Origin of the sequence: Rhodococcus sp. KRD162 (genome assembly GCF_017168335.1) — a bacterium.
Taxonomy (GTDB): domain Bacteria; phylum Actinomycetota; class Actinomycetes; order Mycobacteriales; family Mycobacteriaceae; genus Rhodococcoides.
Genome location: NZ_JABFAU010000015.1, coordinates 14075 through 71745, shown reverse-complemented (window position 1 = coordinate 71745; position 57671 = coordinate 14075). Strand labels below are relative to the sequence as shown.

Sequence of the window (57671 nt, the reverse complement as noted above, 5' to 3'; positions counted from 1 at the left end):
GGTGCATGCGTATGCAGTGATGCCGTAGTAGAAGGCCACCGCGAGACCGAGAGATGCCACCGAATCCTGCAGCGCGTTGGCACTGACGAAGGTGAGTACCAGATAGAACATCAGGGCTGCGGCACCCATCACCAGCGTGCCGAAGCCGGGCGTCATGTACTTGGGGTGCACGCTGGCGAAGCGCTTCGGGATTGCTTCGTAGACGGCCATCGACAGCGTGCCACGGGCGGTGGGCAGGATGGTCGTCTGTGTCGAGGACAGCGCCGAGATGGAGACCGTCAACAACAACAGCGACGCGGCGATCGATCCGGCGACCGGATCGCCGAGAATGCTGAGCACATCGTCGACGTTGTCCGGATTGTTCAGCCCGATCCCGGTATCGCCGAAGCCGGCAAAGGACTGCACGGCGTATCCGACGAGCACGTATGTCGCGACCAGAATGAGCGTGGTCATCACCGCGGCGCGTCCCGGGGTCTTCTCCGAATCCTTGGTTTCCTCGCCGACGGCCAGGCAGGCGTCCCATCCCCAGTAGATGAAGATGCACAGGATGATGGCCTGGGCCGCGTCGGACATCGTCACCCCTGTCGGTACCAACCAACTGAGCTGCGGCGTGATGGCCTGCGGCCCTGCGGTGCCGGTCCCCACTTTGACCAGCGCCGTCACCGACACGCCGATGAGCACCGCGAACTGCACGAAAATCAGTACGTTCTGCATGCGTTCGCTGATCAGGATGCCGCGAAAACTGACGTAGGTCATCGAGGCGATGAAGAACGAGCCGAGGGCCACCTTGGCCGCGGTGGACTCCGCCAACCCCGACAGTCCCAGAAACTCGAACAGGTAGATGGCTGCGATTTCGGCGACATTTGCGAGCACGATGATGGCCGACACGGCCAGCCCCCACCCCGCCATCCAACCGACCCAGGGGCCGAACGCCTTGGTGCCCCACGTGAAGGACGTTCCGCAGTCCGGCGTGTCGCGACCGAGTTCACGGTAGGCGAACGCGGTGAGCAGCATCGGAACGAAAGCAACGAGAAACATCGAGGGCGCTTTGTCCCCGACGGCGAGGACGACGTACCCGAGGGTGGCCGCCAGGCTGTAGGCCGGGGCGACCGCCGACAACCCGATGACGATGTTGCCGACCAACCCGAGAGCTCCGGTGTTGAGTCCTTTACCGGCAATGGTGTTCGGCGGTTCCGCAGTGGACATAGGTCTCTCCGAGGTTCGAGTCGACCGAGTGCGTCGGAGGGTGCCCGACAGAAACGGTCGAGTGCAGTGGATGAAGACTACGATTTCCGTCGCGAAAATGCGGTGTATCGACGGATTTGTTTTCCTCTGAGTAACAATGCAACGAAATAGGTCGCAGAAATGGCGCTGTTCGCGGGAATCCGCGGACTCGCCGAGGGATTCCGGCAGACGCGCGTGCGCGCGGACTGCACGATACCGTCGACACATGAGCACCACGGAGAACATCCAGTCCTCGATCGGTGGCAGTGCGCCACTCGATCTCCCGTCGATCAGGACCGCTCCGAAGGCGTTGCTGCACGACCACCTCGACGGCGGCCTACGCCCCCAGACCGTGCTGGAACTGGCCGAGGAGTGCGGCTACGACGACCTCCCCGCCACCGACGGCCCGGCATTGGGCGCGTGGTTTCGCGAGTCCGCGGACAGCGGCTCGCTCGTGCGCTACCTCGAGACGTTCGCGCACACCGTGGCTGTGATGCAGACCCCGGAGGGACTGTTCCGGGTGGCGCGCGAATGCGCCGAGGATCTCGCCGACGACGGCGTCGTGTACGCCGAAGTACGCTTCGCGCCCGAACAACATCTCGAACGCGGCCTGACCCTCGACGAGGTCGTCACCCACACCCTCGCAGGATTCGAGGCAGGAATCTCCGCGGCCGCGGTACGAGGCAAGAGCATCACGATCGGCACCTTGCTCACCGCGATGCGACATGCTGCCCGATCGCGCGAGATCGCCGAGTTGACGGTTCGGTTCCGCGATCGCGGGGTGGTCGGGTTCGACATCGCCGGTGCCGAAGCGGGCTTTCCTCCCAGCCGACATCTCGACGCCTTCGAGTACATGCGGGCGAGCAACGCCCATTTCACCATTCATGCCGGAGAGGCGTTCGGTCTGCCGTCGATTCAGGAAGCGGTGGCGTTCTGCGGTACCGACAGGCTCGGTCACGGGGTTCGAATCACCGACGACATCACCCTCGGCGCCGACGGCACCCCTGAACTCGGCTTGCTGGCCGCCTACGTGCGTGACACTCGGATGCCGCTCGAGCTCTGCCCGAGCTCGAACGTGCAGACCGGTGCCGTCGAGTCCTTGGCGACTCACCCGTTCGATCTGCTCGCGCGACTACGCTTCCGGGTCACCGTGAACACCGACAATCGACTGATGAGCGATACGTCGATGAGCCGCGAGATGGTCAAGCTCGTCGAGACCTTCGGCTACGGGTGGAGTGACCTCGAGCGGTTCACCATCAACGCGATGAAGTCCGCCTTCCTGCCGTTCGACGAGCGGCTGGCGCTGATCGACGACATCATCAAGCCCGGGTACGCCGTCCTGATCGGCTGATCTCGAACCCGCGACCGGCGCTACTTCTTGCGTAGACGGCTCTCGAACTCGCGCTCGAGCGTGCGCCATGCCTCGGCCTCCACGGCGAACGGCGCGCTCGGCGCGAGCCGATCCGGAGTCGGTTCGAGGGTGTAGGAGACGTACCAGCCCAACGGAGTCGATGTGGCGAGCGCCTCCTCGACCGAGTTGTCGCCGGCGAAATCGGCTGCATCGGTGAACAATTCGACGGCCAGGTCCAGCTGGTCGGCATCGACTTCGGTGGGGCCTTCGGCGAGATCATCGGCCAATCCCGGCAGCACGTACACGTTGTCGTCGGTGATCTGGATATCGAGAGAGCCGTCGATGGCGGCGGTCTGGATGTCGGAAAACGTGCTGACCTGCGCGAGATCATGGTCGTGATCGTCGGCGAGATACCGGGCCAGTGCCCGCTCGGAGCCGAACACGCTGATAGCGCCGCCGCGCCCCAGGAACACCGGCTTGTCGCCGAGATAGCAGCGCAAGGTGTAGAGCGTGTCGTCCGAGGTGATGATCCGAATCGGATCGATACCGACGGTGGTCCAGAACGTCTCTTCGGCAGCGGCCGCAGCGATCGGATCACGATCGACGTCCTCGATATCGTCCTCGTCCTCGTCCTCGTCGGAATCGTCCTCGTCGTCCGAATCGGCGTCGTCCGTCGCATCGTCGACGTCGACGGCATTCCCGGCCGCCGCGGTGAGCTCGGCTTCGGCGACGGCAACCGCCGCGGGGTCGACGTCGGGGGAGGTGACGATGGCGTCGACGGCATCGAGCACGTCGTCCCAGTGCTTGGCGACCGCTGCTCCGATTCGGTCCCACAACTCGGTTCCCTCGCGCCCGAGGAAGTTCTCGACGCCTCCGCCGACCGCACCGACGAAGGAATTGCTACCGAAAAAGCTTGTGATCGGACGCAGTTCGCACACATCGCCGATGGCGGACACGATGCCGAAAGTTCCTTGCAGTTCGGCGAGGACATCGGCTTCGGGGTCCGAGGCGACCAGTTCCGGCACCGCCACCAGATCGAAGCGATGCATATCCTCGGGCTCGAGCTCGTGCGCCGCCAGCGCGGAGACCACCGTCCACGAGGGATGGTCGACGAGATCGTTGTCGTCGTCGGACCTGACGAATGCCGCGAGCTCTGCGACGGTCGAGAATCCGTACAGATCGTCCTCGTGTCCGAGGAATGCCTCCCACTCGTCGTCGCCTTCTCGCCACTCCGGTGCCCACAGTGTCGAGAAGTCACCAGCGGTGAGACCGAGTTCGATCGGGATGATGTCTCCAGCCATGGCGCGAAGCCTATCTCAGGAGTCTGTGAACGAACCCTGCAGACTTTGCAGGATCGCCTCGCGCTGGTCGAGCGCCGCAGCGGCGGCCTGCGCGGCCGCTGCGGTGATCGTCGACGCGAGTGCGTGTGCGGCAACCGATCCGAGATTCTCGGCGAGTTCGAGTTCGACCATCGCGCCCGATCCATCGGCCACGACGGTCACCAGCCCGTTCGGCGAGGTGAGGCGAACTCTGATGCCGTCCAGGCGCTCGTTGGCCTCGTGCAGCGCATCCAACCGTTCTCGAGCGGCACCGACCAGAGCATCGAGGGCGGTGGCGTGGGCGGCCGTCATACCTGCTTCAACCAACTGGTGGGGGCGAAGTCCTCGGCCAGGTCCTTGTTGGCGTCGGCGGCAACCTGGGCGCTCGTGGGCAGTCCGAGGCGATCGAGAACGTCCACCGGGACACCGTCCTCGGCCAGCAATGTGCGGCGCTCGGCGCGGGCTGCGGCGGTGGCCCGCTCACAGTGCTGCAGAATATTCGCTGCCAATGATCTTCCACCGTAACGCATTTCGCGCTCGTCGATGGCGATTGCGATCGGTAGCCCGTGCTCGGTTGCGCGCACCGTCACCGATCCGGATCGGGTCCCCGATACCGCACTGACGACGGTGGGGATCGAGTCGTTCATTGCCTGTCTCTCATTCGGTACGGCTCTCATTCGGTTGGACGGAAGAAGCCTTTGAAGCCCATCCCGCTGTTGGTCGTTCTGATCGGTCCGACCTGTACCGGGTCCCCTGCCTCCACGAGCTGGCCATTGCCGATGACCATGGCCACATGCCCGTCCCAGACCGCGAGGTCGCCGGGCATCACCTCACCCGCTGTGACAGCCGAACCGATGTCCTGATCCTGAGCCAGGCGGGGGATCTCGACGCCCTGCTGCGCGTACGCCCACTGCGTCAATCCGCTGCAGTCGAGCCCGCTGCCCGGTGTCGTGCCGCCCCAGGAGTACGGCACGCCCTGTTGCGTCAGTGCACTGCGGACGGCTCCGGCGGCCTCGGCGTTGGGTGCGGTGACGATACTGCCGTCGGGTAGCCGTATCGAGACTCCTCGGTCGGTGCTGTCGGCAGTTCGGGAGGGGTCGGTGCCCGGGCTGCCCAGGTAGTTGTGTGCACCGCCGATATTCGGCGACTCGGCCGCGGTACCAGGAGAAGAGACGGACTGCGCAAAAGTTCTCGCCAGCTTCTCACCGGCCTCGATCACCTGCGAGGTCGCAGGTGAGGTCATGAGATTCCTGGGCGAGCCGGAGGCAGGAGGCGGTCCGGATCCCACGGGCGCGGGCACGATCGGCGGCGTGGCGAGTGCGCCGACTTCGGCTGTGTGCACGGCCAGTTCGGCGCGGACGCGGGCCACCACCACGAGGGCACGTTCCAAGTGCTCGATTGCGGCCGAGATCACCATGCTCTGCCCCACCGGGGTGCCGATGATCGGCCCGGCGGCCAGTGCGATGCCCACGAAAGACTGCACTATTGCCTGGAGTTCGAGGAAACCCTGGTTGGTGTCGCGACAGGCCCGATCGACGACGGCAGCGATGTCCTCGGCGTGGTCCGCCAAGGCGATAGCGCTGGTGTGTGCGTTCTCGGCATATCGAATGGCTGCGTCGGCGGCGTCACCGTTCCACTCGGTGGCGAGCTCGGTGATGGCAACCCGGCCGAGTTTCTGCGCTGCGTCGATGGCCGCCGAGGACATGCGTAGTACGTCGGCGGGGCCTCCGCTCGGCAGTGTTCCGTTTCCGAAGGCTCCGAGCAGATCGACGATGGGGCGCGCCAGCAGATCTATCACGGCCGCTACCGAGCGTCCGGCCTGATTGCGGTACCCGAGGCCGCGACTGTGGCACCGGTGCCGGCGTCGGTGAGGGCATACGAGACCGCAGATGCGGTGGCGGCAGAACCGATGCTGGCCACCGCTCCCGCCAACCGCACCACCGCATCGGTGTGCGCCAGATGGGTGCCGGAGACGGCACCGAGAAATTCCTGGCCGATCAGGCCGAAGACCGGTGCCAGCACAGCGGGACCGCAGGCAGCGGCGGCAGCGCCCGCTGCGGCGATCTGATCGGCCATGGTCGACGCCACCGCGCTGTATGCGAGCACCCCCTCGTTGTCGACGACGAGTTCGGCCATCAGTGCCCCCTGAAGATGCGTTCGGTCACGGTCGCCGAGTGCGACGCCCACTTGGTTCGACGCGGATGCACTCGATTCGGTTCCCCTGGCTTGCCGATCCGTGCCACCCCGTGAACCCAACTCCCGAGGTCCTATTCTTGACTGTATGGAAACACACGTGGTCGACCACCCACTGGCCGCAGCCCTGCTCACGACGATGCGCGACGAGCGCAGTGACAACGCCACGTTCCGATCGGCTCTGCGTCAGCTCACCAACATGCTGGTCTACGAGGCCACCCGCGACGCAGACATCGACACCTTCGAGGTTCGGACCCCGGTAGCGGTGACCGAGGGCACCAGACTGGCTCGCCCGCCGTTGCTCGTCCCCGTGCTGCGAGCGGGTCTGGGCATGGTCGAAAAGGCCAGCAGCCTGATCCCGCAGTCCCGCGTAGGTTTCGTCGGAATGGCCCGGGACGAGCAGACACATGAGCCCGTTCCGTACATGGAGTCCCTGCCCGAGGATCTGTCGCAGACTCCGGTGTACGTACTGGACCCGATGCTGGCCACCGGTGGCTCGATGGTCCACACGATCGAACTTCTCGTGGGCCGCGGCGCAGCGGACGTCACGGCCATCTGTGTCGTTGCCGCTCCGGAAGGGGTTGCCGCGCTGGAAAGCTCGGGTCTGCCGGTGCGACTGGTCGCCGCGAGCATCGACGATGGTCTCAACGACGACGCGTTCATCGTTCCCGGGCTCGGTGACGCCGGCGATCGTCAGTTCGGTCCGCGCTGACCCCCTCTGTCGCAGGTCGATTGGTCCTGGGCGTCTCCTGGCCCTCGGAAACGTCACCTGCACCGCGCCCGAGATTGCGGGTGCTCGACGTCGACACCGAGCAGCTCGAGTTCCAGGAACTGGTCGGCCGCAGGCTCGGCTTCCGTGCGCCGGGTCCGGCGACCGATCGGTACTGCACCGGGCGCATGGCCTTTCGGTCGGACGGCCCGCCGCGCTACGTGCCGTGCCCCGGCCGCGAGAGGGCCGTCGCGTCGGGGCAGTGCGCGACGTGCGCCGACAAAGACAGCTTTCGGTTCGTACACACCGTGCATCGCAGCGGATTCGTCTCACCTGATCTGGAAAAGCATGTGATGCAACCACACTGGCTGTATCTGGCGGCATTCGCCAACGGCACCTTCAAGATCGGGACGGCGGCGGACACCCGCAAATGGGGTCGGCTCGCCGAGCAGGGCGCCATCTGCGCGCAGTACGTCGCTCACGCCGACGACGGAAAAGCCGTCCGGGTGGCCGAGGATCTCGTGACCGAAGCAATGGGGCTTCGGCAGGCAGTGCGCTCCGCAGCGAAAGCCGCATCGCTGTGCCTGCCGATCGATGTCGACAAGCTCGAGTCCGCCACCGCGCACCGGGCACAGCAGGTTCGCGAGATGCTGACCGCCGCCGGCATCTCAGGGTGCACCCCGATCGACGAGCGCTGGATACCGCCCGTGGGCCGCGAGGCGCTGAGCGCGAATATCAGTCGCGTCGGATATCCCGCGGACATCGCGACCGGATCTCACGGACTCGAGATCGAGACATGCGTCGGGCAGGCGGTGATCGCCACCGTCGGCGGCGAGACCTATGTCGTGGATCTGGCCCCGCTGAAGGGGCGGCGCATCGAATTCGGGGAGTTCGACTCGGACTTGCCTGCGGTGCAGTCGGCGTTGTTCTGAGCTCTAGAGCTGCTGAGCGAAGGTGGTCAGCTGGGTGAGGACCTCGGCTGCTGCCGCCCGGGCCCGGTCCAGGCCATCTCGGTTCTCGACCTGTTCGACCACTTCGAGGTAGGCCTTGAGCTTCGGTTCGGTTCCGGAAGGGCGCACGATCACCCGCAGGCCAGGGCCACTGATCTCCACTGCGTCCGTGCGCAAGTGGTCTTCGCGCCGGCTGTAGTCGCTGACGGTGACCTCGCGGCCAGCCAGGTGTGTCGGCGGCTCACTGCGCAACCGGTGCATCATGTTCGAGATCTCGGCCAGGTCCACCACTCTCCGCGAGACCTGCGCACCGAGGTGCACGCCGAATTCGACCGCGAGGTCGTCGAGCACGTCGAGCAGACTGCGGCGGTCCTGTTTCAGCGCGGACGCCAAATCCGCGAGCACGACAGCCGCTGAAATGCCGTCCTTGTCGCGCACCACATTCGGATCGACGCAGTGTCCGATCGCCTCCTCGTACGCGTACACCAGGCCGTCACCGGCACGAACCAGCCATTTGAATCCGGTGAGGGTGCGGGCGTAGCGGGCACCACGCGCCGGGGCGAGCGCGGAGAGCAGTTGCGAGGAGACGATCGTGTTGGCCACCAGGGAGTCCGGGGGAGCGTCGTGGAGCAGATGATTCGCGAGCAACGCTCCGGTCTCGTCACCGGTCAACATCCGCCATCCGTCCGGCCCCTCGATCCCGACCGCGCAGCGATCGGCGTCGGGGTCGAGCGCAAGGGCGATATCGGCATCGACCTCGGCCGCCAACGCCAGTACCGCGTCGGCGGCGCCGGGCTCCTCGGGGTTGGGGAAAGCGACGGTCGGGAACGCCGGGTCCGGCTCGTACTGTTCGGCGACCACGTGGACATCGCGAAAACCCGCGCCGCGCAGAGCTGCCGTCGCGAGCTCGCCGCCGACGCCGTGCAGCGCGGTGAGCGCGATGCGGATCCCCCGTCCCGTCGAACGAGGCAGTGCAACAACGGAATCGAGGTAGCGTGCAGCGATGTCGGATCCGCTGGGTTCGACGATCGTGCGGGGGATGTCGGCGGCGTCCGCGGTGTCGGCGATGAGCGCTTCGATCTCGGCGTCACTCGGCGGGATCAGCTGTGAACCGCCGCGCAGATACACCTTGTATCCGTTGTCCGCGGCGGGGTTGTGCGACGCGGTGATCTGTACGCCGAGTTCGGCATCGCGCGCTCGCACGGCGAATGCAACAACGGGAGTCGGAAGTGGTCGAGGCAGCAGTACCACGGTGAAACCTTGGGCGGAAAAAGTCTCGGCGGCGGCGTACGCGAACTTCTCCGAGCCGTTTCTGGCATCGCGACCGACGATGACGGTCGACCCGCCGAGGCCCTTGTTCTTCAACCACTGCGCGATACCGGCGGAGGTCTTGACCACCACGGCCACATTCATCCCGTTGGGTCCGGCCCGCACCGGGCCGCGGAGGCCCGCGGTGCCGAAAGTCAGTGGCCCGCTGAACCGATCGGCGAGTTCGGCATCGGGCAGGCCGTCGAGTTCGTCCCGGGTCGCGGAGTTGGGATCGCCTGCGATCCAGCGCTGTACGCGTTCGGTGAGCTCCTCGGTCACAGCCGGGAGACCAATTCGTGCAGCAACGCGCCCATCCGGGCGGCGGAATCTTTGCCTGCCGCGAGTACTTCGGCGTGATCGAGGTGCTCACCGGTCATTCCGGCGGCAAGATTGGTCACCAACGAGATGCCGAGCACACGAGCGCCCTTCGCGCGCGCCGCGATCGTCTCGTGCACCGTCGACATGCCGACCAGATCTGCTCCGAGCGTGCGCAACATCCGGATCTCGGCCGGGGTCTCGTAGTGGGGGCCGGGCAGGCCCGCGTAGACGCCGTCTTCCAGCGAGGGATCGATCTCGGATGCGAGCGCGCGGAGTTCGGGGGAGTACGCGTCGACCAGATCGACGAACTCGGCACCGATCAGGGGCGAGCGCGCGGTGAGGTTGAGATGGTCGGAGATCAGCACGGGTTGCCCCACACTCATGCCGTCGCGGATGCCGCCTGCGGCGTTGGTCAGCACCACGGTCGTGGCACCTGCGGCGATCGCGGTGCGCACGGGGTGCACGACGCGGCGAAGGTCGTGTCCCTCGTAGGCATGCGTGCGACCCTGCAGTAGCAGCGTGTGCGTACCGCCGACGTCCACCGAGGTGATTGTGCCCGAGTGGCCCGACGCCGAGGGCGGTGCGAACCCGGGCAGGTCTGCCATCCGGACGGTAGCCGTGGGGGTGCCGAAGACATCGGCTGCTGCCTGCCAGCCGGAACCGAGGACGATCGCCACGGAATGGGTGTCGATTCCCGTTGCCGAGGCGAGCGCCTGAGCGGCGGTGCGTGCAGCCGCTTCGGGATCGGTCACGGGATCGGTCTCATGTGCGTCGGTGATTGCCACGAGTAACAACAGTAGGAGATCGACGCCGCGGATGTGCGACCGATCGAAGTTACTGTTGGGTAGTATCCGCTGCATGCCTTATCTCGAACGCGACGGCGACGTCCACATCCTGTTCCTCGGTGCCAGGGACGGCGCGGACAATCCCGAGAACCGATTCAACCCGGAGTGGATCGACGCCACCCACGCGTTGCTCGACGAGGTCGAGGCATCGACCGGCCCGGCAGCGCTGGTCACCACGTCGGCGGGCAAGTTCTACAGCAACGGTCTCGACACCGACTGGGTGTTCGCCAACCTCGGCGAGATCACCTGGTACCTCGACCGAGTGCACACTCTCTACACCCGGCTGCTCGCGTTTCCGATGGCCACCGTCGCTGCCGTGCAGGGGCACGCATTCGGCGCGGGCGCGATGTTGGCCACCTCCCACGACTTCCGCATCCAACGCGTCGATCGTGGGTTCTACTGCCTACCCGAGGTGAACCTGAACATGCCGTTCACCGTGGGGATGTCCGCATTGATCAACTCCCGGCTGCCCAAGCAGACCGCTGTCGAGGCGATGACGACCGGACGTCGGTACGGCAGTGCAGACGCCCTCGCTGCCGGAATCGTCGAGGCGACGGCACCGGAGGAATCGCTGCTGTCCGACGCGGTGGCGAAAGCCGGCGCGCTCACGAGCACTCGCGGTGCGAACCTGGCGGGCATCAAGACTCGCATCCACGTGGATCTGCTGGCCGCCCTGAACACCGCGACCGACGACAGCAACTTCAGCTTCGGTAAGTAGCAAGACGGTACAGCTGTTCCGACAGTCGGCCGCGCTAGTGACACACTGTCTCTCGTGATCGACGAATCGAACAGTGCCGACGTGGGCGACGCGATGGACCGTGCCCTCGCTGCGGCAACCGAGGAAGTCCTCGCACTCTCGCACTCGATTCATGCCGAACCCGAGCTGGCGTTCGCCGAACATCGCAGCGTCGCGAAAATCCTCGACACGCTTCGAGCACACAGCTTCGAGATCGAGACGAACGTCGCGGGCCTGGACACCGCTTTCACCGCGTCGTTCGGAAGCGGCGATCTGGTGATCGGAATCTGTGCGGAGTACGACGCCTTGCCCGAGATCGGTCATGCGTGCGGGCACAACATCATCGCGGCCTCGGCCGTGGGTGCTGCACTCTCGCTCGCTCCGGTCGCAGATGCCCTCGGGATCACCGTGCGGGTACTCGGCACACCTGCCGAGGAGACCGGCGGCGGCAAGGTGCTGATGCTCGAGCGTGGAGTGTTCGACGGCATCGGTGCGGCGCTGATGGTCCATCCGGGGCCCTTCGACATCGTGGGTGCGACGTCGCTGGCCCTGGCCGATATCGCCGTGCAGTTCACCGGCCGCGCCGCGCATGCGTCGGCCGCCCCGGAGTGGGGAATCAATGCAGGCGACGCGGTCACCATCAGCCAGGTGGCGCTGGGTCTGTTGCGGCAACACCTGGAGCCGGGCCAGCAGTTTCACGGAATCGTCAGCGACGGCGGTGCCGCCCCGAACATCGTTCCCGGTCATGCCGAGTTGCTGTACTACCTGCGTGCCAACACCACCGAGTCGCTCGAGACGCTGACGAGGAAGGCGTTCGCGTGTTTCGAGGCCGGGGCCGTGGCTACCGGGTGTACACACGAGATTCGGACGGTGTCACCGACCTACGCGGCCTTGACGCCCGATTCGTGGCTGGTCGCGGTATTTCGTCAGGAGATCGAAGCGCTGGGCCGTTCGCCCTTGGCTCCGGAGTTGGAAGGATTTCGCCCGTTGGGCAGTACAGACATGGGAAACGTGAGCAATGTTCTACCCGGTATCCATCCCGTCGTCGGGCTCGATGCAGGCGGGGCGGTGACGCATCAGCCGGAGTTCGCCGCGGCCTGTGTCACCGAATCGGCCGACCGTGCATTGTTGGACGGCGCACTCGGTCTCGCTCGAACTGCCGCGAAGGCGGCTTCCGATGCCGATACCCGCGCGCGCCTGCTGGACGGCGTGAGTGCACGAGCGGCGGCCCGCACATGAGCGCGGGAGAAGACGTCACGATCGGGGTGGACGCTCGCGAGGCTGCGATCGATCGGTGGATCGGTGATCACACGGAGGACCTGTCGCTGTGGCGTCGGCACATCCACGCCCATCCGGAGCTTGCTCGACGCGAATTCGCCACCACGTCGTTCGTGATGGATCGGCTCCAAGCGGCCGGTCTGTCGCCTCAGCCGCTCCCGGGCGGAACCGGGTTGATCTGCGATATCGGACCCGACGGGCCCCGGGTCGCGTTGCGAGCAGACATGGACGCGCTGCCACTGCAGGAGAACACCGGTGCCGCCTATTCCTCGACGGTCCCCGGGGTGTCGCATGCATGCGGGCACGACGCGCACACCACGGTGCTGCTGGCGACCGGGCTCGCGTTGGCGTCGTTGCCGAACCTGCAATTCGGGGTCCGATTGATCTTTCAGCCCGCCGAGGAGGTCATGCCGGGCGGTGCCCTCGATGCGGTGGCCGCGGGTGCGCTCGACGGAGTCACGAAAATCTTTGCGCTGCACTGTGATCCGAGACTTCAGGTGGGGCAGGTCGGCATGCGGGTCGGTGCGATCACCTCGGCCGCCGACACGGTCGAGTTGCGGCTGGACTCGCCCGGCGGGCACACCTCGAGGCCGCACCTGACCACCGATCTCGTCTACGCGCTCGGCACCGTCATCACTGGCCTTCCCGGGATGCTGAGCAGGCGGGTCGATCCGCGCACCAGCACGGTCATGGTGTGGGGAGCGGTGGTAGCAGGTCAGGCTCCCAACGCCATTCCGCAGACCGGAATGCTGACGGGAACGGTGCGCACCGGTGACCACGAGACCTGGGCATTGCTCGAGCCGTTGGTCCGCGAGATCGTCACCGGGTTGCTCGCACCGACGGGTGTGAAGTTCGAGCTGCACTACCGCCGCGGTGTGCCCCCGGTGGTCAACGATCCTGTGTCCACCCATACCTTCGAGAAGGCGATCGCGAGGGTCGGGCCGAGCGCATTGGCCGATACGGCGCAGTCCGGCGGCGGTGAGGACTTCTCGTGGTACCTCGAACGAGTACCTGGGGCGATGGCTCGACTGGGGGTATGGCCGGGTACCGGACCACAACTCGACATCCACCAGCCCACGTTCGATCTGGACGAGCGTGCACTGGCGGTGGGCGTGAAGGTGATGACCGCGATCGCGTTGGATCCGAACTGATGGTTCCGTCTCGGGGAGCTACGAGGCGGTACCAGGGCCGACGTTACGACTGTCGCGGGTTCGCAGGTCTCGCACGTATTCTGCTGGTGCACCGGCGATTTCGGCGGCTTCAGCCATGACGCCGAGGTAACGGGCCGAGGGCAGGCCGCCCTCGTAGGCGTCGAGCACGTACATCCATGCCAGAACCGGCTCGCCGCCGGTCTCGATTCGCAACCGGATCTTGCGGTGGATGCCGAGCTCGGAGCCCTCCCAGCGGTCGAGGCTCTGCTCGTCCTCGTCCGACACGTCGTAGAGCACCACGAAGACCTGTGACTGGGGATCTTCGACCACGGTGGCCAACGCGCCCTCCCAGCCGATGTCGCCACCGGCGAAGGTCAAACGCCATCCGTGCAGCCACCCGGTTCCGGAGAGGGGCGAGTGAGGGCATCGCTGCAACATCTGCTCCGGATGCATGTTCGATCCGTAAGCGGCATAAATTGGCACGTCGGCCAGCCTAAACCGTTCCGGGGCCCGTTGACGTGTCGTGGTCGTGTTTCGGTGAGTCGCCGCTGGTCCGCCCTCGCCTGGAACGAGTGAAGCTAGCCTTACCGACGCACGGGGACGACCTCTCGAATACCGTTGACACCGGACAGCGTGAGATTTCGAGCTTGTGAGAAGAGGATCAATGACCCGGATTGTGATCATCGGTGGTGGTCCGGCAGGGTACGAAGCAGCGTTGGTTGCCGCTCAGCACGGTGGCGATGTGACGCTCGTGGATTCGGACGGAATCGGTGGTGCCTGCGTCCTCTGGGACTGCGTTCCGTCGAAGACGTTCATCGCGTCGACGGGAATTCGCACCGAGATGCGGCGTGCCAGCGATCTCGGAATCTCCCTCGATCCATCGCAGGCCGCCGTCGCGCTTCCGCAGATTCACGACCGCGTCAGGAGCCTCGCGCAAGCACAATCGGCAGATATTGCGCACCGGGTGACCTCGGTGGGCGTCGAGCTGCTGGCGGGTCGCGCCGAAATGATCGACAGTCAGGTCGGTATGGCGTCGCATCAGATCAAGGCTGTGTTGGCGGACGGTGAGGAGCGCATTCTCGACGCCGACGTGGTTCTCGTCGCCACCGGTGCCCGGCCCCGCGTGCTCGCGGGCGCGGAGCCCGACGGTGAGCGAATTCTCAATTGGCGTCAGCTCTACGACCTCGACGGACTGCCCGAGCATCTGGTGGTGGTCGGATCGGGTGTGACCGGTGCCGAGTTCGTCTCTGCGTACACCGAGATGGGCGTCAAGGTGACAGCGGTGTCGAGCCGTGACCGCGTTCTTCCGCACGAGGACGAGGATGCGGCACTGGTGCTCGAGGACGCGTTCAACGAGCGGGGTGTGACCCTGGTCAAGCATGCCCGCGCCGATTCGGTGGTCCGGACCGAAAACGGTGTACTCGTGACGCTGTCGGACGGGCGAACCGTCGAGGGAAGTCATGCGCTGATGACGGTCGGATCGGTTCCCAACACCTCCGGTCTCGGCTTGGAGAACGTCGGAATCGAGCTGGACAAGGGTGGCTATCTGCGGGTCGACCGCGTATCGCGCACCGCGGTCGCCGGTATCTACGCTGCCGGTGACTGCACTGGGTTGCTACCGCTGGCCTCGGTCGCCGCGATGCAGGGACGTATCGCGATGTACCACGCGCTGGGGCAGGCAGTGAGCCCTATCAAGCTCAAGACCGTGGCCTCCGCGGTGTTCACGCGGCCCGAGATAGCGTCGGTGGGTGTCGCGCAATCGGCCATCGACTCCGGCGACGTTCCTGCGCGCACCGTGATGTTGCCGCTCACCACCAATCCCCGGGCGAAGATGAGCGGGCTCAAGCGCGGTTTCGTCAAGATCTTCTGCCGTCCGGCCACCGGTGTCGTCATCGGCGGTGTGGTGGTCGCTCCGAGTGCGTCGGAGTTGATTCTGCCCATCGCGATGGCGGTACAGAACAACCTGTCGGTCAACGACCTGGCGAACACGTTCTCGGTGTATCCGTCACTGTCGGGATCGGTCATCGAGGCTGCGCGTCAGCTGATGGCACACGACGATCTGGACTGATCTCACAATCTGAGAAGTACGTTTCATATTTCGGTTTCACATGAGACAGTCGAGAGGCGGACACACCCGTCCGCCTCTCCTCGACTCAGCGGATCCGCGGGCCGTTTCCCCATTCCTGCTGCCCCGGAGTCTGTTTCATGTTCCCTTCACACCCCAACCCCGGCCTGGCCAGACGTGCCGATTCGCTCTCGAGCTCCGCGATCCGTGACCTCCTCGCTCTCACCGCGCGCGAGGACGTCATCAGCCTGGCCGGTGGCCTGCCGGCAACGGATCTGATTCCGGTGGAGCGCCTCGCAGCGGCAGCCGAGGCCGCGCTGCGGACCCCGGATGCCGTCCAGTACTGCGAGACTCGCGGCCACGGCACACTGCGCAGCGTGCTCGCGGCCAGAGAAAGCGCTGTGCGGGGTGGCGCGGCGGTTCCGGTGGAGACCGTGGTCGTCACGCACGGATCGCAACAAGCGCTGACGCTGCTGGCGCAGGCTCTTGTCGATCCAGGAGCCGTCGTCGTGGTCGACGAACCCGCGTATACCGGTGCGTTGCAAGTGTTCTCGATCGCCGAAGCGCAGATCGTGGCCATCCCGATCGACGCCGATGGAATGGACACCGTCGAGCTCGAACGACGATTGAGGGCAGGACTGCGTCCGGCGGTGGTCCACACCGTGGCCAACTTCCACAATCCCCGCGGGGTCACGATGAGCGATGGGCGGCGACGGCATCTCGCCGCACTGGCCGAACGCTTCGGCTTCTGGGTGATCGAAGACGACCCGTACGGTGAGATCTGGTTCGCCACCGAGAACTCCGCTACGTCCGGCGCGGGCGCTCCGCCGCTGCCGATCGCGTGTCACAGCGACCGCGTCATCCGGCTCTCCAGCGCCTCGAAGATCCTGGCTCCGACGCTGCGCGTCGGGTGGTTCGTCGCCCCACCTGCGGTGTGCGCGGCGGTGGAACTGCTCAAACAGGGTGCCGATCTGTGCGGTTCCTCGATGACGCAGCTCATGACGGCACACATGCTGGCCGATACCGCATGGACGGACACCCACCTGGCCACCCTCCGGCACCAGTACTACTGCCGTGCAACAGCATTGACGGCTGCTCTCGCGACCGAGTTCGGGCAACGCCTCACCGTCTCCCGACCCGCGGGAGGAATGTTCGCCTGGGCCACCTTCGAAGACGAGACCGACACTTCCGAGCTGCTCGGCGTTGCTTTGGACCACGGCGTCGCCTTCGTGCCCGGCACGGCATTCGCCGCCGCCGAGCAGTATCGGCACTCGCTCCGGCTCAGCTTCGCAGGCTCGACCCCGCCGCTGCTCACCGACGCCGTGCAGCGACTGGGATCGGCGCACTCGGCGCTCGCGTACGCGCACTGAACGGCAGGCAGCCGCTGTCCACAGGTTCTGCGCGGGGCGCAGAAGGGGCGGTAGCCTGACATCCACGCGGTGCACGAGGATTTTCGACGGAGAGGGAGCCTGAACGTGAGCAACCGATCGAACACGAAGTTCCTCGGACCGGACCAGCGGGTAGAGGCCTGGGACCAACTCGGATCGGAACAGTTCGACGTGGTGGTCGTCGGCGGCGGCGTCGTCGGCTCCGGAGCAGCCCTCGACGCGGCGACACGAGGACTGAAGGTAGCCCTGGTGGAGGCGCGAGACTACGCGTCGGGAACGTCTTCTCGCTCGTCGAAGATGTTCCACGGTGGGCTTCGTTACCTCGAACAGCTCGAGTTCGGGCTCGTCCGCGAGGCCCTGCACGAGCGGGAACTCTCGCTGTCCACACTCGCCCCGCACTTGGTCAAACCACTGAAGTTTCTCTTCCCGCTCACCCACCGCCTCTGGGAGCGCCCGTACATCGCGGCGGGAATCTTTCTCTACGACCGGATGGGCGGGGCCAAATCGGTGCCTCAGCAGAAGCATCTGACGCGGTCCGGCGCGCTTCGTATGTCGCCCGGCATCAAGCGAAAGTCGTTGATCGGCGGAATTCGCTACTACGACACCGTGGTCGACGATGCCCGGCACACGATGACCGTAGCCAGAACAGCCGCTCACTACGGCGCGGTGGTGCGAACATCGACCCAGGTCGTCGGGTTCCTCCGTGAGGCCGATCGGATATCGGGTGTGCGAGTCCGGGATTCGGAAACCGGAGCCACCACCGAGGTACGCGGACACGTGGTGATCAACGCCACCGGCGTGTGGACCGACGAGATCCAGTCGCTGTCCAATATGCGTGGTCGTTTCCGAGTGCGCGCATCGAAGGGCGTGCACATCGTGGTGCCTCGGGATCGGATCGTCAGTGAGAGCGCCATCATTCTGCGCACCGAGAAGTCCGTGCTGTTCATCATCCCGTGGGGTGCGCATTGGATCATCGGTACCACCGATACCGACTGGAATCTCGATCTCGCACACCCGGCCGCCACCAAAGCCGACATCGACTACATCCTGGACGAGGTCAACGGCGTGCTCATCACTCCGCTCACCCACGACGACATCGACGGCGTCTACGCAGGCTTGCGACCATTGCTGGCAGGGGAGAGCGACGAGACCTCCAAGCTCTCACGCGAGCACGCGGTCGCACGGGTGGCACCCGGGCTCGTCGCCATCGCAGGCGGCAAATACACGACCTATCGGGTGATGGCCGAGGACGCAGTCGATCTGGCTGCCGAGGACATTCCGGTACGGGTGGCATCGTCGATCACCGAGAAGGTGCCGCTGGTCGGGGCCGACGGCTACTTCGCGCTGGTCAATCAGGCACCGCACCTGGGCGAGAAGTACAACCTGCATCCACATCGGGTGACCCATCTCCTCGATCGCTACGGCTCCCTGATCGACGAGGTTCTCGCCTTGGCGGACGGCAAACCCGAACTGTTGCAACCGCTCACCGATGCACCCGCATACCTGCAGATCGAGGTCGTCTACGCCGCGGCCGCGGAGGGTGCGCTGCACCTCGAGGACGTGCTAGCGCGTCGTACCCGGATTTCCATCGAGTACTCGCACCGGGGGATGAACTGCGCGGGGCAGGTGGCGGCGTTGATCGCACCGATCCTGGGATGGGACGAAGCGATGGTCGATCGTGAGGTCGAGACGTACCGGGCCCGCGTGGAGGCCGAGATCGAATCGCAGCGTCAGCCCGATGACGAGTCTGCGGACGCCCTGCGGGTGGTCGCTCCCGAGGCCCGCCAAGAAATTCTCGAGCCGGTGCTCGCCACTCCACCGCCGGAGGGGTAGTACTCCCCGCACGTTTCCCCTCGCACCGTCCACGTTCGCCCGTCCTCGGGCGTGCACTGCAGCGGACCTCACGGCGGAGCTACGGCGTCTGTGTGGACAGCTTGACCGCCGCGTAACGGACGGAGCCATTCGACGTAACCGCTGCTCTCTACCTTCTGTGGCATCGACTTCGGACATTCGATCCGGACGGAAGCCGTGAAGATGGGGAGGTCCATTACCGATGACCAGCACTCTGGAACGTGACGAGAAGGCCGAGGCACTGGACCTACGGGGACACTGGATTCACAACTGGGAACCGGAGAACGAGACTTTCTGGAACTCGATCGGTCGTCCGGTCGCACGCAAGAACTTGATCTTCTCGATCTTCGCCGAACACATCGGCTTCTCGGTGTGGCTGCTGTGGAGCATCGTGGTGGTTCAGATGACGGTCGGAGCCGACGGTTCAGCCGGTCCATCGGGCTTCGCGCTGTCCACCAGCCAGGCCCTGTGGCTCGTTGCCGTGCCCAGTGGGGTCGGTGCCGTGCTGCGACTTCCGTACACGTTCGCGATCCCGCTGTTCGGTGGCCGCAACTGGACCGTCATCTCGGCGCTGCTGCTGCTGATCCCATGCCTCGGGCTCACCTGGGCGGTGTCCAATCCCGGTATCGACTACGGGTTGCTGCTTCTGATCGCCGCCACCGCAGGCTTCGGCGGCGGTAACTTCGCCTCGTCGATGGCCAACATCTCGTTCTTCTACCCGGAGCGCGAAAAGGGCTGGGCACTCGGACTGAACGCGGCAGGCGGAAACATCGGTGTCGCCGTGGCTCAGAAAGTCGTGCCGCTGCTCGTCGTCGCCGGTGGCGGCGTCGCGCTGACCCGCGCCGGCCTGCTGTACGCCCCACTCACCGTCGTCGCCGCAGTGTTGGCATTTCTGTTCATGAACAACCTCGCCGAGGCGAAGGCAGACGTCAAACCAGTCCTGGACTCGTTGAAGCATCAGGAGACCTGGGTGATGTCGTTGCTGTACATCGGCACCTTCGGATCGTTCATCGGCTACTCCGCGGCGTTTCCGTCGCTGCTCAAAGCAGTCTTCGATCGCGGCGACATCGCCTTGACATGGGCGTTCCTGGGCGCAGGCATCGGTTCGATCGCCCGTCCACTCGGCGGCAAGCTCGCAGACAACATCGGCGGCGCGCGCATCACGGCGGTCAGCTTCGTCATGTTGGCGGTCGGTGCGGCCGGAGTCCTGGCCGCCGTGAAAATGGTCAACCTGCCGTTCTTCTTCGCGGCCTTCATGTTTCTGTTCATCGCCACGGGAATCGGCAACGGGTCGACATACCGGATGATCTCGAAGATCTTCCGGACGAAGGGTGAGGACGCAGGCGGAACGCCGGAGATCATGCAGCACATGCGTCGTCAGGCCGCAGGCGCGCTCGGCATCATTTCCTCGGTCGGTGCCTTCGGCGGATTCATCGTGCCGCTGGCGTACGCCTGGTCCAAGAGCACCGTGGGCAACATCGAACCCGCCCTGTGGTTCTACGTGTTCTTCTTCGTCGCTCTACTGGTGGTGACCTGGTACTTCTACATTCGCAAGAGCACCCGCATGGGCCAGGCAGGCGTCTGACGCCCTCGACCCCACAGCCGTGTGATCTGCCGACCCCGGGGGGGTCGGCAGATCACACTCGGTGCAGGGCACCCGGTCGAACCAGAGTGCGCGGTGCGCGAGCGGCAACCGCGCCGGACGCGGCCATCATCAGCAGAGTGAGTATCGCAAGTGTCAACATGGAATCCATGGTGATCGGAAAAACTGTGAGCAGGCTTGGTTCCTACTGATAAGGAGTTGTCAGGTCGGCCGCCGTTGGCAGTACGGGCAGTAGTAGATCTGGCGTTCTTCGAGCGGGTTGTCGCCGAGGAGGCCCAATTCGATAGTGGTTCCGCAGCGTCGGCACGGTTTGTTCTCGCGGCCGTACACCCAGAAATGCCGGCCGGGTCGCCGATCTCCGGTGGTGACCCGCTGGTTCCGGTTCTTGTTCGCCGTGATCGTTCGATGCGAGAGGTCGATCATCTTCTGTAGGTCGCCCGCCTGGCCTACCGGGGTGCGGGGGTCGACGCCGCGGAGGAAGCAGATCTCGTTGCGGTACACGTTGCCGAGGCCTGCAATATTTCGCTGATCGAGCAATGCAAGTCCGACGGGCCGAGCAGCGTCGGCCGCCAACCGGGTCAGGGCGAGGTCCGCATCCCAGTCCGCACCCAGCAGATCCGGCCCGAGATGGCCGACGGCCTCGTCCTCGTCGTCGAGGATGTCGAGCACTCCGAGTTCGAAACCGATGGCTTGCGCGTTCGCGGTGGTCAAGATGATGCGGGCCTGAAACGCCGGGCGACGCCACCGCGCACCGGGTGCGTAGACGTGCCAGGTGCCCTCCATCTTCAGATGCGAGTGAATCGACCAGCCCCCGACTCGAATCAGCAGGTGTTTTCCGCGTGAGGCAACCGAATCGACAGTCTCTCCGGTGAAATCGACTGTGGCGTATCGCGGTACGCGCACATCACAGGAGGTCAGCTGCTGTCCTTCCAGCGCCGCACGCAAGGTGTTGGCAGCGCGCCAGACGGTATCGCCCTCGGGCATCGGTGTCCTCTCTGGTGCTTCCGGGTGTCACGGGCCGGTCGGTGTCACGGGCGATTCAGCGGCGGAGCCGAAGACCTCGGGGAGTCGCCGAGAAGCCTGCCGCGGTCAGGGTCTTGGCGAAGTCGGTCCCGTGGATGTCGTGCCCGTCGATGCGTTCGACGAGCAACTTGTCCACTCCGCCGCGTCGGACCGTCGCTGCCAATGCAGTTGCCGCAGCACCGATGTCGTCAGGATTCTCGCCGAACGTCAACACCGACTTTCCGCCCCGCTCGACGAACATCGTCAGTTCGCCCCGGACGAGCACGACCAGTGCTCCGGCCTTGCGGCCCGGGCGGTGCTTGGTGGTCTCGTCCGTCCTCTCTCCGAGACCGTGGTATGCGCCCCCGGCTTTCGGCCAGGGCAGCGCCGCGCCGTACGGGTTGGCCGGATCGCACGAGGCCAGCACCACTGCGGCGGCCTCCTTCTTCGGTTCGTCGTAGCTGCGCAGCCGATCCACCACATCGGAGGTGGAGAACTGAGCGCCGCCGAGCGAGTCGACGAAATATCCACGACGGCACCGCCCCGAGTCCTCGAAGCCGGTGAGAACCTTGTACATGGTGGCGAATCCGCCGGGGACGCCTTCGTTCATCACCGAACCACGGGTGAGGACTCCATAGCGTTCGAGCAACACATCGGCGGTGGCGTGCGCACGCACCGTGGGATCGGGTTCGAGTTCAGGCAATCTCGACCACCGACCGCCGGCGGTGGGCGGGCCCGTTCTGGTGGGCAACGATGGTCGCTCGAATTGACGATACGAGCGTAAACGTGGTGTGCGACGGGGTGATCGATGGCTCGGAGCCGATCGGGTTGCCGTCGAGTTCAACAGAGCACGCAGCGGGGCGAACGTGTCGTTGCTCAGGCGCCCGGCCCATACCAACTCCCACAGTGCGCTCTGCAGCGCCGAGTCGTCGGTGCTACCGACATGGTCGGAGAGCTGGCGGAAAAAGTACGCGCCGCCGCCCGCCACAGCATCCTGTACGCGCAGCTGCAGATCGGACAGGTCCGATTCGGCTGCGGCCGCGAGGGTGAGCGGCGCGGTCTCGGCCATGTGCAAGCTCACCCAACCGTCCTTCGACGAGATCGCTCCGTGACCCGACCACAACACTTCACCGGTGGAGGTCAGCTCGTCGAGCATCGCCGGGGTGTAGTCGGTCACCCGCGCTGCGAGTACCAGCGATTCCCAGGCCGATGCCGGAACCGGTACGCCCGCAAGTTGTTCGATGACGGTGGCGACACCGTCGATCCCGCTCAGCCGTCGGCTGTCGACGTGCTGCCAGGAGGGAAGGAACCGGCCGAGCGTGGCGGTCGAGACCGGCTCGACTTCGTGCCTGGCGGCCGCGAGCGACCGCCGTCGTACCCGCCTGAGTACCTCGGCATCGCACCATTCGCTACCGGTTGCGCCGGGTCGAAATTCGCCCTCGACGACGCGTTTGTCCACGGCCAGTCGGCGCAGCACATCGCGCACCACCGCGGTGCCGACACCGAATCGCGCCGCTGCGTCCTCGAGGGCGAACGGGCCGTGGGTTCGGGCGTACCGGCTGATCAGATCCACCAGTGGGTCGTCGACGGGTTCGATGAATGCGGCGGGAGTGCCGATGGGGAGCGGTACACCCAATGCGTCGCGCAGCCGAGCCGCGTCCTCGATGGCCGTCCACCAGTGCTTGCCGGCGAACGAGACCTCCATCGCCCGCTTGGCATCGGCGAGTTCGGTGAGCCACTGCCGACATTCGTCGCCGTGGGTGCGCAGGCCGACTTCCTCGACGGTGAGTGGTCCGAGCAGCCGCAGGAGATCGGCCACTCCTTCGATGTCCTTGGCGCGGCGGTCCTCGGGGAGACGTTGCAGTTCGCGTTCGGTGGCGGTGATGACGCCCTCGTCCAACAACTCTCGCAGTTCGACGCGTCCGAGCAGCTCGGCCAGGAGCGCCGAATCGAGCGACAGGGCGGCGGCTCGGCGTTCGGCCAGCGGGCTGTCACCCTCGTACATGAACGCGCCGACGTAGTTGAACAGCAGTGAATTCGCGAACGGGGACGGCGACGGCGTCTCGACATCGACGATCCTGATCTGACGCCGACCTATTCGGGCCAGGATGTCCTCGAGCGCGGGAAGGTCGTAGACGTCCTGCAGGCACTCGCGGACGGTTTCGAGAAGAATCGGGAATGTCGGGTATTTTCGTGCGACGTCGAGCAATTGGGCGGAGCGCTGCCGCTGCTGCCACAGCGGCGCACGCTTGCCGGGGTTGCGGCGGGGGAGAAGCAACGCGCGCGCAGCGCACTCACGAAATCGAGAGGCGAACAGCGCCGATCCGCCGACCTGCTCGGTGACGATGTCGGCGATCTCGTCGCGCTCGAACACGAACAGTTCCGCCCCGGGCGGTCGGTCGTCGGTATCGGGGAGCCGGACGATGATGCCGTCATCCGAGGCCGTCGGCGCGGCGTCGATACCGTAGCGCTCGATCAGTCTCGCGCCTACCGCGAGCGCCCACGGGGCATGTACCTGCTGGCCGTACGTCGAATGCAGCACCAGACGCCAGTCACCGAGTTCGTCACGGAACCGCTCGACGATCATCGTCTTGTCGGTGGGAAGTTGGCCGGTGGCCTCGAGTTGTTCGTCGAGCAAGGCGATCAGATTGGTGACCGCATTGGTATCGAGACCGTCGCTGCTCAACCGCTCGGCGAGATTGCCGCGGTCGGTGGTGCTGCGCAGGAATTCGCCGAGAGCTCGGCCCAATTCGGCCGGTCGGCCGAGTCCGTCACCGTGCCAGAACGGGAGCCGGCCGGGTTGCCCGTACGCCGGGCTGACCAACACTCGGTCGTGGGTGATCTCCTCGATGCGCCAGCTGGTCGCACCGAGCGCGAACACATCACCCACTCGTGATTCGTAGACCATCTCCTCGTCGAGTTCGCCTACCCTGGACTGCTTTTCACCCACCATGTACACGGTGAACAGTCCGCGGTCGGGAATGGTGCCGCCCGAGGTGACGGCCAGTCGTTGTGATCCGGGGCGGCCGGTGAGGGTATTGGCGTCGCGGTCCCATACGAGCCGTGGGCGGAGTTCGGCGAACTCGTCCGAGGGGTAGCGGCCCGAGAGCAGATCGAGTGTCGATTCGTAGGCCGACCGGGGAAGTGTGGCGAAACTGCCTGTACGACGTACCGATTCGAACCAGTCCTCGGCATCGATCGGTTCGAGTGCGCACGCTGCAACTGTCTGCTGGGCCAAGACATCGAGCGGGTTGGCGGGTACGAAGAGCGCCTCGATCTTGCCCGTGGTCATGCGTTCGACGGTGACCGCGCAGTGGATCAGGTCGGTGCGGTGTTTGGGGAACAGGACGCCTTTGGAGATCTCGCCGACCTGATGCCCCGCGCGCCCGACGCGTTGCAGCCCGCTTGCCACCGATGGCGGTGCCTCGACCTGGACGACCAGGTCGACTGCGCCCATATCGATTCCGAGTTCGAGGCTGCTGGTGGCGACGACGCACCGCAATCGTCCGGTCTTGAGATCGTCCTCGATCAGTGCGCGCTGATCTTTGCTGACACTGCCGTGGTGTGCTCGGGCCAAAACCGGATCGGCACCGTGGTTGACGTCGGTGGACGCGCCGATCTGTGACGGCGGCCGGTGCTGCGTCTCGACTCCGACCCCGATGCGCTCGGTGTACACCTCGTTCAATCGCGCCGTGAGGCGCTCGGCGAGCCTGCGCGAGTTGGCGAACACGATGCACGAGCTGTGTTCGAGGATGAGATCGACCATCTTCTCCTCGACGTGCGGCCAGATCGATCCCTGCGTCGGAGGAGCGGCGGAGGTGTCGGCATTCGGGTCGCTCACGCCCAGTTCGGTCATGTCCTCCACCGGCACCTGCACGGTCAGGTCGAAGGTCTTCGGAGCGGGCGGGGCGACGATCTCGATGGGAGCTGCCCCGGCCAGGAATCGGCCCACCTCTTCGTGCGGACGCACCGTGGCGGACAGGCCGATACGTTGGGCGGGCTCGTTCAGCATGCCGTCGAGGCGTTCGAGCGAGATCGCCAGATGTGCGCCGCGTTTGGTGCCGGCGACGGCGTGTACCTCGTCGACGATCACCGTATCGACCTCGGAGAGAATCTCTCGCGCCGCCGAGGTGAGTATCAGGAACAGCGACTCCGGAGTGGTGATCAGGATGTCCGGGGGAGTTTTGATCATGTGTCGGCGGTCGGCGGCGCTGGTGTCACCCGACCGAACTCCGACCGAGATCTCGGGTGGGTCGAGGCCGAGCCGCTTCGCGGTCTGGGTGATACCGACCAGAGGTGCGCGGAGGTTGCGCTCGACGTCGACGGCCAGAGCCTTGAGCGGGGAGATGTAGAGAACCTTGGTCTTGCGTGTGCTGTCCGCACCGAGTTGTGCCAGCTCGTCCAGCGCCCAGAGAAACGCAGAGAGGGTTTTACCCGAGCCCGTCGGGGCGACCACCAGGGTGTGAGAACCGCTCGAAATCGACGACCACGCGCCCAGCTGCGCAGAGGTGGGGGCCGGAAAAGCTCCGTCGAACCACTCACGGGTGGGCTGAGACAGCTTCGCCATCACCGACGACTCGTGCCCTGTGTCGGTGCCGTCGGGCGTCCCCGTGCCGATGCTGTCGCTGGCCATCTCACTATCATGCCCCCGGGCACCGACAGGTAATCCCCCGCGCAGCTCCGGTTCAGGGGTCGGTGTCGATTCGGTCGATCCGGGTACACCCTGCCCATGACCGACGACCAAGAGATCATGCAGAAGATATCCGCGAAACTCGACGCTCTGCTCGGCAGCAAGTCCACCGGCCTGCAGAACGAGGTACCTCCCGGGGCCAGCGTCCAGTCCGACGAGGACGACGCCGAGCAGGGGCCGATCGGCCGCGACTATCACCTGGCGAGCAAGTACGCGCAAGCGCTCGCCATCGACGAACCCCAGGTGATCGATCGCGAGGAATTCGATCGACTGGTGGCCGAGTACGGCTGAAAAGGCCTGCCCCGGTCGACGACGTCGAACCTGGCGTCGGTGGTGGTACCGGATCTACAGTCGATGAGGTGACCGAGCGCAAGAAACCGGGAGTCACGTTCGAGTCCTGGGTCGACAAGCAGATTCGCCAGGCGCAGGACGAGGGTGCCTTCGAGGGGCTCGCGGGCGCAGGCAAGCCGATACCGATCGGCGATCCTGCGGACGAATTGTGGTGGGTTCGCGGCTATCTGAAGCGGGAGAATCTGCCTGCCGACGCGTTGCTGCCCACTGCCCTGCAGCTGCGCAAGGAAATCGAGCGGCTGCCGTCCACGTTGATCGACATCCGACGTGAAGAGTCCGCGCGAGAGACCTTGAACGAGCTGAACGCTCGCATCGTGGACTGGATTCGGTTTCCGACACCACCGATCGTGCCGCTCGGCCCGGTGGACGTGGAGGTCTGGCTCGACAAGTGGCGAACGAACCGGGCCGAGGTCGATCGGCTCGAGCGCACGCAGCTGTCGCAGTCGGCCGGGCCCCGCGCCGCGACCCCGGGCCAGCCGGGAACGTCGTGGCGGACGCGTATTCGCGAGGCCCTCACCTGGTGGCGCTGACCGCCCGTGTCGTGCACAGGGCAAGAGCCTCGGCTGCGGTCGACGCGTAGGGAATATCGGCGGTTCCCTCGGCCCGGGTCCTCGGCGGCAGCAGCCCGTCGCTGTGGTCGGGTTCTTCCATAGTTTTCCAGCCGGTCGCTCGCCTGAGAATCCCGCTGATCAGCGTGTCCACCGCGTGGCGGGTACCGCTGCGCACGGTCACCGGGACGGTCTCGAGTTCTACTCGAGCGAATCGTAGGGCCGCGTCGATGGCCTCGGTGGTCTGCGCTGCCGAGGACCGACCTCGCGGACCGGTGCTGAGTCCGTGCCCGGGCAGGTCGAGGACCACGACGTCCACGCCTGCGGCGGCAATATCGGCAGCCAGCGTGGTCAGATAACGCGCGTGCGTGCCCACGTCGGCGAGGAGTACCACCGACCGGGTGGATTCGGTGGGCGCTCGATGGATCTCCGCGTGCACGCTGCCGTCACTGGTATCGAGTTGTCGATGTTCCACCGACAGGGCTGCGATCGCCGAGCGCGACAATCCGACGGCTTCGGAGGCCGGACGAAGCGCCGCTTCGCAGGCGATACCGCGTGTGAGAGCGTCACCGCGTCGCAGCAGTGACTTGCCCTGCAACAGGATCATCATCGCGGCGCTCTCGTGCGCGGTCAGTGTCGGTGCCCAGCCGGTGGCGCGTCCGAGTGCCGAGGAATCGACGATGGGTTCACCGGGTGTGACCCACTGGCCCGAGAAGGGTGTCAGGCCGAGCCGAAAGGCGATGTCGGCCACCCGGGTGGCCGCTTTCTGGGGTACGTCGAACATCAGCTGGCCCTGCATCGCGGCAAGCTCGCGCACTCCCACCCAGTCCACCGGACCGAGGTTGTACGGACCGACGAGATCGGTTTTGGCCGCACGATGGAACGCATCGGCCATGTCGTCCTGGTACAGGAATTGATACGATGCGCGATCCGCTTCGGGAAACGCTCCGACCGGACCGGTGAACTGGTCGATTCCGTCGTTCGCGAAGTCGGGTCCGACGATGTAGGTGCACCGCAGCATCGAGATGGCCATCGCTCCGGGGTGTCTACGTAGCCACCACTCGGCGTAGTGCTCCACCTCCGCCTTGTCGTAGAAGTAGTAGCGATTGGGATCGCCTGCAGGATAAGTGTTCTCGGTGAGCGGCTCCGGAGCGATATCGGCCCCGTATGCATTGATGCTCGACGCGATCACCACCCGCGACGCGCCCGCTCGATACGCGGAGTCGATCACGTTCCGCGATCCACGCAGGTTGATGTCGTGAGTCTCGGCCTTGTCTCGAAGTTCCTCGACCACGAATGCCAAATGCAGCACCGCGTCGCATCCGGCGAATATTTCCTCGAGGTCCGGAGAGCGAATATCCGAGCGCACCGAGGTGAGCTTGGGATGGACGAGACGGGCCGGCCGGCGAGCAATTCCGACGACCGTGTCCACCTCGGGATCGTCGAACAGTGTCGGAAGGATCGCGGCCGCGAAGTCGCTGGTGGCTCCGGTGACTGCGATGCGTAGACCACCCGGCTGCTCGCTCATGACGGTAGTCCTGCGACCGCTTCCACTATCTGCTCGGTCGCGGTGGCCAGTTGCTGCTCGGTGTGCGTGGCCATCACGCACAAGCGAAGCAGAGCACCGGATTTCGGCACCGCTGGGTGCAATGCCGCGCTGGTGAATATTCCGCGGTCGTACAAGGTCTTCCACAGGCCCATGGCGACGAGATCGTCGCCCACGTGCAGTGACACGATCGGTGAGGCAGTATCGCCGGTGGGCGTATCGGACCGTCCGGCCACATCGAGGCCGGCCGATTGCAGTCCGCCGCGAAGGATTTCGGCATTGTCGAGGACCCGTCGAGCGCGATCCTTGCCCTCGTCACTTCGGATCAGACGGACCGAGGCCAGAGATGCACCGACGGCTGCGGGAACACCGGAGGTCGTGAACAGAAATGCGCGGGCCTTCACGCGAAGCGTGTCGATGAGGTCGCGGGAGCCGGTGACGAAGCCGCCGGTGGAGCTCGGGCTCTTGGACAACGACGCCATTGTGACGTCGACGTCTTTTCCGATCCCGAAAAGTTCAGCGGCTCCGGTGAGTTCGCGTCCGTAGACCCCGAGGCTGTGAGCTTCGTCCACCATCAGCGCTGCGTGGTAGCGCAGGCACAGATCCGATACCGCATCGAGCGGTGCGAGATCGCCCTCCATCGAGTACAGGCCGTCGACGATCACCAGGACAGCTCCGTCATCGATGACGGGCTGCTGGAGTTTGGCCTCGAGATCGGCCATGTCGTTGTGCCTGAACTTGACGACCGTCGCGCCGGACAGCGTACTGCCGTCGCGAATCGAGGCGTGCGCCGCCGAATCGACGATCACGGTATCCCCAGGACCGACGATCGCGCTGATCGTGCCCAGGTTGGTTTGATAGCCGGTAGTGAACACCAGGGCGTCGTCCGTGCCGTGCCACTGCGCGATTTCGTGCTCTAGCTCGAGGTGCAGGTCCAGGGTGCCGTTGAGTAGCCGGCTTCCGGTCACTGCGCTACCGAACGTGTCCAACGCGCGCTGGGCACCTTCTACGACCTTGGGGTGGTCGGCGATGCCGAGGTAGTTGTTGGAGCCCAGCATGATCTTGTCCTTGCCTTCGACCCGTACGACCGGCCCGACGGCGGATTCCATCTTCCGAAAGTACGGGACCACGTCCGCTTCCCGTACCGCGCGAAGCAGGTCGACTCGTTCGTCCCCGCCGAGCCGCTTCATCAGTCTGTTGACAGCCATAATCGACCAGAACTCCTTACAGAGTCAGATTGCAATTTTCGCGAATTCTGAGGTAATTCGTAGCGGTGGCGTCGACCGATGGGTATCGAGGCGAAGAATATTCGTCGGTGGTTTGCGTGGTAAAGATCTGAACAGGCCGTTGGAAAAGAGCAGCAAAAGTATGTGAGTAGTCTCTTTGTCTCGGCGACCTTTAAAGAAACTTTACGTTTATCCATGCTGGTCGCGGGGTATCGTTGACGGTCAGCGCGAATTCACCTGCTTCAACGCCAGACTGAACACCACCAGTACATGACTGATTTGTCGCACTCAATCATTGACACAAGGAGATTAGCTATGACTGCCCTTATGGTGCGCGAAAGAGAAACTCTGGAGCAATACCTTCCGGGTTTGTGGGCGTATCTGGACCAGACGCCCCTCGCGCAATTGGAAGCTCGAGATTCCGACGCAATCGACAAATTTCGTGAGTTCGGCGGAACTGGCTTGGTCGTTCCCGCCGAGCTCGGTGGCTTGGGCGCACCGGCCATCGACGCGGTTCGTGCGCAGCGGGCCATCGGGTCTCGCTCGCCCTCGCTCGGCGCGGGAACCACGATGCACCACCTGTCGGTTGCCTCGCTGACGGAGTTCGCGCGCGGTGCCACAGACGACGACCGGGCGCTGATCAAGGCTCTGATCGATCAGAAGGCAATTGTCGCCTCGGGATTCTCCGAGGGCGTCACCGGTGGGAGCGTGTTCATCCCGACGATGACAGCGGTGAAGAAGGGTGACAACTACATCGTCAACGGAAGCAAGAAGCCGTGCAGTCTGGCTCGCTCGATGGACATGTTGACGTGCAGCGTCGAGATCGATTCCGGCGAACGTGCGGTGGCGCTGATTCCGTCGAGCCTGCCCGGGATGAGCGTGAAGCCGTTCTGGACCACCGACATACTGGCCGGGGCACAGAGCGAGGAAGTAGTGCTCGAGGACGTCGAGGTTCCGGTGAGTCTCGTCCTGCCCAACAAAGAAGACGATCCCGACGGCGTGCACGAGATGACGGGCTATCTCTGGTTCGGAATGTTGATCTCCGCCAACTACATCGGGGCAGCGACCTCCCTGCTCGAGCGGATGATCGAGCAGGACAAGGGGGACTACGAGGGGTACGTGCGGGCGGCTGCCGAATTGGAGACATCCATGGCGGCGATCGAGAATGTAGCCAGGGCCTTCGACGAAGGTGAACGCGGGCAAGACATCTCGGTCCGATTGCTGTTCAATCGGGTAGCGATTCGCGATGCGTTGGTGCGCGGTAGTTCGGCGGCGGTCGAATCTCTCGGTGGGATCGGGTTCATCAAGTCGCCGGAGATCGGCTACATCGCAGCGGCGTTGCATGCCTTCGCATTTCACCCACCATCACGACGGTCGATCTCGGAGACTCTCGCTCGGTTCCACGCCGGCGACGAGTTCGCCTTCGTGAAGTAGCGGCCTACTGCTCTGCTTCTCGCTCCTCGTCGGCAAGCTTGTCCTCGCCGCGGTTCCGGAAGAACTTGAATCCGGGAATGCCGATGACGGCTCGTCGGACGTCCTTGGTCACTCCGAGCAGCTCGTGGATCTCGGGCGACACCGTGTCGAGGGTGGTGAGGATGGGAAGCAGAGCCTCCATGTGGTCGAGGAGCCCGGGTAGCTGATCGACCATCGCGATCGCAGCGTCGACCTCGTTCTCGGACAGGTTGTCGACGAATCTGCGCGCCATGGGTGCAGATTTCTCGGCGATAGGACCGAACGACTCGATCACACTCAATGCGCTCTCGGAGGCGGCCGATGCCGTCGTGACCACAGCGTCCGCGGCACCGGTCGTTCGCTCCACCCTGGCCACGACCGCGTCGGCGGAGTCCACCACGGCGTCGATCCGTGTCATCAATGTCTCTATGTTGCTCAACAGTGCTTCGATTCGGCCGGGCAGGGTAACCGCCAACTCGGTCGTGGTCAGCAACCAACTCGCGCCGACCCTGGCCACCGCGACTCCGCGTCGGAGCACCGTTTCGGTACCGAGGGGATCGGGGAGGACCACGCCTGCCAACACCAGAGCCATAGGAGCGACAATGCCATACCGACGCAACGCACCGAGTGCCGTTAACCTCGACCTATGAGAGCCCTCGTCACCGGTGCCAGCGGATACGTCGGGTCACGACTGGTGGCAGCCCTCCTCGCCGAGGATGTCGACGTCGTTGTCGTGTCGCGCACGCCCGCGAACCTACGCGCTTTCGACTACTACGACTCGGTGACCGCGGTCGCCCTCGACGTGACCGACGAACAGTCCTGCGCGGCGGCGTTCGAGGAATCAGGTCACATCGACGTGGCCTACTACCTCGTGCATGCCATCGGCGAATCCGACTACCGCGCCCAGGACCGTAGGTCTGCCGAGCAGTTCGCCGCCGCCGCGGCCACCGCGGGAGTAGGCCGAATCGTCTATCTCGGCGGATTCGTACCCGACGACGATCGGCTCTCCGAGCATCTCGCGAGTCGAGCAGACGTCGGGGAAGCGTTGACGGTCGACGGCGTCGAGTTGGTCTGGCTGCGGGCGGCCATCGTCCTGGGTGCCGGGTCCACCTCGTACGAGATGTTGCGTTACCTCGCCGACCGTCTGCCGGTGCTCCCTCTCCCGAGCTGGCTCGACGAACCCGTGCAGCCCATCGCCATCGACGATGTGCTGCACTACCTGGCCGCATCGGCCGATCCCGAGACAGTTCCCGCGGGTTCCTACGACATCGGCGGGCCGGACGTGGTGCCTTACCGCGATCTGGTGTTCGCCTACGTCGAAGCCGCCGGTCTCCAACGCATCGGCGTTCCGGTGCCGTTCGTTCCGACCTCGGTCGCAGGCAAGGTGATCGGCAGAATCATCCCGGTGCCTGCCGGGCTCGCCGAGGACCTGGTGGGTTCCTTGCACAACACGATGACCACATCCGAGAGCCGCATACGCGCACTCGTCCCCGACCCGCCTCTCGGTCTGACCACCATCGCAGACGCCATGGCCCGCGGTGTCCTCGGTCAGGTCGGGGAGCCTCCCGGTGTCTGTGCGCTCAAGGATCCGCTTCGGCTCGCGAACACCGACGCAGCATGGAGCGGCGGCGACGCACTGGGAGTCCGGCGACGCGGTGTCGCGGCATCGTCCGATGGCACCTGGGGTCTGATCGAAGCTCTCGGTGGCCGTCGGTTACTGGCCTCGAAACCCGTTGCGGCCGCAGTACGCACCAACCTCGACGTGGCGGCCGGTGTGAATCGACGTGTGAGTTCCGCCCTGCGTCGGCTGACCGATACCGAGGAGGCCTGATGGGAACGTGGTCGACGACCGCGCTGAACGTGATGAAATCCGCTCTCGTGGACCCGGTGGAGCGGGACCACAGAGAATCCGACGCCGCGTTCCGCAAGCGGCGAATCATCGTGTTGATCACGTTGGTGATCGGCGCCACGGTGCTCTACTTCTCACTCCAGGTCGAGCCTGGGGACCCGTCCTTCTACACGCTGACGCTGCTGTTGGCGGCGGTCTGGACGGTGGGCGGATTATTGTCCGGCCCGCTGCACCTGGGGCGGATAGTGGTCGGCGGGTCGATCCGGCGACCGATTGTCACCCCCATTCTGATCGGTCTCGCCGTCGGTGGGGTGTTCATGCTCGGCGGCCTCGTGGTTCGACAGATACCGCCGCTGGCAGACTTCACCGAGAATGTGCTCGCGCACGCCAGGACGGGTTCGCTGGTGCTCATCGTGTTCATCACCCTGCTCAACGGCGTTGCCGAGGAGATCTTCTTTCGCGGGGCGTTGTATGCGGCAATCGGAATCAGGCATCCGGTCGTCATCTCGACGGTCATCTATGCCATCGCCACCCTCGCCTCGGGCAACCCGATGCTGGGCTTCGCCGCAGTGCTGCTGGGGTATGTGATGGGCCTGCAGCGACGGGCCTCCGGCGGAATACTCGCCCCGATCCTCACCCATGTCAGTTGGTCGGCAGTGATGGTTCTCGCCCTTCCCCCACTGTTCATGTGACGACAGGTGGGCGAAAAAAGGCGAAAGCACCGATTCGACCCGCAGGATCGGTCCTGTGCGCTGGTTCGCGGCGGATCTGAGCTAGATTGCGCAGGTGAGTGAAAATCTCGATCGTGTGGATCGCCTGATCATCGACGAACTGGTGTCCGACGGCCGCGCCACGCTGGCAACGCTGGCGGAGAAGGCGTCCCTGTCCGTCTCGGCCGTCCAATCCAGAGTTCGGCGGCTCGAGTCGCGTCGCGTCATCCGTGGTTACACCGCGCAGGTGGACCCCGAGGCCCTGGGCCGGCCGTTGTCGGCGTTCGTCGCCATCACTCCGATCGATCCGGCCCAGCCGGACGATGCTCCCGCCAGACTGAAGCACCTCTCGGCCATCGAGTCCTGCCATTCGGTTGCCGGCGAGGAAAGCTACGTCCTGCTGGTTCGAGTCGAATCGCCGCGGGCGCTCGAGCGGTTGCTGCAGGAGATCCGGGCGACCGCCAACGTGCAGACCCGCAGCACGATCATTCTGCAGACGTTCTACGACCGCTGACGGCCCGCCACACGCAATCCGAGGACATCGGAAGCCGGGTGAGTCGGACTCCCACGGCGTCGCGGATGGCGTTCGCCAACGCCGGCGCGACGGGGTTGTACGGGGACTCGCTCATCGACTTTGCGCCGAACGGACCCAGGCGATCGTAGGTGTCCGCGAACACGACTTCGGTCCGAGGGATGTCCGCGAACTGCGGGACGTGGTAGCTCCGGATGGAATCGGTGGTGACCAGACCCGCACCGTCGGTACGCATGTCCTCGTACAGGGCCGTGCCGATGGCCTGAGCGACGCCACCTTCGACCTGCCCGCGGCACTGCTGCGGATTCATCACCGTTCCCGCATCCGCACTCTGCACCGACTGCAGAATTTTCACGGTGCCGGTGTCCTCGTGCACCGCCACTCGGAAAGCCTGGACGTTGAACGCCAGAGAACGCGGTAACCCACCACTGTCGCCCTCGGTGACGAGAGTGCCTCCCGCCCGTGCCAGGATCTCGTCGAGGGTGACGAACCGATCGCCGCATCGAACGCCCTCGGGTCCGAGCGTGCAGTCCGAGTGTCGGTGGCCGGTGCCGCGGGCGGCGAGATCGAGAATTCGTGCCGACAGTGCGCGGACTGCAGCGTAGAGCGCTTTGCCCGCCACCACGGTGCCCGCGGAACCGAAGGCACCGGTGTCGTAGGTGACCGCATTCGTATCGGATTGATCGACGAGGATGCGCTCGACCGAGGTGCACAGTTCACTCGCCGCGATCTGAGTGTGCACGGTGGTGGTACCGTTCCCGAATTCCGCTGTTCCGACGCGTATCTCGTAGCGACCCTCGGGCAGCAAAGCCACCGATGTCTCGGCGCGGTGCCCGCGCGGTGGAATGGTGGCGATCATGGCCACGGCCATGCCTTCGCCCACCTTCCAGCCCTCCGGCGCATGCTCACCGTTGCCGCGTCGTAGGGCTGCCTCGGCAAGGTCGATGCACTGATCGAGCCCGTAACTCCCGAACTGTAGGTCGTCCTCCTCGACATGCGCGGCGACGAGGTCGTCGCCGGGGACGATCACGTTGCGTCGGCGAAACTCGAACGGATCGAGGTCGAGTTCGCGCGCAAGATCGTCCATCGCGGACTCGATTGCGAACGCCACCTGTCCCAGTCCGTACCCCCGGAAAGCGCCGGAGGGAACATTGTTGGTGTAGACGGTCTTCGCATCCACCCGCTTGTTGGCACAGCGGTACACGGCCACGGATTCACCGCAGCCGTGGAACATCACCCCGGCACTGTGATTTCCGTACGCGCCTGCGTCGGTGAGCACATCGATCGACAGGGCAATCAAGGTGCCGTCGGCACCGGCTGCCGCGGTGACGTCGACCCGGAACGGGTGCCGGCACGGTGCGACGGTGAACTCGTCGGTCCGGGTGAACTCGAACTGCACGGGCCGTCCGGTGCGCAGGACAGCCAGGGCGACGACGTCCTCGGTCAGCAACTCCTGCTTGCCGCCGAAGCCGCCGCCGACCCGCGCCGCAAACACCCGTACGCCCGCACGCGGCAAGCCGAATATCTCGCAGATCTCCTCGCGCACCAGAAACGGAACCTGGGTGCTGGTGCGCAGGTTCAGCGTGCCGGCCTCGTCCAACCATCCGATGGTGCCGTGGGTCTCGAGGTGCACGTGCTGCACGCGCTGTGTCGTCCACCGGCCGGTCACCACCGCCGCTGCTCCCTTCACGGCAGCGTCGACGTCCCCGGTTTCACCATGCAGCTCGGCTACCAGATTTCGGGACGGGTCCGCGATTCGAGCCGATGCGTCCTTGTCTCCGTGGATCTTCGGCGCATCCGGTGCGAGCGAGGATTCCGGATCGAACACGGCGGGTAGCACGTCGTACTCGACCACCAGCGCTCGGCAGCCCTCCTGCGCGGCCGCGATCGACTCTGCGACGACGATCGCCACCCGCTGGCCGATGAAGCGCACGACCGCGTCCAGGACGTGCGTGTCGTCGGGGTCGTCGACACGGCGATCGTGTCGGGCCGTCGAAAATGCCGTCGGCGGGCTGTCTTTCGCGGTGAGGATCACGTGCACCCCCGGTACCTGCTCGGCGGCGGTGGTGTCGATCGACACTATTCGTGCATGGGCGTGCGGGCTCCCGAGCACACTGGCGTGGAGAAGTCCGGGCGGTGAATGGTCGAGGGTGTAAGGCTCGGTTCCGGTGACGATCCGGGCACTTGCCGGTGCGGCGACGGATCGTCCACACGCCGGACCGTCGAGCGTCTTGTCGATATTGCGCACCCCGCAGACAGCGTCGGCAATCGCACGGTACCCGGTACAGCGGCACAGGTTTCCCTTCAGCCGCTCGGGGAGCTCGTCCAGATCGTCCTCGGTCAAGGTTGCGGCGGTCACCACCATTCCTGCAGTGCAGAAACCACATTGGAATCCGGCGGCCTCGACGAACCGGCTCTGCATCGGATGAAGATCCTCCGGCGTGCCCAGCCCGGCAACCGTGGTGACGGATCGGTCGGCTGCACGGAACGCAGGGAAGATGCACGAATGCACCGGCTCGCCGTCGACGAGCACCGAACACGCGCCGCAGTCGCCTGCGTCGCATCCTTTCTTGACCTCGAAGTGCGCGTGCTCGCGCAGCATGGTCCGCAGACACTGACCGGGCCGGGCGGTGACGTCGGTCGGTACGCCGTTGATGTCGACGATCATGACAGTTCCTCGCGAATCTGCTGCGCTGCAGCGCAGCTGATGTGTCGACGCCAATCCGGTGCCCCGTGCGGGTCGTCGTACCAGTGTTGGGGGCCGATGGACTCGTCGAGCGCGTCCCCCAGCTCGGTGGCCGTGGGTAGGGCCGGAAAGCGCAGGACGAATGGACGTACGGTCGACGCACTGACCGTCAGGACGAACTGGCCGTCGGCATCGACTCTGCCGATCACCACCGCCGCAGATCGGCCGAGGGGCGAGAGCGCCAACTTGCGCATAGCAGTTCTCGCTTCGAGCGCGTGCCGCGGAATCATGATGCTGCGCAGCACATCTCCAGGTGCGAGCGCGTTGGCATGCGGGCCGGTGATCAGCTCGTCGATCGCGAGACGGTAGTCGTGATCGGGGCCCGAAGCCGACCACACCTGCCCGACGCCGTCGAGCGCCGCGGTCAACGAGATCATCGCACCGGCAGGCAGGCTGAGCGCGATATTGCCCCCTACGGTGGCGGTCTTCCAGATCTTGAACGAGGCCAACAACGCTGCGGCGCAGCGAGGGAACAGCTCGGTTGCCGGCCACTGGGAGTCGAACCGTGCGAGCGTCTCGATCGTGCAGGTGGCTGCGATCTCGAGCCCTGCCTCCGTCACCGACAACGGCTCCCAGCCCAATGCCGTGACGTCGACGAGGGTACGTAGATGATCCTGCTTCTCCGAGAACAACCAGGTGCCGCCCGCAAGGACCGCGGTGTCTGCTCTGCCGGGCGGCAGATCTGTGCGAGTGCTCGGAAGCAGAATGTCGTCGACAGTGCCGAGATCCATGGCCTTGGTTCACCTCATCTTCGCCTGCAGGTCCACCGCCCGGTGTGCCACCTCGAACTGTAATGAATTTCTGTTACCGATCCTCGGTGGTCTCGCGATACGCCCGAAACTCGACCGAAACAACCCGCCCATACTGTCGAGATCTACACGCTCAGCCATGGCGAGCCGAGGGAGGATCGCAATGCAGGTCAAGGACTTGCTCGACGCCACACATCTCGGCATTCGATTGCTGACCTCCGATGCCGACGCTCTGAGTCGCACGCTGAGGTGGACGTACACGACCGATCTGCTCGACCCGTCTCGCTACATCGCAGGAGGAGAACTGGTCATCACGGGTCTGGTGTGGCATCACACGCCCGCAGACAGTGAGATGTTCGTCCGGGCCGTCGCCGCATCCGGGGCATCGGCACTGGCCGCCGGGGAAGGCCTGCTCGGCCACATACCTTCGGACTTGACCGATGCATGCGAGCGGCACGGGCTACCTCTGCTCGCAGTACCCGAAACCGTCTCGTTCGGCGATGTGACCGAGTTTCTCGTCGGCCGCGTCACCGGTGACCGAATCGCCTCGCTCAACAACTCGCTCGTCCGGCAACGCCAACTGCTCACTGCGATCGCGGATGGTCGCGCCCTCGACGAACTGGCATTGCACGTCTCCAGAGAAACCGGCAGGACGTGCCTGATCTTCACCGCGACGGGACGTCGTTTGGTAGCCGAGGTGTCGGCGTTCTCCGATGCCGACGTCGACACCCTGACCCATGCGGCGTTGTCCTGTGAAAGGCTGCCTACGACAACCACTCTCAGCGGTGATGCGGTGTACAGCATCTTCGGTATCGGGCCGTCGCTCGCACAGCGAACGACCCGATGGTTTCTGGCGGTCGCGGGAGATCTGGATACGTTCCCCCCGCCGATCTCCGATGCGTTCGGACAGCTGGCCGCCATCGCCGCCCTCGACCGCGCTCGACGTGAGGAGGGGCGACTGGTCCGACGCGAGATCGCCGACCAGGCAGTGGCCCTGATCGAGGCCGACAGCACCAGCCCCGAAGCGTCGACTCGACTGCGTCAGGCGGGCGTCGACCCCGACCGTTCGCTGGTCGTCGTCAGGGTCGTGCACACCGGACGCATCGACCTACGCGAGATGTTGCGCACGGTTCTCAGCGACACGTTGACCTCGTTCGGCGGCGGCTGTGTCGGAAGCAGCAGCCACGGCGACATCGTCGCGATCGTGAACACCGACGATCCGAACATCGTCGAGACTCTACGAACCCGACTGTCTCGGTTGGGTTCCGGAATCGGACACAGTCGTCTGCTGGTAGGCGTCAGCTCGGAGGCGACCGGCAACACCGTCGACGGTGCGCTGCGATCGGCGCGGTACGCACTGGAGATGAGCAGGCAGGGCCGTGGTTCGGTCACCGTCACCGCGGGATCGCAGTTGACCTCGGCGGTGTCGATGCTGTCGGCACTACCGGACGATGTGCGTCGCTCGTTCGTCGAGCACGTTCTCGCGCCGCTGCTCGAGTATGATCGGCGCACCGACTCCGGCCTGACCGACACTCTTCGTGAGTTTCTGGCCACAGGTGGATCATGGAACCGTACGGCCGAGTCGTTGCATGTCCACCTCAACACCGTCAGGTATCGAATCAAGCGAGTCGAGGAGTTGCTCGGCCGCGATCTGAACTCGACCGAGGACAGACTGGATGTCTACCTCGCACTCAATTCGATCCCTCGATCCTCGGCCACCGGCGCGGCCTAGGATCGAAAGATGACTGGTTTCACCGGAATCCCATTCGCTGCACTGGACTTCTACGAGGACCTCGAAGCCGACAACAGCAAGCACTGGTGGAACGAACACAAACAGGTGTACGAGAGCGCCGTCAAGGGACCGATGACTGCGTTGCTCGCCGATCTCGAACCGGAGTTCGGTAGCGCCAAGATCTTCCGCCCGTACCGAGACGTTCGATTCTCCAAGGACAAGACCCCGTACAAGACCCATCAGGGTGGATTCGTAGCTCGCGGTGACAGTCTCGGGTACTACGTGCAGATAGACCCGGCCGGGCTCTTCGTCGCAGGCGGGTTCTACCACGGTTCTTCCGACGCGATCGCGCGGTACCGCCGTACCGTCGACGACGACGTGCGGGGAGCCGAACTCGAGGGGATCGTGCAGACTCTGGCCGAGGCCGGATACGAGATCGGCGGCGACAAGCTTGCTACCAAGCCTCGGGGGTACCAGCTCGATCACCCGCGGATCGACCTACTGCGCCACAAATCGCTCACCGCCGGGAAGCATTTCGGTTCACCCGACTGGTTGAAGACCCCGAAGGCCGCAATCGAAGTGCGCGATGCATGGCGTGCCCTCACGCCACTGGTGGAGTGGATTGCGGCCCTGCACACGTGAGTGCAGGTCTTTACCCGACGACCGAGAAGGTATTCCAGGCGCTTCCGGCGTCGGGGGCATCCTCGCGTTCGATCGTTGCCTGAATCAGACCGTATGGCCGATCGTCGGCGTTGAACACCTCCAGGTTGTTCTCGATACCGAATCTGCCCAGGTCGTAGACGAAGTGATGTTTGTTCGGTGCCGACATCCTGATCTCGGCGATGAACGGGAACTGCTCGAGCACGGCTTCACCCATGGCGTACAACGTCTGCTGCAGCGCCAGCGACTGCAGATTGGCGAACCGCTCGATCATCACCTCCTTCACCCCCGCGTACACCGCGTCCCATTCGACATCGGTGGTGGTGTAACGCCATTGGGCCGTCAGTGACGTGGCCATGACGCGGTCGGTGGTGGGCTCGAGAATCGTCAGGTCGTCCTCGAGAAAACCGTGGAACTCCGAACCCGTCGACTTCAGGATCACCATGTCCTTGAAGCCGCTGATCACCCACGTCTGTTGCGCATCGCCTTTGCCTTCGACGGTCACTGCCGAGGTTCGGATCTCCTCACCCTTGCGTGTCCACGTGTGATCGTGCTCGACGCCGTCGATGACCGCGCGAGCCCAGGCGTACTCTTCGAGCTCGATGAGAGCACCGTCGACGGGTTCGACATCGTCGACGTAGTGGCGAGCGAGCGCGAGGCCGTAGCTCTCGAGGTGCACCAGCCCCTTGGTCTTCGCGTACGCGTACGCCGTCTGCTTCTGGGTGTCGGTGGGCAGCACGTTGGATTGATCACCCACCAGGTGTGCGGGGGAGAAGTTGCCGCGCAGCGCGCTCGAGACGTTGATGTCGTGGATCTCGTGGCGCGGTGAGTCTCGGTAGATCCGCACGACACGGTTCTCCGCTTTGCCGTACTGATTGGATCCGAGGACGATCTTGCCGGTCAGGTCGGTCATGTCAGCTCCCGCGATAGGTCGAATAAGCAAAGGGGGACAACAGCAATGGCACGTGATAGTGAGCATCGGGATCGGCGACGGTGAACGAGATCGACACCTCGGGGTAGAAGGTCGGTGTCGCCCCCTCCTCGAAATAGTCGCCCGTGTCGAAGGACAGGCGGTAGACGCCGGGAGCGATCGGTCCCGGTACGACGTCACCGATGCGTCCGTCCCCGTCCGTGGTGGCTGTGGCGATCACGCCCTCGTCCGGGTGGAACAACCGCACCCGCATGCCCACCGCGGGTGTGCCCGAGGTGGCGTCGAGCACGTGGGTCGACAGTCCGGTCACTGCTCCGGACCCAGCATGCGGCCGAGACGAATCCGATTGATCTTCGCCAGTTCCACGCGCAGCACCCGTCTTTCGGTTTCGGCATCGTTGTCGAGTCTCTCGTCGAGAATAGCGAGCAACTCCTCCGCCGACCTCCCGGTGGCGCAGACCAAGTAGACGTGCCCGAACTTGGCTTCGTAGGCGCGATTGGCCGCGGCCAGCTTTTCCCGCACCTCGGTGCCTGCCGTCGTCACCGCGGACTGCTCGCGCTTCGACGACGGGTTGTCGGCGTTGCCGCCGATCCGAGGATGCCCGTCCAGCGCATGATCGATCTCGGCCTCGGGCAGTTCGGCGAGCACTCGATCTGCTCTGTCCAACAGCAGGTCTCGACTGTCGAAGGGTCGGCCCGAGGCGACTCGACGGGCCCAGATCGATGATGCGCAGCACTCGTACAACGCGTGCATCGCTTGCCGATCAGTGAGCCGATTGAACCCGTCGAGCCCTATCCATTCGTGTAGCACTCTCGCTCGCTATCTGAAGTCGTTGATGCGACCGAACCGCGCGGCCGCAATCGGGTTGGCATCGGCCACGAGATCATCGAATCGGTAGTTCGCGATCTTGGCTATCTCGATCATCGCGAACGACCGTTCCGCCGACGGCGCATTCTCCACCCGAGACCACCCGTTGGCCAGAACTCGATCGTAGCGTTCGGTCTCTCGGGCGCAGATCACCAGCGGGAAGCCGAAGTGTTCGCGGTATTCGGCGGCGAGCTGGACGATGTTGTCGTGTTCGTCCTCCTCGAGGTTGGACAATCCGACGTGATCGGCCGCGTTGAGGGTGCCCGTCGCATCCTCGCTGCCGAGATCCGGATAGCGCTTGATGAGTTCGATCTGTTCTTCGGTGGTGCCGGCGAGGAGTGCTTCCTGGAACGCTTCGCGCAGACCGTGAGCATCGGCGAACGGTCGTTGCTGATAGGCGCGCTCGACCACCCACGGAGTGCCCTGCACCAGTCCGCCGAAGGTATCGGCGAACTCCTCGGAGGACATCTCGTTGACCCGGTCGAGGGTGATTCCCTTCCCCGGGCCGCCGGCTACGGCCTGGCCGCGATTTCCGATGTGGAAGAACAAGACATTGAGCACGATCGCCGAGACCGCGCCGAGCACGATTCCGCTGCCGAACAGCATTTCGAGCCAATCGGGAACGCCCTCCGAGACCGTGGGCTGAATGGTCACGAGCATCGCAAGTCCGAGGCTGGTGGCGACGATGATCAGATTGCGGTGGTCGGTGAAGTCGACCTTCGACAGTGTCTGGATTCCGACCACGGCGACCGTCGCGAACAGAGCCAACGCTGCACCGCCGAGCACGGGTGGGGGGATGGACGCGACGACCGCGGCAGTCTTGGGTAACAGGCCGAGCAGAATCATGAAGCCGCCTGCCGCCGCCACCACCCACCGACTGCGAACACCGGTCAGGCGAACCAGACCGACGTTCTCGGAGAAGGCCGTGTACGGGAACGAGTTGAACGTGCCGCCGATGACGGTGGCAACTCCGTCGGCGCGCAGAGTCGCGGCGATATCGTCCTTCTTGATGCGCTTGCCGACGATCTCGCCGGTCGCATACACACTGCCGGTGGTTTCGACCGCGATGATGAGCATGACGACGATCATCGAAATGATGGCGATGACACTGAATTTGGGTACACCGAACAGGAAGGGCTGGGTGAAGCCGACCCACGACGCGTCGGACGTACCGTCGAAGTTCATGTCTCCCAGAATGAATGCCACGGCACTGCCGATCACGAGCCCCAGCAATACCGCGATGGTGGCCATGAACCCCTTGAAGAACCGTTGGATGAGCACGATGATCAACAACGTGCCGATCGCATACGCCATCCAGCGTCCGTTGGTCGGATCCTGTTCGTGGGTAGAGGGATTGGTCACCGCATCGTTCACGGCCACCGGGAGCAGAGCGACGCCGATGATCGTGATGACGGTGCCGGTCACCACCGGCGGGAAGAAGCGCAGCAACTTGCTGAAGTACGGTGCCATGAAGAAGGTGACCAGTCCGGCCACGATGACGGCCCCGTAGACGTACAGCAACCCCTCGGTGCCGCCGCCGTTGGCCATCGCGATGGCGATGACCGGTGAGACTCCGGCGAATGTCACGCCCTGCAGCAGCGGCAGACGCACACCGATCTTCCAGAACCCCACCGATTGAATGATCGACGCGATGCCGCAGGTGAACAGATCGGCGTTGATCAGGTGGATCAATTGTTCGTTGGTCAGTCCGATCGCGCTGCCGATGATGATCGGCACCAGCACCGCGCCGGCATAGAACGCGACGACGTGCTGAAATCCGTACGCTGCAAGTTTCGGAGCAGGGAGAACCTCGTCGACGGGATGGACGCGTCTGCGTGTGGTGGGCAAAACGGACATGGTGGCACCTCGCGGAAGCAACAGGGCAGGATTCCTGCGACGCTGCAGGAGAAGTGCACTAAGAATCAGCCATCACGCCTATCCTCGCTAGTCGAGCAAGTACAAACTTTTGGACGTAGTCGCCGCGGGAGTTGTGCGAATATCCAAGACGCGGCCGAATGATCGAAGGAGCAGATGTGTCGGAGTGTGCCGTCGGCGTGCTGCTGGCTGCCGGTGCAGGAACGCGGTACGGATCGCCCAAGGTGCTCGCGCACGACGGGGCGTGGCTCCGCGTGGCCGTGCAGGCATTGCGCGACGGTGGCTGTGACCGCGTGGTGGTGGTGCTGGGTGCGGCCGAGACCTCTGTGCCGGACGGTGCGACTGCTGTCCTCGCGCCCGATTGGCAGCGGGGGATGAGCGCATCGTTCAGAGCCGGGCTGGCCGCGGCGTCGAACGCGGAGTACGCGGTGGTGCACGTGGTCGATACCCCGGATGTCGGACCCGATGTGGTGCGGGCCGTGCTCGACGCGGCGGCCGAGACCGGCCTGTCACGAGCGGTGTTCGACGGACGTCCCGGCCACCCGGTGGTTCTGGCGGGCCGACATTTCGATGCAGCCGCGGCGTCGGCGTCGGGCGACTTCGGTGCGCGGAACTTCCTGCGGGGTCGAGACGATGTGGTTGCCGTCGAATGTTCGCAATGGGCAACGGGAATCGACCACGACTATCGGTGAGCTGCAGCGCCGAGATGTCGCGCACAAGTCGTGAAGCGGCTGGGCCCCTGTGCGCTGGGCGAGAGAATTGACACCCAGGCCGACTCGTGCGGCCGCCAATGAGACGAGCAGGCCCATTGCCGGACTCCCGGTGTGCTCTCTCTTCGGATTGCTCCACCGATGAAGAACACACCCTGTGGGATCTGCGACCGAACCGGGTGATGAAGCTACAAGCACCCTCGCGCGATCAAGCGAATATGCCTCTGCTACCGGGCCGGTTTTCAACGGGCGGCCGCCGGTGCACGGCGGCGGACGCCCGTTGAACGAGGGTGATCAGCTCGCTCGGCCCATCCCTAGTGAAATCCCGCCATCTACGACCAACTCTGCACCGGTGATGTACTTGGCGCGGTCGCTGGCCAAGAAGAGTGCAGCGTGTGCGACATCCCAGGCCTCTCCCATGCGACCCATGGGTACCTGCCGATCACGTTTGCGCCACATTTGTTCGACGTCGGTGCTGGTGTACGCCTCGGCGATTCCTGAGACGCTCTCCACCATCGGTGTTTTGATCAAGCCGGGCAACACGGAATTGACTCGGACACCACGGTCGGCGAATTCAGCAGCCGTGGTTCGGGACAGGTGGTTCAACGCGGCTTTGCTGGCGTAGTAGCCGGCATATGCGACTCCGCTCCATCGGATACTTGCCACAGAAGAGATGTTGACGATACTGCCACCACCTTGTTTCACCATTGCTGGAATGACATGTCGCATGGTGTTGAAGGCACCGTCGAGATTGACCTTGAAAACGCGTTCCCAGTCCGTTGGCTCGACGTCGGTGACACCTCCTACGGCAGCGATCCCGACGTTGTTGTCGAGAACATCGATGCGTCCATGCTGATCGAGAATTGTGCGGACGGCATCGGCGACCTGGCTCACGTCGGTGATATCGAGGGTCAGCACGTGGGCGTCGTTACCTTCGTCCCGGATCATTTCAGCTGTTGCCGTGGCCGATTCGGTATCCATGTCGGCGCAGATGACCGTCGCACCTTCTCTGGCGAAGGTGATGGCTGTGGCGCGGCCATTTCCTAATCCTGTTCCGATACATCCTGCTCCGGCGACGACGGCGATCTTGTTTTTCAGCTCGTTCATTGCTTTCCCTCTTGTTCAGATCTGGCGAACGGAAGTGGTCCAGAATGTCTGTCGGACTTCTTTTTTGAGCACCTTTCCGTTTACGCTGCGTGGCAAACGGTCGACGAAGAACACCTGCTTGGGCGTGCGTACGCCCCCCAATGCGTTCCGGCAGAGGGCGATGATTTCGTCTTCTCCCGCGTCGTGGCCGGGTTTGAGTTCGATGACTGCCGTGACGCGTTCGCCCCAGTCGTCATCGGGGGCACCGACCACTGCGCAGTCCTCGACAGCCGGATGGCCCCAGATCACCTGTTCGACCTGGCCAGGGTAGACATTGAAGCCTCCGGTAATGATCATGTCCTTCTTGCGATCGGTCAGGTGAAGGTAGCCCTCGCCGTCGATGCGGCCAAGGTCTCCGGTGTGCAGCCAGCCGTCCTTGATTACGTCGGCAGTTTTGATCGGGTCCTTGTAGTAGCCCTTCATCACCAGGTCGCCACGTACGCAGATCTCGCCGGTTTCGTTGTGTGCGAGTCGCTGCCCGGTGTCGGGGTCCTTCACTTCGACGTCGACCAACGGATACGGTCTGCCGCAAGAAGACAACCGGTCGTCGGGCGCAATGTTGCCGTCGACGAGGTGCTCCTCGGGTCGGAGAAAGCTGATGCCAGCAGGCGCTTCCATTTGCCCATAGCACTCGATGAAAACCGGCCCCAAACGCTCTAGGCCCAGACGCAGTTTCTCGCTCGACATCGGAGCGGCTGCATAGAGTAGGTAGCGCAGAGTCGAGGTGTCGGCCGCGCGAGTGGCCAGAACGTCGAGCAATCGGTAGACGACGGTCGGCGGTAGGAATATCTCTGTCACACCGTAGGTCTCGATCGCCGTCAGGATGAGATCCGGTGCTGCACGCTCTATGACGACGACCGTCCCGCCCCGAGCGGAAGTCTGCAGTGTCAGAACCCCGGCGGTGTGCGTCATCGGTGCCGCCGCCAGGTTCACCACAGGCTCGTGTGCTTGGTAGGTCAACGCAAGCATCTGGTGGATCACCATGACCGAAAAGCTTCGATGCGTGTTCATCACGCCCTTGGGTTCACCCGTTGTTCCTCCAGTCGGCGATACGGCGATGACATCGTCCATGCGGTAGTCGATGTCGGGCGGAGTCGCCGGATGCGCTGCGACCCAGTCGGTGAGATCGAGTGCGTTTTCGTCATCGCTCAGCGCGATCAGGGTGATGCCGGTATCGAGTTGTCGCAAGTGATCCACGTGAGCGCGGAGCGAAGGATCGTAGAACAAGACCTCGACATCGAAACGCTGTAGGAGTGTTGCGGTTTCGGTCACGGGATTCGCCGGATTGAGCGGAACCCACGCGCCGCCTGCTCGCCACACCCCGAGCACACAGATCCATGCGAGTGGCGCGTTCGGCGAGAGCACCGCGACAGTGCTCTCACGCCGTAGTCCCATGTTCAACAGGGCATTGGCGATTCGGCAGGACATCTCGCCGGCGTCCTGGTAAGTCCAGATCTCCTTGTGTGTTCGGTAGGCGATGGCTTGCGGCCCAGCACGCCATCCGCGGTCGAAGAAGTCGACGATGGCCATCGGTTATTTTCCTTTCAAGATGACGACGGAGGTGACGGCTTCTTCGCCGCGGTGAAATCCGCCCCCGTTCTCGGCCAGGGCGATTCGGGCACCGACGACCTGTCGGGCACCTGCGCGACCACGAAGTTGGTCGGTGAGCTCGAAGATCTGTCCGAGCCCCGTCGCGCCGAGTGGGTGGCCTTTGGATTCGAGGCCTCCGGAGGGATTGATCGGGATGCTGCCGCCGATGCTGGTGTGGCCGCGTTCTGCCGCCGCTCCGCCCTCGCCGGGCGGGACCAACCCGAGCATTTCCGATTGCAAGATCTCGGCGAATGCTGTTGCATCGTGCACCTCAGCCACGTCGACCTGGTCGGGCCCGACGCCGGCCTTGTCGTATGCACGTTCGGCGACGTGCTGTGCAAGATGCCCGTCGAAGGTGGTGGTGTCTCGGTCCGTGCCTGTGCCGACTACGGTGGCCAGGACCTCGATGGGGTGGTCAGCGTGCAGCCGTGCGAGTCCTGCGTCGCTGCACACGATGACCGCCGCGCCGCCGTCAGTGACCGGTGCGCACATCGGGACGGTCAAGGGATGTGACAGCCGCCGTGCTGCGAGAACGTCAGCGACCGACAGTGCGCGACGATAGTGCGCGCGGGAGTTCTCGACGGCGTGTGCGTGATTCTTGGCGCTCACTGCCGCGATCTGCTGCTGTGTCGAGCCGTAGATACGCATGTGATTTCTCGCCATCGCGGCGTAGATGTCCATGAAGATCGACCGGTGCCCGAGGTCCGGTTCGTCCAGGTCACCGCCGAGCTCCACCAGGGTCTGTTCGAGGGCACCACGATCGGTGACATCGAACCCCGCATCGAACAACGACATCGTCTTCTGCGGATCCCCGACGTGCATCTTTTCCGCGCCGACGGCCAAGGCCACGTCCGCCTCGCCCGCACGAACGTGTGTCACTGCGAGGTTGAATGCGGATGCACCGGTTGCACAGGCATTTTCGACATTGTGCACCGGTATCTTGTCGATGCCCATTCCGCGCAGAGCGATCTGCCCCGAAATGGTCGCCTGGCCTTCGAGGAACCCGTGGGCGGCGGTGGCGTAGAACGCCGCGTCGATCATGCCGATATTCGCCGTGACGTCAGCGTCGCTGAGTGCGTCGCGGGTTGCACTTCGTGCAAGGTCGTAGTTGGAACTGTCAGGGTGTATCCCGAAGGGGGTCATTCCCACTCCGGCGACCCATACGCGTGAACTCATGTATTTCTTTCGTGGTCTGTTTCTGTGTACCTGCGATAGAGAACCGAAATCTATTATCGGAGAGCGCTTTTGCCAGTTTCCGGAAGGAAGAGATAGACCGCTGTGCTCACGGCTGCGACCGCCGCGATGTACCAGGCGAAGCGATCGCCTTGCCCGATCTCCACCAACCACGTTGCAATGTAGGGGCCCGTTCCACCGAATACCGCCACGGCCAACGCGTACGGGAATCCGATGCCGGAACTTCGCAGTCTGGACGGAAAGAGCTCCGCGACTATAGCTGCGCTGATACTTGCCCATGCTGCGATGAAAAGCAGGCCCGTGATCTGGACGAACAGCAAACTCCCCATGGTGGGTTGTAGGGAGGACAGCAGCGGGACCGTCGCGATGGTGAAGAACAGCCCGAACGTGACGAGCAGGGGTTTGCGGCCGACCCGGTCCGACAATGCACCGAACAACGGCAACGCGAGCAAGAAGATCGTCAGGGAGATCACGCCGGTGATCAGGCCCTTCTGCACATCGAAGCCGACCGTGATACTGGCGTAGGTCGGAAGGTAAGCGGTCCAAACGTAGAAGGCAAGAGCTGGCGCAGCGGTGAGACCGAAGATCTGTAGAGCGGACTTGGGGTGCTCTCGGAAGAAGTCGAACATGCCGACGCGGGCGCTCTTGGGCTTGTCGATGACGTCCTCGTGCAGGGTTTCTTGGGCGTGTCGGCGCACCCACAGGCCGACCATGGCCGCAACCGATCCGAGGATGAACGGAATGCGCCAACCCCAGGACGTCAAGTTCTCCGAGGACAGAGTGGTGGCAAGGAGGGCACTGAGGCCGATGGCGGTGAGGTTGGCCGACGTCGCGCTGATGTAGAGAACGCTCGAGAACAGCCCGCGTCGACCGGGTGGGGCCGACTCGACGATGAAAGCCGAACCGGCCGCGTATTCGCCACCTGCGGATGCGCCTTGGATGATGCGGGCGATCAGCAGAATGATCGGTGCCGCGACACCGATCTGTTCGTAGGTGGGTACAGCGCCGATCATCAAGGACCCAATGCCCATGCCGACGATTGTTCCGCTCAGCGCACGCCGTCGACCGAATCGATCTGCCAGAACACCGATGACGAGCCCGCCGACCGGCCGAGCGAAGAACCCTACCGCGAAGATCGCGAGCGTCGACAACAGAGGAAGGAGGCTGTCTTCGCTCGTTTTGGGAAAGAACTGACCCGCGAAGTATATGGCCAGAATGGAGTAGATGTACCAGTCGAACCACTCCACAGCATTGCCAACCGATACGGCCACGAGCTGACGGGCCCGATTCGGCGGCTTCACGAGAACAGTTCGGTTCGAGCTGAGTTGTTTTTCGGTCACAGTTGTCTCCGGTACGCGATGGCGGCCTCCGTGGCCGCTGGTGGGCGTCGAGCGGTGGTGCTGCACGACGACTCAACTATGCGATCCAGATCACACCGAAACTACGGACAGGGGACCAAGGTTCGGCTGCGCTGTTCGTAACTGGCTACGAAGTTGCGATGTCGTCAGATCGGAGGGCCCACGACAGTTCGATGATCGTGTCGGTGTTCGACAGTGATTCGCCGGTCAGTTCCTCGAACCGCGCAAGGCGGTATCGCAAGGTATTGACATGCACGTGCATCGCATCAGCGGCAAGGGGGATGCTGCGGTTGTGTTCCAAGAAGGCTCGTACTGCAGCGATGATCGGTGCTGCCGAACCGCGCGTTCTGTGCAACGGATCGAGGTGGCGCTTGCGAAGAAAAGCGGCGAGTTCGGAATCCATCGGCACCCCGAGCCGCCACCCAAGAGTGTCGAGGCTGTGCACCCCCAATTCGGTGGGAGCTGTCGCATCGAGCACGCGTTCGGCAACGGCGAACGCATTGTGCAGGCGAGCCGGCTCAGTCGCCGGGCCTACAGCGAGGGCAACATCGTCGATTGCCTTCGGTATTCGCGACATCAGTCCCAGGAGCTGTTGTCCCTTCGGCACGACGATGCACACCTCACCTCGCGAGTGACCGGCGAGGGCTCGTTGGAGTGTCGCCGAATCTGCGGCATCGGTGCGGCGAGTGACAAACGGAACATACAATTCGTGACGATCGAGCCCGAGTACGGCCATCCCGCGGTCGAAGGACTCGGCCGCAACAGGGCCGGCCAAAAGTGCCAGCAGCATCTCGTCCCTCAGGCGTTGTTCGGCCAGTTCGCTCGCCACTCCGTACTGTCGGTAGCTGGATGCCGCTTGGGCCGAGAAGACGTCGCCGAGTTTCCACAACACGCGCGTCAATCGGACCACCTCGGATCCTTCGATCTTCAGTTCTGCGGCGAGCTCCACGAGGCGATCCTGAATGCATGAAATCGACACGCGAAACCCGGCCATCACATCCTCGATGGGGACTCCGGCACGCAGCCTCTCCTTGATGGAGGTGTCGGCTTCCCAGATGTCCTGCATTTCTGGCACTGTGCCGTCTCGAAGCGTGCGCACCGCTCTACGTAAGTTGCGTTCAGCGGCCGCTGCGATGGCAGCGTCGGAAACTGAAGCATATGCAGTGATTTCTTCTCGGATGCGCGACACCGTGGGGCCGACCACGTGCCCGTCGGCCTCCAGGGCATTCAGCAGCGCCGAAGTAGCGCGAGGCACGGTCATCTGTTCATGATGGCCGACGGCAAACGCGAAGCCCAGTTCGCCCACGCCGCACCCCTCGCATCCCACCCGGACAGCGATGAAATGCCTTGGCCCGAATACACCGATTCAGTGATGGCCGGTTGCGTGCCGTTGATACGAAATTCCTGAGGCACCACAGAACAAAACTCGTCACAGAAAATTCATGACCTCATGCGAAGTGCATCCGCGTCGAGTATTGCGCGTAGTGGCTTCTGGGCGTCCTCGGTGCAGCCCTTGCTGATCTGCTTGTCCGGGATCTTGGTGTGGCCGAGAAAGATGCCGCGTGCCTTGTCGGTATCGTTCAAGGTACTGCTCAGATGCAGACAGATCGACGCTGCGCCGCCCACGAGTACTGTGGCACTGGTGTTTTCGCCGATAGCCGCGGGGAGGTGTCGTTTCGTGGGATCTGTGACATCGCCGTCCATCGGACGACCACGACGGAGTTGTCCACGTCCGTGCTGCAGAGGTTTGGGCGGACTCGATGCCGTGACCAATGCCGCAGTCGGAGTTGCCCGTTCGTGAGGTTTGCGTATGATCTCGATTGTGTGGTTTTCGCATTCGGCAGCTAGGGCGAGAAACAGTCCTTGTCCAATTCCGCGTTGGCCGCGTGGGATGTACTCGCAGAGTTCACCTGCCCTCGAGCACGACGTCCTAGGGCTCGGGCATCGCTCGTCACAGTCCATCGCGTCTTTATCGCAACGGAGGAAACTATGAACGATTACGCTGCAAAAATTCGCCGGCTGCAGGAACTGGGCCCGCGTAGCTCGGGCAACGATGCCCACCGTGCGCTCATCGAGGAGGTCGCACTTGACCTGACCGACCTGGGTCTCGATGTGAATCGGGACTCGCACTCGTTCGAGCGGTGGGATGCCACCCCCGACCAGATAGGCCTTACCGTCAAGGGGCGCAGCATCGTTCTGAGTTCGGCGTGGTCATATTCTGGCAAAACACCGGCAGCGGGGGTTACCGGGCCACTGATCATGCTGCGCGGACGATTGAAGAACTGGAAATCGGCGTCCGGCAAGATCGCCGTGATCGAGGCCCGCAACATCGACGTTCCGGCTCATCTGCTCTTCGACACGTGGGGCGGGGAATTGCCGTTTCACACGCTCTCGAATCCCGTCGTCGGGTCGGAACTCGCTGGAACCGACTTGGCGAGAGCACGCAAAGCGGGGGTCCTCGGCGTTGTCGCCATCTGGCGCGACCTCCCCGATAGCGCCGCGCATGCCCAGTACCTCCCGTTCACCCGTGACTACCAGGGGATTCCAGCGGTGTGGGCACCCGAGTCCGAAGCGGACGCCCTCGTTCGTGCTGCCGAAGCGGGGGAAGAAGCCACACTGACACTCGCTGCTGACCGGACACCCGGAGCCTCGATGGACACGCTGTGGGCCGTCTCGCCCGGCACGGGACCGCAGGCGAAGGAAGCAGTTCTGGTCGTCACTCACAGCGACGGCGGGAACGCAGTCGAAGAAAACGGTCATCTCGCTCTCCTGGCGCTTGCACACGAGGCAGTGACCGTCCCGCACAACCGGACGATTGTGTTCGTCTACACCGCCGGTCACCTGCGCATTCCTGCCGTCACCAAGCACGGACAAGCCACGACCGCCTGGCTCGACAAGCACCCCGAACTGTGGTCACCGACGGGCGGCGGACTTCATGCCGTTGCTGGCCTCGCGATCGAGCACCTCGGAGCGAAGCATTACAGTGTCGACTCGACTTCCGGTCACTACGGACCAAGCGGCACCTTGGAACCGGAGCTGCTCTACGCAACGACCGCTGAACTCGCCGAACTCGTGCGTAGCACCTGGAGTGGCGTCGAAGTCGGGAAAGGACACCCCGTCAAGCCCGGGCCGATCGTGCAGTTCGGAGAAGGCGAACCCCTGTTGCAGCACCACATACCCGCTGTCTCCCTTATCACTATGCCGCAGTATCTACTCGCCGAAACGAACGACGATGTCGTCGACATAGACGCCCTCAGTCGGCAAGTCGACAGCTTCCGCAAGTTACAGACGCATCTTGCGGGCAGCGTCGACAGCTCCGCTTTCGGAAAAGTCACAGTGCCCGGCAAAGTGAAGAAGCTATTCGCCGCCATCCGAGCGTTTCGATACGCTTCTTCACACTGATCGTCGACTTCGTCCACGTTCTTTCTGCCCGAGTTGATTGCGGCTCGCTGAATCCCCGCTGCGCAATTCGTCGTACCTCTGACGCTCGCCGCGAACTGGTTCGTCATCAACCGGCCTGCCCAGCTCCTACAACCTGTCGATCGACTGAACGAGTTTCCACAACGCGGGGTGTAGTTCGACAAGGCCATCCGGCTGGTCTCGTAGCCAACGCTCGAGCTCGCCGGTCACCGCCAGCGGTTCCGCGACAATATGATTCTGCCCCTCGGCGTCGGGAGACTGACCGAATCCGAACAAGATGTCCGACCACGGGGAACTGGGGTCGATCAGAGCACGCATCGTTTCCCGCTGCGTATCCGCAGTCCATCGTGCCAGTGTGACGCATATGGAGTTCGCGTCGTAGAGCTGGTGGAGTACTGCCGTTGCGGCGGCACGATCGGATACCAGAAACACGAAAACGTAACTGCCGTCTTCTATCTCGACGGAGGTCCGCGAAACGACAACGCCAGAACTGCGCAGCTCTTTCTCCTCGTCCGTCCACTCCTTGCGCGGATTCGGATGGCCGACCCATCCACCGGAAGGGGCATCGCAGGGTACGGCCGGGCGATCAACAGACTCGCCCGGCACCGGCGACCGGTCGAGGATCTCCGCATCAGTCAATTCGATTCCACGGCCACGCCAGCGACCACGAATCGCCACCCAAGGGCGTACGGGATTCACCTGTGTCGCCAGCGTCTCCGCAACCGAACCTGTCAACTGTACAGCCTTGTCTGACAGTCCATCTGGCGGCTCGAAGCCCGCACCCATGAAGTAGGGCTTGCCATCTTCGATGGCAACCGCGCCGTGCCCACCGATCTCGACACCGTCATCGAAGAGCTGCCGGTCCAGCATGTCGATCTCCTTGTTCCTCGATCGAACAGTTCGCTACCCGGTCCGTTATACCGTCTCCGGCGGACAGAACGACCTGGTTCTGGCCCTCCTCGCGACAGACGAGAAAAGGGTGTCCCGCTCAACATCACCAGCGTGGGAGCAGGTCGGAGGATCAGGGAACGGTCCCATTTTCACAACGGGTCGAACTCCTGGCGAACCGAGTCGCCCCCGTCGTGCGCCTTTTGCGTACCTCCAGGTACGCAAAAGGCGCACGACGGGGTGCTATGTCCAGGCCGCCGCGATTGCGTCGATCATGCCGTCGAACTGATGTCCACCGGTCGGGAATTCGATCACTCTCGCCGACGGCAGAACCGTCGAGTTCGACGCCAGGTGAGAAACGGGAACCACGTCGTCGTCCCCGCAGTGCAGGAGCGCCAGATCTGTTTCGGGCTCGGGCCCGGTGAACGCGTAGTCGGCGACGTCCCACCCTCGCGGAGTCCAGTCCGGCATCGCCAGCAGAGTGGCCCGCACGGGCCACGGCCTGTGACGTTCTGCCAAGACCCTGACGAGGATCGACGCGCCGAAGGAATGCGCAATCACCGAATCCTCAGGTCCGAGCTGGTCCAGGTGTCGGCGAACCGGTTCGGCCCAGTCCTCGAAACCCATTGCGGTGTCGGATAGCTCGGGCATCCGAAGGTCGAGACCGAGAGCGTCGGCCAACCCGTGCGCCAGCTCCGCGTCGTCGACGAATCCGCCGGCACCATGAACGAACAGAAGTGCTCCTACCACGCTGGGTTCCTTTCCGAGGCGATGTTGTCATAGGAGAAGACCGAATTACGGTGATGAATTCACCGGTTGACTCGTATTCGGGGTCCGTGCGAGCATCATTGGCAGCGTCGCGTGTCGATGACGGACTGCGTCAGGCATGGAGGCGTCGTACTGCCCAGGAGGCAGCGAGTGTCCATTTCGTTCGATCACACCATCGTTGTTGCGAAGAACAGTTCCGATTCTGCGGCGTTCTTTCGCGAGCTGTTCGCTCTGCCGGAAGCGCCATCTTGGGGGCCGTTCGTCAACGTGCAACTCACCGATGGAACTCTCGTTCAATTCGCCGAGCCGCCCTTCGACGATATTCAAGTTCAGCACTATGCGTTTCGGGTCAGCGACGATCTGTTCGACGCGGCTTACACCAGGCTGGAAGACCTTGGCGTCGAACACTGGGCCGACCCTCGGATGACCGAACCCGGTAAGGTCAACACCGACCACGGGGGCCGCGGAGTGTATTTCCGCGACCCGACCGGGCACTTCTTCGAGATGCTGACGCACTCGTACCTGCCGACGCCGGGTGAGCCGGTACCGTAGCCACTGTGGCCGAACAACAGCATGTTTCGATGACGAGGACGGCCTACGACACCGTTGCCGAAAGCTATGCCGACCTCGTTCGCGACGAACTCGACGGTAAGCACCTCGAGCACGGTCTGTTGGCGACGTTCGCACAAAGAGTTCCAGTAGGTGAGGTTCTCGAGGTCGGCTGTGGAACCGGCCGCGTCACCGAGCATCTGCACCGACTCGGCCTCGACGTAGCGGGGATGGACTTGTCGCCCAACATGATCGAGGTTGCGCGGCGTGAATACCCACACCTGAGATTCGATGTCGGATCGATGGAGGCACTGGACGCCGGGGACGGAGCCCTCGCCGGCATCGTGGCCTGGTATTCGATCATCCACACGCCGCCCGAGCGGCTGCCAGCGGTATTCGCCGAACTGAACCGAGCGTTGGAAGCAGATGGTCTGCTGCTGCTGGCATTTCAATCCGGCGACGAGCGAGTGCGGCTCGAACATGTTTACGGACACTCGGTCTCGTACGACGCCTACCGACTGGACCCGGACGATATCGAAAAGATGCTGGTCGACGCCGGCTTCGAGATCGAGGTTCGAGTGCACCGGGCTCCGGTGGGATACGAGCCGACACCGCAGGCCTATCTGATGGCGCGCACACGAACGAGACGGTAGTGATCCTCGGACCGGACGCACCGTTGCCCCGTTGTTTCTGTGGCTCGACCTACCGCGCCGAACAGTCATGCGGCAGGTGATGATTCGGACGCTACGGCGAAGGCTCGGTAGGCGCGAGCTGTGGAACGGCAACATCGAACCCTCCCTGCACCGCATCTTCTTCGACCGCGAGCACGTCGTTCGGTGGGCATGGAACACCTACCGGTCGACGACCGAGCGAGTGCAGCGACTGAGTGTGCGCCGCCCGGAGCTGACGATTGTTCGCTTCCGTTCGCACCGGGACGTGGACGTATGGATTGCGCACGAGCTGATTCCGCTGACGCGGTAATGGTTGTCAGCAGCCCAATCGTGTTGCGAGAGAATCGATCGAGTCGACGCTGTGTGTCCACTCGGCTTCGGCGGTGAGGTCGGTGGTCTGACTGGGACCGTGCTCGAGGGGACGGGCGACGAATGCCGTTGCGAAGCCGCAGCCCGCGGCCGCCGCGAGGTCACTGTTGTGCGCGGCCACCATCATGCACTCGCTCGGCTCGAGATCCAGAAGATCTGCGGTGCGGAGATACGCGTCGGGCATGGGCTTGTAGGCCTGGACTGGTTCTGCTCCGAGGATTGCGTCCCACGGCAGTCCGGCGTTCTTCGCCATGTCGAGCAGCAGCGAGATATTGCCGTTGGAGAGCGGGGCGATGATGAACTCGGTGCGCAGCCGGGAGAGTCCGGGAATCGAATCCGGCCAGGGGTCCAGTCGGTGCCACGACCGATTCAACACATCCACGTCGTTCTCGTTCAACCGAACGCCGAACTCCGAGAGCACGAGTCGGAGAGATTCCAGATGCAGTACGTCGAGCCGGGTGAAGGGCCGGCGGCCGGAGCGCACCTCTTCCATCGCCGGTTGGTACAGGCTGCGCCAGCGGTCGGCGAAGGCAACACTGTCGACATCCGGACCACACATGGATCGCACCTCGCGGGCGACGCTGGTGCGCCAGTCGACGACGGTGCCGAACACGTCGAACAGGAGAGCCTTCAACGATCCTTCTTCTTTTTCTTCTTCTTCGTGGATTGCCCGCCGGCGGACAAGAGCGCGCCGGCAAGCGGAATGAGAAGGAAGAACAGCCATTTCTGGTCGAAATCGGTGAGGAAGAACAACGCCAAGGAACCGAAGATGACCAGTGGCATCACCACTGCGGCCCAGTCGACACCGCCGCCGCCGGTGTCGGCCGAAACTTCCGACTTCCCGAGCTGAACGGGCTTGCGGGACGTGTCCGCGGCCGCGGGGAGATCGACGAAGACCTTGTCGAGCTCCCCACGCGTCATGGCGGAAGCGATGCTGGCACTGCGCTCGTCGAACTCGGGAACCGTCAGACGGCCCTCGCTGAAGTGCTGGCTCAACGCCTCGAGTGCTTTTTCCCGGTCGACTGTGCCGATACGAATTTCTGGAGGCTCCGACATGGCTACAGGGTAGCGCGACCCGAGTTTCGAATCAGTGCCGAATTCCGCTTCGAGTCACGGACGTGTCGTCACTTGATTTCGGTGAGGACGGTGCCTTGGGTGATGGCGTCGCCTGCGGTGACGGTCAGGCCGGTGATGGTGCCTGCTTTGTGGGCGTTGACGGGGTTTTCCATTTTCATCGCTTCGAGGACGGCGAT

General features: G+C 64.2%; 54 protein-coding genes (1 of these 54 cut by a window edge). 23 read left to right on the top strand and 31 right to left on the bottom strand.

Translation table 11 applies throughout. The features are described from left to right. Positions 1-1206, bottom strand: the 5' portion of a protein-coding gene (locus J1M87_RS21110; protein WP_206491699.1) for an APC family permease. Its footprint begins 297 nt before the window's first position; only the first 1206 of its 1503 coding nucleotides appear in the window; the start codon lies at positions 1204-1206; its stop codon lies off the left edge, out of view. A 244-nt stretch (positions 1207-1450) separates the two neighbouring features. On the opposite strand from J1M87_RS21110, the gene J1M87_RS21105 reads away from it, so the two are divergent. Beyond that, the gene (locus J1M87_RS21105) at positions 1451-2575 is read left to right on the top strand and encodes an adenosine deaminase (RefSeq protein ID WP_206491697.1); all 1125 of its coding nucleotides are present in this window, start codon (positions 1451-1453) and stop codon (positions 2573-2575) included. 20 nt (positions 2576-2595) lie between these two features. Here J1M87_RS21105 and J1M87_RS21100 read toward each other — a convergent pair whose 3' ends face one another. The 5 genes from J1M87_RS21100 to J1M87_RS21080 are packed head-to-tail and all read right to left on the bottom strand — an operon-like array spanning position 2596 to position 6030. After that, positions 2596-3876: a primosomal protein gene (locus J1M87_RS21100; RefSeq protein ID WP_206491695.1), complete on the bottom strand. Its 1281-nt coding sequence runs from the start codon at positions 3874-3876 to the stop codon at positions 2596-2598. A 15-nt stretch (positions 3877-3891) separates the two neighbouring features. Continuing rightward, a complete protein-coding gene (locus J1M87_RS21095) occupies positions 3892-4206 on the bottom strand; it encodes a YbaB/EbfC family nucleoid-associated protein (RefSeq protein WP_206491693.1) in 315 nt (104 codons plus the stop codon). Beyond that, a complete protein-coding gene (locus tag J1M87_RS21090; RefSeq protein ID WP_206491691.1) occupies positions 4203-4541 on the bottom strand; it encodes a hypothetical protein in 339 nt (112 codons plus the stop codon). Before J1M87_RS21090 ends, J1M87_RS21095 begins: the two co-directional genes overlap by 4 nt. Before the next feature lie 26 nt (positions 4542-4567). After that, positions 4568-5692: a C40 family peptidase gene (locus J1M87_RS21085; RefSeq protein ID WP_206491688.1), complete on the bottom strand. Its 1125-nt coding sequence runs from the start codon at positions 5690-5692 to the stop codon at positions 4568-4570. Positions 5693-5697: 5 nt separating this feature from the next. Next, entirely contained in the window at positions 5698-6030 is a 333-nt protein-coding gene (locus J1M87_RS21080) for a hypothetical protein (protein ID WP_206491686.1), read from the bottom strand. Positions 6031-6175: 145 nt separating this feature from the next. Between J1M87_RS21080 and upp the strand changes: the two genes are divergently transcribed. Further along, positions 6176-6799, top strand: a complete 624-nt coding sequence (gene upp, locus J1M87_RS21075) for a uracil phosphoribosyltransferase (protein ID WP_206491684.1) — start codon at positions 6176-6178, stop codon at positions 6797-6799. Between the two features lie 80 nt (positions 6800-6879). Then, the gene (locus tag J1M87_RS21070) at positions 6880-7728 is read left to right on the top strand and encodes a DUF2797 domain-containing protein (protein WP_307830895.1); all 849 of its coding nucleotides are present in this window, start codon (positions 6880-6882) and stop codon (positions 7726-7728) included. A gap of 3 nt (positions 7729-7731) precedes the next feature. On the opposite strand, the gene J1M87_RS21065 is transcribed toward J1M87_RS21070, so the two are convergent. Then, entirely contained in the window at positions 7732-9333 is a 1602-nt protein-coding gene (locus J1M87_RS21065) for a phospho-sugar mutase (protein WP_206491681.1), read from the bottom strand. Beyond that, positions 9330-10232, bottom strand: coding sequence for a purine-nucleoside phosphorylase (locus J1M87_RS21060; protein WP_241257301.1), 903 nt, complete (start codon positions 10230-10232; stop codon positions 9330-9332). Before J1M87_RS21060 ends, J1M87_RS21065 begins: the two co-directional genes overlap by 4 nt. Here J1M87_RS21060 and J1M87_RS21055 point away from each other — a divergent pair. The 3 genes from J1M87_RS21055 to J1M87_RS21045 all read left to right on the top strand — a co-directional run bounded on the left by J1M87_RS21055 (position 10231) and on the right by J1M87_RS21045 (position 13382). Beyond that, positions 10231-10935 carry an enoyl-CoA hydratase/isomerase family protein gene (locus J1M87_RS21055; RefSeq protein ID WP_206491679.1) on the top strand — a complete coding sequence of 235 codons (705 nt, stop codon included), beginning with the start codon at positions 10231-10233 and terminating at the stop codon, positions 10933-10935. The genes J1M87_RS21060 and J1M87_RS21055 overlap by 2 nt on opposite strands. Positions 10936-11028: 93 nt before the next feature. Beyond that, complete coding sequence (locus J1M87_RS21050) at positions 11029-12192, top strand: M20 family metallopeptidase (protein WP_206491956.1); 1164 nt, start codon at positions 11029-11031, stop codon at positions 12190-12192. Continuing rightward, entirely contained in the window at positions 12189-13382 is a 1194-nt protein-coding gene (locus tag J1M87_RS21045) for a M20 family metallopeptidase (protein ID WP_206491677.1), read from the top strand. The genes J1M87_RS21050 and J1M87_RS21045 overlap by 4 nt, the downstream gene beginning before the upstream one ends. 18 nt (positions 13383-13400) lie before the next feature. Here J1M87_RS21045 and J1M87_RS21040 read toward each other — a convergent pair whose 3' ends face one another. Then, a complete protein-coding gene (locus J1M87_RS21040) occupies positions 13401-13865 on the bottom strand; it encodes a gamma-glutamylcyclotransferase (RefSeq protein WP_206491675.1) in 465 nt (154 codons plus the stop codon). A 181-nt stretch (positions 13866-14046) separates the two neighbouring features. On the opposite strand from J1M87_RS21040, the gene J1M87_RS21035 reads away from it, so the two are divergent. The 4 genes from J1M87_RS21035 (at position 14047) to J1M87_RS21020 (ending at position 20271) form a co-directional block, all read left to right on the top strand. Further along, entirely contained in the window at positions 14047-15450 is a 1404-nt protein-coding gene (locus tag J1M87_RS21035) for an NAD(P)H-quinone dehydrogenase (protein WP_206491673.1), read from the top strand. 137 nt (positions 15451-15587) lie between these two features. Next, the gene (locus tag J1M87_RS21030; RefSeq protein WP_206491671.1) at positions 15588-16817 is read left to right on the top strand and encodes a PLP-dependent aminotransferase family protein; all 1230 of its coding nucleotides are present in this window, start codon (positions 15588-15590) and stop codon (positions 16815-16817) included. 105 nt (positions 16818-16922) lie between these two features. Beyond that, positions 16923-18668, top strand: a complete 1746-nt coding sequence (locus J1M87_RS21025; protein ID WP_206491669.1) for a glycerol-3-phosphate dehydrogenase/oxidase — start codon at positions 16923-16925, stop codon at positions 18666-18668. A 220-nt stretch (positions 18669-18888) separates the two neighbouring features. Further along, positions 18889-20271, top strand: a complete 1383-nt coding sequence (locus J1M87_RS21020) for a NarK family nitrate/nitrite MFS transporter (protein ID WP_206491667.1) — start codon at positions 18889-18891, stop codon at positions 20269-20271. Between the two features lie 219 nt (positions 20272-20490). Here the strand turns inward: J1M87_RS21020 and J1M87_RS21015 are convergent, their stop codons facing one another. Together J1M87_RS21015 and J1M87_RS21010 are read right to left on the bottom strand one after the other, a co-directional pair. Further along, complete coding sequence (locus tag J1M87_RS21015; protein WP_206491665.1) at positions 20491-21273, bottom strand: Fpg/Nei family DNA glycosylase; 783 nt, start codon at positions 21271-21273, stop codon at positions 20491-20493. Positions 21274-21328: 55 nt separating this feature from the next. Further along, positions 21329-25858 carry an ATP-dependent helicase gene (locus tag J1M87_RS21010; RefSeq protein ID WP_206491955.1) on the bottom strand — a complete coding sequence of 1510 codons (4530 nt, stop codon included), beginning with the start codon at positions 25856-25858 and terminating at the stop codon, positions 21329-21331. 162 nt (positions 25859-26020) lie between these two features. Here J1M87_RS21010 and J1M87_RS21005 point away from each other — a divergent pair, with 162 nt between their 5' ends. Continuing rightward, positions 26021-26272, top strand: coding sequence for a modification methylase HgiDII (locus tag J1M87_RS21005; protein ID WP_206491663.1), 252 nt, complete (start codon positions 26021-26023; stop codon positions 26270-26272). A 68-nt stretch (positions 26273-26340) separates the two neighbouring features. Continuing rightward, positions 26341-26862 carry a DUF1992 domain-containing protein gene (locus tag J1M87_RS21000; RefSeq protein WP_206491661.1) on the top strand — a complete coding sequence of 174 codons (522 nt, stop codon included), beginning with the start codon at positions 26341-26343 and terminating at the stop codon, positions 26860-26862. On the opposite strand, the gene J1M87_RS20995 is transcribed toward J1M87_RS21000, so the two are convergent. Next, a complete protein-coding gene (locus tag J1M87_RS20995) occupies positions 26846-28408 on the bottom strand; it encodes an NAD-dependent epimerase/dehydratase family protein (protein ID WP_206491659.1) in 1563 nt (520 codons plus the stop codon). The two genes, J1M87_RS21000 and J1M87_RS20995, sit on opposite strands and share 17 nt — an antisense overlap. Further along, on the bottom strand, positions 28405-29634 hold the full coding sequence (locus tag J1M87_RS20990; RefSeq protein ID WP_206491656.1) for an aminotransferase class I/II-fold pyridoxal phosphate-dependent enzyme: 1230 nt from the start codon (positions 29632-29634) through the stop codon (positions 28405-28407). The genes J1M87_RS20995 and J1M87_RS20990 overlap by 4 nt, the downstream gene beginning before the upstream one ends. 333 nt (positions 29635-29967) lie before the next feature. Here J1M87_RS20990 and J1M87_RS20985 point away from each other — a divergent pair, with 333 nt between their 5' ends. Further along, positions 29968-31086 (top strand): acyl-CoA dehydrogenase family protein, encoded by a 1119-nt coding sequence (locus J1M87_RS20985; RefSeq protein ID WP_206491655.1) that lies wholly within the window; start codon positions 29968-29970, stop codon positions 31084-31086. Between the two features lie 4 nt (positions 31087-31090). Here the strand turns inward: J1M87_RS20985 and J1M87_RS20980 are convergent, their stop codons facing one another. Then, on the bottom strand, positions 31091-31696 hold the full coding sequence (locus tag J1M87_RS20980; RefSeq protein WP_206491653.1) for a ribulose 1,5-bisphosphate carboxylase large subunit: 606 nt from the start codon (positions 31694-31696) through the stop codon (positions 31091-31093). A gap of 54 nt (positions 31697-31750) precedes the next feature. Between J1M87_RS20980 and J1M87_RS20975 the strand changes: the two genes are divergently transcribed. The 3 genes from J1M87_RS20975 (at position 31751) to J1M87_RS20965 (ending at position 34177) form a co-directional block, all read left to right on the top strand. Continuing rightward, on the top strand, positions 31751-32935 hold the full coding sequence (locus tag J1M87_RS20975; RefSeq protein WP_206491650.1) for an NAD(P)H-binding protein: 1185 nt from the start codon (positions 31751-31753) through the stop codon (positions 32933-32935). Further along, positions 32935-33645: a CPBP family intramembrane glutamic endopeptidase gene (locus J1M87_RS20970; protein ID WP_206491648.1), complete on the top strand. Its 711-nt coding sequence runs from the start codon at positions 32935-32937 to the stop codon at positions 33643-33645. The genes J1M87_RS20975 and J1M87_RS20970 overlap by 1 nt, the downstream gene beginning before the upstream one ends. Positions 33646-33739: 94 nt before the next feature. Continuing rightward, positions 33740-34177 carry an Lrp/AsnC family transcriptional regulator gene (locus tag J1M87_RS20965; protein ID WP_032376860.1) on the top strand — a complete coding sequence of 146 codons (438 nt, stop codon included), beginning with the start codon at positions 33740-33742 and terminating at the stop codon, positions 34175-34177. Here J1M87_RS20965 and J1M87_RS20960 read toward each other — a convergent pair. Together J1M87_RS20960 and J1M87_RS20955 are read right to left on the bottom strand one after the other, a co-directional pair. Continuing rightward, on the bottom strand, positions 34149-36863 hold the full coding sequence (locus tag J1M87_RS20960) for a molybdopterin cofactor-binding domain-containing protein (RefSeq protein ID WP_206491646.1): 2715 nt from the start codon (positions 36861-36863) through the stop codon (positions 34149-34151). The genes J1M87_RS20965 and J1M87_RS20960 overlap by 29 nt on opposite strands. Beyond that, positions 36860-37672, bottom strand: coding sequence for an FAD binding domain-containing protein (locus J1M87_RS20955; protein ID WP_206491644.1), 813 nt, complete (start codon positions 37670-37672; stop codon positions 36860-36862). Before J1M87_RS20955 ends, J1M87_RS20960 begins: the two co-directional genes overlap by 4 nt. A 181-nt stretch (positions 37673-37853) precedes the next feature. Between J1M87_RS20955 and J1M87_RS20950 the strand changes: the two genes are divergently transcribed. Together J1M87_RS20950 and J1M87_RS20945 are read left to right on the top strand one after the other, a co-directional pair. Further along, entirely contained in the window at positions 37854-39422 is a 1569-nt protein-coding gene (locus J1M87_RS20950) for a PucR family transcriptional regulator (RefSeq protein WP_206491642.1), read from the top strand. A 9-nt stretch (positions 39423-39431) separates the two neighbouring features. After that, complete coding sequence (locus J1M87_RS20945) at positions 39432-40064, top strand: DUF2461 domain-containing protein (RefSeq protein ID WP_206491640.1); 633 nt, start codon at positions 39432-39434, stop codon at positions 40062-40064. 10 nt (positions 40065-40074) lie between these two features. On the opposite strand, the gene pucL is transcribed toward J1M87_RS20945, so the two are convergent. Genes pucL through uraD (J1M87_RS20925) form a run of 4 tightly spaced genes read right to left on the bottom strand, consistent with a single transcriptional unit; the run spans position 40075 to position 43737 of the window. Continuing rightward, entirely contained in the window at positions 40075-40995 is a 921-nt protein-coding gene (pucL, locus tag J1M87_RS20940) for a factor-independent urate hydroxylase (RefSeq protein WP_206491638.1), read from the bottom strand. 1 nt (position 40996) lies between these two features. Further along, positions 40997-41323: a hydroxyisourate hydrolase gene (gene uraH / locus J1M87_RS20935; RefSeq protein WP_206491636.1), complete on the bottom strand. Its 327-nt coding sequence runs from the start codon at positions 41321-41323 to the stop codon at positions 40997-40999. Continuing rightward, complete coding sequence (gene uraD / locus J1M87_RS20930; protein ID WP_206491633.1) at positions 41320-41823, bottom strand: 2-oxo-4-hydroxy-4-carboxy-5-ureidoimidazoline decarboxylase; 504 nt, start codon at positions 41821-41823, stop codon at positions 41320-41322. Before uraD (J1M87_RS20930) ends, uraH begins: the two co-directional genes overlap by 4 nt. A 9-nt stretch (positions 41824-41832) precedes the next feature. Then, the gene (uraD, locus tag J1M87_RS20925; RefSeq protein WP_206491631.1) at positions 41833-43737 is read right to left on the bottom strand and encodes a 2-oxo-4-hydroxy-4-carboxy-5-ureidoimidazoline decarboxylase; all 1905 of its coding nucleotides are present in this window, start codon (positions 43735-43737) and stop codon (positions 41833-41835) included. 176 nt (positions 43738-43913) lie between these two features. Between uraD (J1M87_RS20925) and J1M87_RS20920 the strand changes: the two genes are divergently transcribed. After that, the gene (locus tag J1M87_RS20920; protein WP_206491629.1) at positions 43914-44447 is read left to right on the top strand and encodes an NTP transferase domain-containing protein; all 534 of its coding nucleotides are present in this window, start codon (positions 43914-43916) and stop codon (positions 44445-44447) included. Positions 44448-44759: 312 nt separating this feature from the next. On the opposite strand, the gene J1M87_RS20915 is transcribed toward J1M87_RS20920, so the two are convergent. The 6 genes from J1M87_RS20915 to J1M87_RS20890 all read right to left on the bottom strand — a co-directional run bounded on the left by J1M87_RS20915 (position 44760) and on the right by J1M87_RS20890 (position 51457). Continuing rightward, the gene (locus J1M87_RS20915) at positions 44760-45572 is read right to left on the bottom strand and encodes an SDR family NAD(P)-dependent oxidoreductase (RefSeq protein WP_241257300.1); all 813 of its coding nucleotides are present in this window, start codon (positions 45570-45572) and stop codon (positions 44760-44762) included. A gap of 15 nt (positions 45573-45587) precedes the next feature. Continuing rightward, positions 45588-47141 carry a class I adenylate-forming enzyme family protein gene (locus J1M87_RS20910; RefSeq protein ID WP_206491627.1) on the bottom strand — a complete coding sequence of 518 codons (1554 nt, stop codon included), beginning with the start codon at positions 47139-47141 and terminating at the stop codon, positions 45588-45590. 3 nt (positions 47142-47144) lie between these two features. Then, positions 47145-48377 (bottom strand): thiolase family protein, encoded by a 1233-nt coding sequence (locus J1M87_RS20905; RefSeq protein WP_206491624.1) that lies wholly within the window; start codon positions 48375-48377, stop codon positions 47145-47147. 53 nt (positions 48378-48430) lie between these two features. Then, positions 48431-49735 (bottom strand): MFS transporter, encoded by a 1305-nt coding sequence (locus J1M87_RS20900; RefSeq protein ID WP_307830893.1) that lies wholly within the window; start codon positions 49733-49735, stop codon positions 48431-48433. Between the two features lie 145 nt (positions 49736-49880). Continuing rightward, positions 49881-51014, bottom strand: a complete 1134-nt coding sequence (locus J1M87_RS20895) for a CdaR family transcriptional regulator (RefSeq protein WP_206491622.1) — start codon at positions 51012-51014, stop codon at positions 49881-49883. Between the two features lie 179 nt (positions 51015-51193). After that, positions 51194-51457 (bottom strand): hypothetical protein, encoded by a 264-nt coding sequence (locus J1M87_RS20890; RefSeq protein ID WP_206491620.1) that lies wholly within the window; start codon positions 51455-51457, stop codon positions 51194-51196. Positions 51458-51742: 285 nt separating this feature from the next. Between J1M87_RS20890 and J1M87_RS20885 the strand changes: the two genes are divergently transcribed. Then, positions 51743-53155, top strand: a complete 1413-nt coding sequence (locus J1M87_RS20885; protein ID WP_206491618.1) for a hypothetical protein — start codon at positions 51743-51745, stop codon at positions 53153-53155. A gap of 126 nt (positions 53156-53281) precedes the next feature. Here the strand turns inward: J1M87_RS20885 and J1M87_RS20880 are convergent, their stop codons facing one another. Beyond that, complete coding sequence (locus tag J1M87_RS20880; RefSeq protein WP_206491616.1) at positions 53282-54043, bottom strand: hypothetical protein; 762 nt, start codon at positions 54041-54043, stop codon at positions 53282-53284. Between the two features lie 261 nt (positions 54044-54304). Continuing rightward, positions 54305-54811 (bottom strand): alpha/beta fold hydrolase, encoded by a 507-nt coding sequence (locus tag J1M87_RS20875; protein ID WP_206491614.1) that lies wholly within the window; start codon positions 54809-54811, stop codon positions 54305-54307. A 168-nt stretch (positions 54812-54979) separates the two neighbouring features. On the opposite strand from J1M87_RS20875, the gene J1M87_RS20870 reads away from it, so the two are divergent. From J1M87_RS20870 to J1M87_RS20860, 3 genes are read left to right on the top strand one after another with little or no spacing between them, the layout of a single operon-like run. Further along, positions 54980-55381, top strand: a complete 402-nt coding sequence (locus tag J1M87_RS20870) for a VOC family protein (RefSeq protein WP_206491612.1) — start codon at positions 54980-54982, stop codon at positions 55379-55381. Between the two features lie 5 nt (positions 55382-55386). Continuing rightward, on the top strand, positions 55387-56031 hold the full coding sequence (locus J1M87_RS20865) for a methyltransferase domain-containing protein (protein ID WP_307830892.1): 645 nt from the start codon (positions 55387-55389) through the stop codon (positions 56029-56031). A 31-nt stretch (positions 56032-56062) separates the two neighbouring features. Further along, positions 56063-56359, top strand: a complete 297-nt coding sequence (locus J1M87_RS20860; RefSeq protein ID WP_206491610.1) for a hypothetical protein — start codon at positions 56063-56065, stop codon at positions 56357-56359. Between the two features lie 6 nt (positions 56360-56365). On the opposite strand, the gene J1M87_RS20855 is transcribed toward J1M87_RS20860, so the two are convergent. The 3 genes from J1M87_RS20855 to J1M87_RS20845 form a co-directional block, all read right to left on the bottom strand. Beyond that, positions 56366-57052 (bottom strand): haloacid dehalogenase type II, encoded by a 687-nt coding sequence (locus J1M87_RS20855; RefSeq protein ID WP_241257299.1) that lies wholly within the window; start codon positions 57050-57052, stop codon positions 56366-56368. After that, complete coding sequence (locus J1M87_RS20850; protein ID WP_206491606.1) at positions 57049-57474, bottom strand: DUF1707 domain-containing protein; 426 nt, start codon at positions 57472-57474, stop codon at positions 57049-57051. Before J1M87_RS20850 ends, J1M87_RS20855 begins: the two co-directional genes overlap by 4 nt. 68 nt (positions 57475-57542) lie before the next feature. Beyond that, a complete protein-coding gene (locus tag J1M87_RS20845) occupies positions 57543-57671 on the bottom strand; it encodes an acetyl-CoA carboxylase biotin carboxyl carrier protein subunit (RefSeq protein ID WP_374222412.1) in 129 nt (42 codons plus the stop codon).

Excerpts from the sequence above, each read along its gene's own strand:
- J1M87_RS21050 (WP_206491956.1), top strand. The coding sequence starts at position 11,029 with ATGGACCGTGCCCTCGCTGCGGCAACCGAGGAAGTCCTCGCACTCTCG.
- J1M87_RS20850 (WP_206491606.1), bottom strand. The coding sequence starts at position 57,474 with ATGTCGGAGCCTCCAGAAATTCGTATCGGCACAGTCGACCGGGAAAAA.
- J1M87_RS20945 (WP_206491640.1), top strand. The coding sequence starts at position 39,432 with ATGACTGGTTTCACCGGAATCCCATTCGCTGCACTGGACTTCTACGAG.
- J1M87_RS20890 (WP_206491620.1), bottom strand. The coding sequence starts at position 51,457 with ATGGACGGCGATGTCACAGATCCCACGAAACGACACCTCCCCGCGGCT.
- J1M87_RS20880 (WP_206491616.1), bottom strand. The coding sequence starts at position 54,043 with ATGCTGGACCGGCAGCTCTTCGATGACGGTGTCGAGATCGGTGGGCAC.
- J1M87_RS21035 (WP_206491673.1), top strand. The coding sequence starts at position 14,047 with ATGACCCGGATTGTGATCATCGGTGGTGGTCCGGCAGGGTACGAAGCA.
- J1M87_RS21100 (WP_206491695.1), bottom strand. The coding sequence starts at position 3,876 with ATGGCTGGAGACATCATCCCGATCGAACTCGGTCTCACCGCTGGTGAC.
- J1M87_RS21060 (WP_241257301.1), bottom strand. The coding sequence starts at position 10,232 with ATGCAGCGGATACTACCCAACAGTAACTTCGATCGGTCGCACATCCGC.
- J1M87_RS21030 (WP_206491671.1), top strand. The coding sequence starts at position 15,588 with ATGTTCCCTTCACACCCCAACCCCGGCCTGGCCAGACGTGCCGATTCG.
- pucL (WP_206491638.1), bottom strand. The coding sequence starts at position 40,995 with ATGACCGACCTGACCGGCAAGATCGTCCTCGGATCCAATCAGTACGGC.
- J1M87_RS20910 (WP_206491627.1), bottom strand. The coding sequence starts at position 47,141 with ATGGCCATCGTCGACTTCTTCGACCGCGGATGGCGTGCTGGGCCGCAA.
- J1M87_RS21045 (WP_206491677.1), top strand. The coding sequence starts at position 12,189 with ATGAGCGCGGGAGAAGACGTCACGATCGGGGTGGACGCTCGCGAGGCT.
- J1M87_RS20895 (WP_206491622.1), bottom strand. The coding sequence starts at position 51,014 with ATGACCGTGCCTCGCGCTACTTCGGCGCTGCTGAATGCCCTGGAGGCC.
- J1M87_RS20990 (WP_206491656.1), bottom strand. The coding sequence starts at position 29,634 with ATGGCTGTCAACAGACTGATGAAGCGGCTCGGCGGGGACGAACGAGTC.
- J1M87_RS21090 (WP_206491691.1), bottom strand. The coding sequence starts at position 4,541 with ATGAACGACTCGATCCCCACCGTCGTCAGTGCGGTATCGGGGACCCGA.
- J1M87_RS20980 (WP_206491653.1), bottom strand. The coding sequence starts at position 31,696 with ATGGCTCTGGTGTTGGCAGGCGTGGTCCTCCCCGATCCCCTCGGTACC.
- J1M87_RS21005 (WP_206491663.1), top strand. The coding sequence starts at position 26,021 with ATGACCGACGACCAAGAGATCATGCAGAAGATATCCGCGAAACTCGAC.
- J1M87_RS21080 (WP_206491686.1), bottom strand. The coding sequence starts at position 6,030 with ATGGCCGAACTCGTCGTCGACAACGAGGGGGTGCTCGCATACAGCGCG.
- J1M87_RS20955 (WP_206491644.1), bottom strand. The coding sequence starts at position 37,672 with ATGGATCTCGGCACTGTCGACGACATTCTGCTTCCGAGCACTCGCACA.
- upp (WP_206491684.1), top strand. The coding sequence starts at position 6,176 with ATGGAAACACACGTGGTCGACCACCCACTGGCCGCAGCCCTGCTCACG.
- J1M87_RS21055 (WP_206491679.1), top strand. The coding sequence starts at position 10,231 with ATGCCTTATCTCGAACGCGACGGCGACGTCCACATCCTGTTCCTCGGT.
- J1M87_RS20950 (WP_206491642.1), top strand. The coding sequence starts at position 37,854 with ATGCAGGTCAAGGACTTGCTCGACGCCACACATCTCGGCATTCGATTG.
- J1M87_RS21010 (WP_206491955.1), bottom strand. The coding sequence starts at position 25,858 with ATGGCGAAGCTGTCTCAGCCCACCCGTGAGTGGTTCGACGGAGCTTTT.
- J1M87_RS20995 (WP_206491659.1), bottom strand. The coding sequence starts at position 28,408 with ATGAGCGAGCAGCCGGGTGGTCTACGCATCGCAGTCACCGGAGCCACC.
- uraD (WP_206491631.1), bottom strand. The coding sequence starts at position 43,737 with ATGTCCGTTTTGCCCACCACACGCAGACGCGTCCATCCCGTCGACGAG.
- J1M87_RS20885 (WP_206491618.1), top strand. The coding sequence starts at position 51,743 with ATGAACGATTACGCTGCAAAAATTCGCCGGCTGCAGGAACTGGGCCCG.
- J1M87_RS20905 (WP_206491624.1), bottom strand. The coding sequence starts at position 48,377 with ATGAGTTCACGCGTATGGGTCGCCGGAGTGGGAATGACCCCCTTCGGG.
- J1M87_RS20975 (WP_206491650.1), top strand. The coding sequence starts at position 31,751 with ATGAGAGCCCTCGTCACCGGTGCCAGCGGATACGTCGGGTCACGACTG.
- J1M87_RS21015 (WP_206491665.1), bottom strand. The coding sequence starts at position 21,273 with ATGCCCGAGGGCGATACCGTCTGGCGCGCTGCCAACACCTTGCGTGCG.
- J1M87_RS21105 (WP_206491697.1), top strand. The coding sequence starts at position 1,451 with ATGAGCACCACGGAGAACATCCAGTCCTCGATCGGTGGCAGTGCGCCA.
- J1M87_RS20970 (WP_206491648.1), top strand. The coding sequence starts at position 32,935 with ATGGGAACGTGGTCGACGACCGCGCTGAACGTGATGAAATCCGCTCTC.
- J1M87_RS20915 (WP_241257300.1), bottom strand. The coding sequence starts at position 45,572 with ATGAACGAGCTGAAAAACAAGATCGCCGTCGTCGCCGGAGCAGGATGT.
- J1M87_RS20960 (WP_206491646.1), bottom strand. The coding sequence starts at position 36,863 with ATGATCGTCGACATCAACGGCGTACCGACCGACGTCACCGCCCGGCCC.
- J1M87_RS20985 (WP_206491655.1), top strand. The coding sequence starts at position 29,968 with ATGACTGCCCTTATGGTGCGCGAAAGAGAAACTCTGGAGCAATACCTT.
- J1M87_RS21020 (WP_206491667.1), top strand. The coding sequence starts at position 18,889 with ATGACCAGCACTCTGGAACGTGACGAGAAGGCCGAGGCACTGGACCTA.
- J1M87_RS21095 (WP_206491693.1), bottom strand. The coding sequence starts at position 4,206 with ATGACGGCCGCCCACGCCACCGCCCTCGATGCTCTGGTCGGTGCCGCT.